This is a genomic window from Comamonas sp. SY3 (genome assembly GCF_041730275.1).
Lineage (GTDB): Bacteria > Pseudomonadota > Gammaproteobacteria > Burkholderiales > Burkholderiaceae_C > Comamonas > Comamonas sediminis.
In genome coordinates, this window is the sequence record NZ_JBGTYN010000027.1 from 1 (window position 1) to 55,136 (window position 55,136).

Sequence of the window (55,136 nt, forward strand, 5' to 3'; positions counted from 1 at the left end):
GCGCACCTTGACGTTGTAGTCCACCACGCGTTTGACGGGTACCAGTACTTTCATAAACCTCGACTCCTGAGTTGTTCAATAGGTTTGCGCCAGTGGCAGCGCTTGGGCGCTGCCACGCAGCCATGGGCATGGATCAGGCCATCATCGCACAAAAATGCACGACCGTGCTTTTTTGTAGCCAAGCGGCTCATAACGACCAATTATCGGCGCATCGCTGCGCACCAGCCTCCATTTTCCGCACAAGTTGGCGGTTCATCAGCCCTGGCTGGCAGGTATTGCACCGCCGCTATTGTTCTGGATATGCAAAACACGTTGCGGGAACGGAATCTCGATCTTCGCCGCACGCAGGCCCTCAAGCACGGCGATATTGACCGCTGACTTCACATTGGCCTGCCCGTTCATCGGATCGTTGATGAAAAAGCTCAGGCTGAACTCCAGCCCGTCAGGGGCGAAATTCACCAGGAACACCGAGGGCTCGGGCTTGGCCAGCACCCGCGCTTGGGCCAAGGCCGCACGCGTCAGCACTTCGCGCACCTGCGCGACATCACTGTCGGCGCCGACGACGATCTGGGTGGTCAGGTTGAACTTCTGGTCGGCATCGGTGAGGTTTTCCACGCGCTGCGTGATCAAGGTCTCATTGGGGACAATCGACTCGCGCCCGTTGGAGGCGCGGATGACGGTGTAGCGGGTGCGAATGTCGGTGATGCGGCCTTCGAAGCCATCGACGCGCACGTTGTCGCCAATGCGCAAGGCCCGCTCGATCAGCACCAAAAAACCGCTGACATAGTTGGAGGCAATTTTCTGCATGCCAAAACCCAGGCCGACACCGAAAGCACCGCCCAGCACCGACAGCGCCGTCAGATCGACGCCAACGAGGGACAGCGCCACCAGCAAGCCAATGGTGATCAGCAGCATGCGTGTGAGATTGACAGCCATCTTGCGCATCGACAGGTCCTTGACCATGTCGTCGATCACGCGTTGCTCAAAGGTGGTTGAAATCCACAGTACCACCAGCATCACCATGCCCACCGATATCGCCCCCTGGAACAGCTCCAGCACCGAGATCGACGTCTTGCCAAAGGCGAACTGCACCGCATCGAGCTGCGCCATCACCTGCGGCAGCACACCCAGAATCCCCAGCACCGCCACGCCCCAGGCCAGCCACGAGAAGATCCGCTCAATCAGGCGCACCACGGTGGAGTTGGGAAAGGTCTTGGCCAGCACCCGGGCGACCAGGCGGATGACCGCCAGCGACAGCAGAATCTGCACCGCCAGCCGCAGCAGAAACACTGGTTGGTAGTGCTCCACCAGCATGCGCGCAGCAGCCGTCAGCAGCAGTGCCAGCAGCGGGAACAGCGCCCCGCCCCAGGCCGTTTTGCCAAACCATACCGACGGCTTGCCCACCTCACGGTGGCGGTAAAAGCTGCGGCTGAGGAGCCAGGCCAGGCCCAGGCATATCACCAAAACCGCCAGCTCCTGCCAGGTGCTGGACTGCTCAAAGTCCACTCTCAAACGATCAAAGATATCCATGCGCCAGCCTTATCGGGTCCAAAAGAAAAAGCATACGCGCAAGCATATGCTGGTTCCGTACCGTATCACCGATGGTGCAGTGCCGCTTGTAGGAGCGGCACACGTCCACAGACGCGCGGCGGGGTGTGGCCTGGGACTAGGACCAGACCGGCTTGCGCTTTTGCGCAAAGGCCTGCGCGCCTTCCTGCGCGTTGCCGTCCATCATGTTGGCGGCCATGCACTGGCTGGCCACCTGGTAGGCGGCCTCCATGCCCAGCTCCCGCTGCTGGTAGACCAGGGCCTTGCCCATGCGCACGGCGGCAGCGGGCTTGCTGACGATGGCAGCGACGAGCGTTTCCAGCTCCGCATCGAGCTGCTCGGGCGCGGCCACCCGGTTGACCAGGCCCTGGGCCAGCGCCTGCTCGGCGCTGATGAATTCACCGGTCAGCAGCATTTCCATCGCCTGCTTGATGGGCATGTTGCGCACCAAGGGCACGCTGGGCGTGGCGCAGAACAGGCCGTACTGGATGCCGCTGGTGGCAAAGCTGGCCTCGCTGCTGGCAACGGCCAGATCACATTGCGCCACCAGTTGGCAGCCGGCGGCCGTCGCCATGCCCTGCACCCGCGCAATGACGGGTACCGGCAGCTTCTGGATCGCCATCATCACCTGGCTGCAGCGGTTGAACAGGTCCTGGTACCAGGCGCGGTCGGGGTGGGCTGCCATGTCCTTGAGATTGTGGCCGGCGCAAAAGGCCCGGCCCTGCGCGGCCAGCACCACCACGCGCACCGATGCATCCTGCGCAATGGCGGCCAGGGCTGCGCGCAACGCAGCGAGCATCTCATCACCCAGCGCATTGAAGCGCGCCCCATCGTTCATGCACAAGGTCACCACGCCGCGCGCATCGCGGGTCTGCACAAGCAAGTTGCTGTCCGTCATTGCCAGGTCCTCAGAAGGTGTTTACAGATCGGCGAGCACGCGGATATGGGCTTCTACGCTGGCTGCGAGCGGCGCCATCACATAGCCGCCCTCCAGGCAGGAGACGATGCGGCCCTTGCTGAAGCGCCGCGCAATGTCTTTCACGCGGTGGGTGATCCAGGCGTAGTCGGCCTCGACCATGCCCAGCTGGCCCATGTCGTCTTCGCGGTGGGCGTCAAAGCCTGCGCTGATGAAGACCATCTCCGGCTTGAATTCCTCAAGACGTGGAATCCAGTAGGTCTCCACAATCTCGCGGATGTCCATGCCCTTGGTATAGGCCGGCACCGGCACATTGAGCATATTGGCCGCCGGGTCCTTGTCGCCCGAATGCGGGTAGAACGGGTGCTGAAAAATGCCCACCATCAGAATGTGCGGGTCGCCCGCGCAGATGTCTTCGGTGCCATTGCCATGGTGCACATCAAAATCGACTATCGCTACGCGCTTGAGCTGGTGGCGCATCAGCGCGTATTTGGCCGCCACCGCCACGTTGTTGAAAAAACAAAAGCCCATGGCCTGCTTGCGCGTGGCATGGTGGCCCGGGGGACGCACAGCGCAGAAGGCGTTTTCCATCTCGCCGCTGATCACGGCATCGGTGGCCGCCAGCGCAGCGCCACAGGCCCGCAGCGCGGCATTCCAGGTGGCGCCGTTGACGGCAGTGTCGGTGTCCAGCATCAGGGTTTCCGGGCCACCAATGGCCTGGTTGTCCGCCGCCATTTCAGACAAACCGCGTATCGACGCGATATGCAGGCGCTCATGGCCCAGCTCCAGATCGGACATGCTGGCCTTGGGCGCATCGCGCCGCTCCAATGCGTCCCCCACACCGGTGATGAGCAGGCGGTCTTCAATCGCATCCAGGCGCGCAGCGCATTCCGGGTGTGCAGGCCCCATGTCGTGCAGCCAACAGTCACGGTGGCTGAAATAACCTGTCTTGGACACAGTTTTCGTCTCCTTAACTGCCTTTGTCGTTTATTGTGATGGGATGCAGACACAGCACACCATACAAAAATTATTGACTCAGCTTAACACGGTGATTGTGGGGAAACCGGCGCAGGTTCAGCATTGCCTGACTTGTTTGCTGGCGGGAGGACATCTGCTGATTGAAGACGTGCCCGGCGTGGGTAAGACCACACTTTCGCATGCGCTGGCCCGCACCTTGGGCCTGCAGTTTGCACGGGTGCAATTCACTGCAGACCTGATGCCCAGCGACTTGACCGGCGTGTCGGTCTATGAGCGCGAGCAGCAGGCTTTTGTGTTTCATCCCGGCCCCGTGTTCACCCAGGTTTTGCTGGCCGATGAGATCAACCGCGCCAGCCCCAAGACGCAAAGCGCGTTGCTGGAGGCGATGGAGGAAAAGCAGGTGACGGTCGAGGGCGCGACGCGCCCGCTGCCCCAGCCTTTCTTCGTCATCGCCACCCAGAACCCGCTCGACCAGCTGGGCACCTATGCCCTGCCCGAGAGCCAGCTCGACCGCTTCCTGATGCGCATCTCGCTGGGCTACCCCGACCAGGCGGCCGAGTTCCAGCTGCTGGCCGGCCAAGGCCACCGCGATATCGCCAACCAGTTGCCAGCGCTCACCTCTGCGGTGGAGCTGAAGTTCCTGCAGCAGGAAGTGACCAGCGTGCGCGCCAGCGACGCGCTGATCCACTACGTGCAGGCGCTGATCGCCGCCACACGCTCGGGCAAATGGTTTGTGCAGGGCCTGTCACCGCGCGCGGGCATTGGCCTCATCCGGGCGGCCAAGGCGCAAGCGCTGATCCAGGGCCGTGACTATGTGGCGCCCGATGATGTGCAGGCCATCCTGCCGCAGACGACGGCGCACCGGCTGGTGCCCATCAGCACATCGGGGCGCAGTGCCGTCGAGCAGGTGCGCGCGATGATGGACAGCGTGGCGCTGCAGTAGCGTGAACCCGCCTTCTGCGGCCTCAGGGCAGCCCCGCAACAGCCCTCTTCAGCGGCTGCGCCAGCGCATGCGCCAGTGGTGGCTGGCCCATTTGCCCAGCGCCAGCAGCCATGCGGTCAGCCGCCGCAACCTCTACCTGCTGCCCACCCGCGCCGGCTGGATGCTGGCGCTCACCTTGCTGGTGCTGCTGGTGACCAGCATCAATTTCCAGCTCAATCTGGGATTTTTGCTGACCTTCATGCTGACCGGCGCAGCACTGGTGTCCGTGGGCATTGGCTACCGCAATCTGCTGGGGCTGCAGCTGGAGCTGCACGCGCCCGAGGCACAGTTTGCCGGACAGGCGCTGCGCCTGGACCTTCGGCTGCACAACCCCAGCCGCCGCGCCCGCTATGCGCTGGGCATACGCCAGTACCAGGGCCTGGAACTGAGCCTGAGCGATGCTCCGGCGCAGGCAACCACCCCGATGCAACTGAGCACGCCCGCCGAGCGGCGCGGCTACCACAGCCTGCCTGCGGTGCTGGTCGAGACCCGTTTTCCGCTCGGTGTCTTTCGCATGTGGACCGTTTTCCGCACCACCGAAAAAGCCCTGGTCTACCCCTGCCCCGAGACCAACCCACCCCCGCTGCCACTGGGCCTGGCCGATGCCGGCGCCGGCAGCAGCGCCAGCCTGCGGGCCAGCAGTGGCGAGTTCGACGGGGTGCGCAGCTACCGCCGCGGCGACCCGCTCAAGCTGGTGGTCTGGAAGAAGGCGGCCACATCGCTGGCCACCGGCAGCGGCCATTTTGTCGTGCGCGACAACCAGCACCAGGCGCAGCAGGATGTGTGGCTCGATGCCCAGCAATGCGGCCTGGCAGAGCGGGAAGCCCAGCTTTCGCGGCTGACGGCCTGGGTAGTGATGGCCGACCAGCAAGGGCTGCGCTACGGGTTGCGCCTGGGCAGCGGCCACGCAGATCAGGCGGCCGACAGCGGGGCCGAGCACCGCCAGGCCTGCCTGCGCGCACTGGCACTGGCCTAGGAACAACACGATGCCTTCTGCTTTCCACCCTGCCCCGTCTGCAGGCGCCAGCCGCTGGTCCCGCCTGCCACGCGAGGCACGCGATACCTTGTTTTTGCTGGCCGTCGTCGGCTGGATACTGCTGCCGCTCACCGCCACCTTGCCACTGTGGGCCTCCGCTCTGGCTTACGCGCTGCTCGCCTGGCGCGGCCGCATTGCACTGCTGCAAAAGCCCATGCCGGGCCGCTGGCAGCTGCTGGCCTTGCTGGTGCTGGTGGTCGGGCTGACCCTGCTCAGCTACCGCACCATCCTGGGGGCCGATGCCGGCGTCACCCTGGTCAGCATGCTGCTGACGCTCAAGACCATGGAGCTGCGCGCCAAGCGCGATGCGATGGTCATCTTCTTCCTGGGTTTTTTTGCCCTGATCGCCAACTTTCTGCATTCGCAGTCGCTGCTGACCGCGCTGGCCATTGCGATCGGTCTGGTGGGCTTGCTCACCGCGCTGGTCCATGCGCATATGCCGGTGGGGCAACCCTCGCTGAAGTTCGCCGCCGTCCTGTCGCTGAAGATGGTGGCCATTGGCGCGCCGCTGACCTTGGCGCTGTTTGTCTTCTTTCCCCGCATGGCGCCGCTGTGGGGCGTGCCGCAGAACCCGGCAGCCAAGACCGGTCTGTCCGATGAGATGACGGTCGGCTCGGTGGCATCGCTGGCCCAGGACGAAGGCATCGCGTTCCGCGTCAAGTTCGACACGCCGCAAAACCGGCCGCCCCCCGCCAACCAGCTCTACTGGCGCGGGCCGGTGCTGTCCGACTTCGACGGCAGCACCTGGCGCGCCACACCCAGCTTTCGCACGCCGGACGACCGGATGTTTGCCGACATCCGCACCGAGGGCGAGGCGCTGCGCTACGAGCTGACCCTGGAGCCCCACCACAAGCCATGGTTGCTGACTTTGGACCTGACCGGCAGCGCGCCGGTGCTGCCACGCGGCCGTGCCTACAGCACCGGCGATCTGCAATGGCTCAGCAACCGTCCCATTACCGAGGTGACCCGCATTGCGGTCGAAAGCCACACGCGCTACCGGTTTGGCATGCAGGCCGGCAACCGCGAGCTGGCCTTCAACCGCCGGCTGCCGGCCAACAGCAACCCGCGCACCCAGGCCTGGGTGGCACAGCTGGTGACCGAGATCGGCGAGCGCCCCGACCGCAGCGCGCAACTGGTACAGCGCCTGCAGCAGCAGCTGCGCAGTGGCGGCTATACCTACACCTTGGATCCCGGCGTCTACACCGGCCAGGCAGCTGACGAGTTCTGGTTTGACCGCAAAGAGGGCTTTTGCGAGCATATTTCGGCCGCCTTTGTGATTGCGCTGCGCAGTGCCGGCGTGCCGGCGCGCATTGTGACCGGCTACCAGGGGGGCGAAGCCAACAGCGTGGACGGCTACTGGACGGTGCGCCAGGCCGATGCCCATGCCTGGGCGGAGGTGTGGCTGGGCGAGGAACAGGGCTGGGTGCGCTTTGACCCGACGGGCTCGGTCAGCCCCGGCCGCATCGGCGCCGCACAACGCCTGAACACGCCCAACTTCATGGGCATCAGCGTCAGCAATGCCGCCACCATCAATGGGTTGCAGCGCATGCGCGCGGTCTGGGAAGCCGTCAACAACAGCTGGAACCAGTGGGTGCTGAACTACACCCAGCGCGAGCAGATGGACATGCTCAGCAAGCTGGGCCTATCCAGCCCCGACTGGATGGACCTGGTGCGCATTCTGGGTGCCCTGGTACTGGCGGCGGCGATGATCGTGGTGCTGGCCCTGCAGTACCAGCGCAGGCGCGTGGACCCCTGGCTTGCGCTGCTGGGCGAGGCGCGCAAACGCCTGCGCCAGGCCGGTGTGCCAGAGGCCGCACAAGGCAGCGCCGCTACGCCCCGCGCGCTGGCACGCTTGGTGCACGCCCAGGCGCCCGAGCTGGCCCCTGCGTTTGGCCAATGGCTCAAGGCCATGGAGCGGCAGCGCTATGCACATGCGACCGGCCAGCCTGCACCCAAGGCCGAGCTGGCGGCGCTTCGCAAACAATTACGACTTCTGCCCTGGTCCCGCCTGCGGGCCCGGGCAAACAAGGTATAAAACCCCATGCACCGAATTCTTCAGACCACCGTGGCCGTGCTGTGCGCCGGCCTGTGCGCAACGGGCGCCTACGCGCAAAAAAACACCAGCAACAAGGCCCGCAGCGCTGATTCCGCCCCCGCTGCATCCAGCTATGGCAACCGGCCCGAGGCCGAGGCTTTTGTCCGCGAGGTGGCCGAGCGCCGCCATATCGATGAGGCCTGGCTGCGTGCCAGCATCCAGCAAGCCCGCTTCAACGCCACGGTGCAGCGCCTGATGACGCCGCGCACCGGGCCAGCCGGTGTCAAGAACTGGCGCGGCTACCGCAGCCGCTTTGTCGAGCCGATCCGCATCCGCGCGGGCCTGCGCTTCTGGAACGAGAACGCAGCGACCCTGGCCCGCGCCGAGCAGACCTATGGCGTGCCGGCCGAGTACATCGTCGGCATCATCGGGGTCGAGACCATTTACGGCCAGCAAATGGGCAACTTCACAGTGGTCGATGCGCTGGCCACCTTGGCTTTCGACTATCCCGCAAGCCACCCGCGCGCGGCCGACCGCGCCAAGTATTTCCGGGGTGAGCTCGAGCAGTTCCTGGCCACCGCGTACCTGACGGACAGCAACCCCTTCGACACGGTCGGCAGCTACGCCGGCGCGATGGGCATGCCCCAGTTCATGCCGACCAGCTGGTCCAACTACGCAGTCGATTTCGATGGCGATGGCAAGATCAACCTGTTTGGCAGCACCGCCGATGCGATCGGCTCGGTAGCCAACTACTTCGTCGCCCATGGCTGGCAGCGCGGCATGCCGGCCTACTACGACGTGCAGGTAAACAGCACGCCGGCACAGCTGGAAACCTTGCTGGCCCCGGACATCAAGCCCAGCTTCAGCGCCGCCGAGATGGCCGCACTGGGCCTGCGCATCCAGGCACCGGGTGACCAGCACAATGGCCCGCTCGCACTGATCGAGCTGCCCAATGCCAGCGCCGCCACCCAGTACGTTGTGGGTACGCCCAACTTCTACACCATCACCCGCTACAACCTCTCGAGCTTCTATGCGATGTCCGTGGTGGAGCTGGGCCAGGCCATTGCGCGTGCACGCAACGGCACGCCGGCTGCGGCGGATGCCGAGCCCAGCGCGCCTGAACCCAGCAGCGAACCGAGCAACTCCCCCACGGCCGAAGCCGCCGCCAAGGCCTATCTGCGCAGCAAGGCGCGCCAGCAGCGCACGCCCGATCCGGCCAACTTCAGCGCGCCGTGATCCCCAGCTTGGCCAGCCCAGGCAGGGCGACACATATGGACGTGATCTGCAGGCTTTCAAGGCCTTAGCTGCAAAAATAAAAGGCAGCGATTTTCTCTTGAAATTGCCGCATCTTCATCCAACTATCAGTCATCGAGCAGCAACCCCGCTGCCCTGTTCTACAAGGATTGAAGATGATCATGACCCCTCTGATGCACCGCTCGGCCTACGCTGTCTCCCCTTCCGCGATGGATGCCGCGCTGCAGCGCTTCCTCCAGGCCACCACCAATGCGCAAGATCGCGTACAGCAAGATGGCCAGGTGTTCAGCATCAGCGTGGATGTGCCCGGTCTGTCCCGCGACCAGCTGCGCATCGAGCTGCAAGACAAGACCGTGCGCCTGTCCAGCATTGAAGGTGCGCCGCGCAGTGTGCAACGTGCCTGGAAGCTGCCTGCCAGCATCGATGCCGCAGCCTCCAAAGCCAGCCTGGAAAACGGCGTGCTGACCCTGGTGCTGAGCACCAACCAGCCCAGCACCCAGACCCTGGCGATTGCATAAACGCCAACACCGCACCATGCAGAAGGGGCCCTGACAGGCCCCTTTTGCTCGTTGTGCCGCTGCATCACCAGCGGGTCACCCTCTACACCGCAGCGGCAGCCGCAGGTGGCTGCTGCACGATCGCATCCAGCGGCCAGCGCGGCTTGACGTCGAATGCATAGACCTTTTCAGCCTGCTGCTGCCCCGCTTCGATGCGCATCGCAGCCGCCATTGCAATCATCGCGCCGTTGTCAGTGCACAGATGCAGCTCGGGATAGTGCACCCGGATGCCGCGCTTGCGGCAGGCATCGTTGAGCTGCTCGCGCAGCAGCCGGTTGGCACCCACACCGCCAGCGACCACCACGCGCTTCATGCCGGTTTCTTTCAGTGCATTCAAGGTCTTTTTCACCAGCACATCGACAATGGCCGCCTGCGTGGATGCGGCCAGGTCCGCCTTGCGCGCCTCCAGGCCATCGCCCAGCTTCTTGGCCTGGGTCAGCACCGCCGTCTTCAGCCCGGCAAAGGAGAAATCCAGATCGCCACTGTGCAGCAGCGGGCGCGGCAGCTTGAACGCCTCGGCATCACCGCCCTGCGCCAGACGGGACAGCTCCGGCCCGCCCGGGTACGGCAATCCCAGCAGCTTGGCGGATTTGTCAAAGGCCTCGCCTGCCGCGTCGTCAATGGTCTCGCCCAGAATCTGGTACTGGCCCACACCATCCACCCGCATCAGCTGCGTATGGCCCCCAGAAACCAGCAAGGCCACAAACGGGAATTCGGGCGGGTCTTCGCTCAGGAAAGGGGACAGCAGATGGCCTTCGAGGTGGTGCACGCCCAGCACGGGCTTGTCCAGCGCGGCGGCCATCGCGCAGGCCACCCCGGATCCGACCAGCAGCGCACCGGCCAACCCCGGGCCCCGGGTAAAGGCAATCGCATCGATCTGCGCGAGCGTACAGCCCGCGTCATCGAGCACTTTTTGCGTCAGCGGCAATACCCGGCGGATATGGTCGCGGCTGGCCAGCTCGGGCACTACACCACCATAGGCACGGTGCATCTCGATCTGGCTGTAGAGCGCATGGCTCAGCAGCTCGGGCACGGTGCCGGGGCCACGGGTGCGCACCAGGGCCACGCCGGTTTCATCACAGGAGGATTCGATCCCCAAAATCAACTCACTCATGAGGCCAAAGTGTAGGCGCTCCCGGCCGGTTGTGCCCCCGGGGACCGGTCTACCCTGGCGGGCTGCCAGGGTTTGGCGCGGGGGCGGATGGCTCAGCGCTTGCCGCCCAGCAGCGAGCCACCGATTTTCATCAGGTCGCTGACATCGAGCTTGCCGTCGCCATTCTGGTCCAGCAGCGAGCCCAGCAGGCCGCCGCCCAGGCCACCCTGCTGCTGCACCTGGTCTTTTTCCTGGCCGAGCGCATTGCCCAATTGCGACGAGTTGAGGCCGCCCGACATCACGCGCTGCGCCAGGAAGGACATCACCAGCGGGGCCAGCATTTTGAGCAGGTTGCCGGCATTGGCGCCCAGGCCTGTGGCCTGGCCCAGGCTGGCCGATGCCTGGTCTTGCTGGCCGCCAAAGATATGGCCCAGAATGCTGGCGCCGTCCATCGCTGCAGGCGATGCGGCACCCGCACCGGCAGGTGCTCCGCCGCCGAGCGCGCCGCCCAGAACGCTGCCGAGCATGCCGCCCAGACCACCGCTCTGCGCGCCGCCGCCACCGCCCAACAGCGATCCGAGCAGCCCTCCCAGATCAGGGCCCGCGCCTGCGCCGCCGGCCGCGCCGTGATCGCGCTGCAGCGCTTCAAACAAGGCGCTCGCACCATCTGCGCTTTGCGCGTTGTTGCCCAGGGCGCCCAGCATCATCGGTACGGCCGCCTGCACGGCCTGCTCGGTCTGGGCCTCGCTCTGACCCAGGCTTTGGGCCATCTGCTGGATGGGAGCCCCTTGCAGTTGCGCGAGGAGCTCATCGACCATCGAGGGAGTTGCGGACATGTTCTTTCCTTTCATAAGCCCAGGCGGGCGTGGCACAGACTGCAGATGGTAGACGTTCAGCATGGCAGTGCAATACGCAGTGGCGCAAATCTTCGTTAACCAAGGCCGCTTCACCGCTGCCGGCCTGCATACCCGAGATGCCGGATGGGCTGATTTTCCTTATTACTTACGTATATATAAAACCTAAAATAATGGGCACACGTATTTTTCAATGCCATGGCCATACAGCACTACATCAAGGAAATCGGGCGCGGCGCACGCGGCGCCAAGGCCCTCAGCCGTCTCGAAGCCAGCGATGCGATGGCGCAGATACTCGATGGCCGGGTCAGCGATTATGAAATCGGCGCCTTTTGCATTGCGATGCGCATCAAAGGCGAAACCGCCGAGGAGATGTGCGGCCTCTGGGATGCCGTGCATGCACGTATTGCCCGCTTCCACAGCAGCGCAGCGCTGCCCACCGTGGTAGTGCCCAGCTATAACGGTGCGCGCCGCTTGCCCACGTTGACTCCGCTGCTGGCCCTGCTGCTGGCACGCGAAGGCCTGCCCGTGCTGGTTCACGGCATGCAGACCGAGGCGAGCCGCATCACGGCCTTTGCGGTGTTCGAGCGGCTGGGGCTGACAGTCCGCGATGGGGTCGGGGCGATCGCCCCATCCGAAGTGGCCTTGGTGCATACGGCCACCTTGCTGCCCGCGCTCGCCAAACTGCTGGCGGTGCGCCAGATCATTGGCCTGCGCAACCCCGGCCACAGCATTGCGAAGCTGCTGCAGCCCCTGCAGAGCCCTGCGGTTTTGCTGGGCAGCTATACCCACCCCGAATACCTGACGATGCTGCAGGCCACGCTGGCCGAGCTGCAGACCCATGCGCTGCTCTCGCGCGGACTGGAAGGCGAAGTCTGCGCCGACCCGCGCCGCACCCCGCAGTACGATGGCTTTGTCGCCGGCCAGCACCAGCTGCTGCAAGCGCGCAGCAGTGGCACCGATGGCCAGGTGCCGGGGCTGCCCAGCGAGCGCGATGCGGACACCACCGCCCGCTACACCGAGGCCGTTCTGGCCGGCCAGTTGCCGGTGCCCGCCGCCTTGGCCCAGCAAGTGGAACATGTGCTGGCCATCGCCCAACAAACACTACCCGCGTCCCAAGGTCTCCACCATGACTGACAGCAGCCTGCCCACTCCTACTGCGCGCCCCCCCGCCGATGCCCCAACGCCCGGTCAGGGTCAGTGCACCCTGGTCGGTGCCGGCCCGGGTGACCCGGACCTGCTGACCATTGCTGCCGCCAAAGCGCTGCAACGTGCCACCGTGCTGCTGGTGGACGACCTCGTCAACGAAGCCGTGCTGCAATGGGCTCCCGAGAGCGCACGCATCGTTCACGTAGGCAAGCGCGGCGGCTGCCAAAGTACGCCCCAGGCATTTATCCAGCGCCTGATGCTGCAAGAGGTGCAGGCTGGCGAGAATGTGGTGCGGCTCAAAGGGGGTGACCCGTTCATCTTTGGCCGGGGCGGCGAAGAAGTGGAGTTCTTGCGCGCCCATGGCATCGAGCCGCGCATCATCAACGGCGTGACAGCCGGGCTCGCTGCGCTGACCAGCCTGGGCGCACCGCTGACCCACCGTGACCATGCACGGGGCGTGGTGTTCATCACCGGCCATGCCAAGCCGGGCGGACAAGGCCCCGATTGGGCGCAACTGGCCCGCACCGCACATGATGCGCGCCTGACCCTGGTGATCTACATGGGTGTGGCCAGTGCCGAGGCCATCAGCCAGGGCCTGGGCAGTGGCTTGCCTGCCGATACGCCGGTCGCCATCGTGCAGCACGCCAGCCTGCCCGAGCAGCGCCATGCGATCACCGACCTGGCCCATTTGCCTGCCACCATGGCCCGCGAAAAACTGGCCAGCCCCAGCATCATCGTCGTCGGCGATGTGGTGCAATGCGTGGCTTTGGCAGCGCAGGCAATCCGTAACAACGAGGCGATAGCCAGCCGAGATTTCTCCGAGATTTGCGGATACGATAGCCAGGCAACCGTGGAAGACCAAGCATCCATAGCGTAGAGTAATCAATCTTTACATATGCACAGATTGTTTCTCCAGGTTCAATCCATAAAACGAGGAGCACTGACGATATGCAAAGACAACGCACCTGGCGCCTGTGCGCCGCTGCACTAGCCATTACCGCACTGACCGCTTGCAAGACCGAGCTGGGTCCGGGCGATGGCGATGGTGGCACCAACCCCAATCCCAAACCCTACCCCACGCTCGACGGCAAAGCACCGCAAAGCTTTTCGCTCAGCAGCATCGATGGCAAGGCCGCCAATACGGCCGAGAGCTTCGATGCCGCCATCGCGCAGGATGCCAACTTCATCGCTGTGGACCTGGTCATGAGCAAGGATGGCGAGCTGGTAGCGCTGGCCTCGCCGGACATTACCGAGATCACCGACGTCTCCAGCCGCAGCGTCTACGCGAGCCGCAAGACCTTGCGAATGATCGATGGACAGCGCCACGAAGGCTGGTTTGCCTCTGATTTCACGTTGGTGGAACTGCAAAGCCTGCGCGCCAAGCTGAATGGCTCCAGCACGCCGCCGGTCAATGCCAACACCGGCCGCATTCTGTCGCTCAATGATGTGATCGCTTACGTTAAGCGCCAGCGCAAGACCGTCGGCCTGTATCTGCAGACCCTGAACCCGACCTATCACAGCCAGCAGGGCCTGGCGATGGAAGACAAGCTGCTGGCAGCCTTCACCGCAGCGGGCTACACCCAGGAAACGGCGCCAGTGATGGTGCGCTCTTTGGAAGTGGCCCACCTGAAGGCCTTGCGCGCCAAAACCCAGGTTCGCCTGGTACAGATGATCAATGGCCATCCGGAGCTCGCATCTGATGGCAGCATCACCCTGTCGCCACCCTATGCCCAACCCTATGACTTCACGCTGGCCGGCACCTCTACCACCTATGCCCAGATGGTGACCGCCGACGGCCTGGCGCAGATCAAGACCTATGCCAATGGCATTTCGCCGTGGAAGCCTTACGTCATCTCCGCACGCTACCTGGACAAGAATGGTGACAAGCAGCCCGACGACCTGAACAACGACGGCAAGTGGGACTACCGTGACCGCGAGATGATGCCGCCGACCAACCTGGTCACCCTCGCCCATGCGGCCAAGCTCTTCGTCCACCCCTGGGAATACCGCAACGATGTGACCTTGCTGGCCAGCGACTTCAAGGGCAAGGTGGCGGCAGAGTACAAGCTGTTCTACGAAGTGGGTGTGGATGGCGTGTTCAGCGACAGCCCCAGCGATGCCAACAAGGCACGCTAATCAGGCAGCCAACGCCAAGATCAGCTAGGTGCCGACGCTAGGGCACCACCTACGAAGAAAGGCAAGGTGAAGACCTTGCCTTTTTCTATGGGCCTGAATCTTGCTGCGCCATGCAGCAAAATCAGGCGACGCAAATCGCTACCCAGCCACACTCAGCTCGTCTGCCGCGTCGTCTGCGCAAAGCGGCGCGCCAACTCCTTGCGCAGTTCCTTGCGCGTCAACGCCGCTTCCCAGCGGCGTTTTTCATCCGCCGTCTCCGGCTGCAACGGCGGCACCGGCACCGGCTTGCGCTGGTCGTCCACCGCCACCATCGTGAAAAAGCAGCTGTTGACATGGCGCACGCTGCGTTCGCGGATGTTCTCCGCCACCACCTTGATGCCGATCTCCATCGACGAGGTTCCGGTGTAGTTGACGCTGGCGTAGAACGACACCAGTTCACCCACATGGATGGGCTCCAGGAACATCACCTGGTCCACACTCAGGGTCACCACGTAACGCCCGGCATAGCGGCTCGCACAGGAGTAAGCCACATTGTCGAGCTCGCGCAAAATGGCGCCGCCATGCACATTGCCAGAAAAATTAGCCATGTCCGGAGACATCAGCACCGTCATCGTGAGTTGGTGGTGGGGTAAACGCATGGAGCCGATTGTAGGCATCGCGCCAGACGGCGGGGAGCCGCCCGGGCAAGCCCCTGGTTCCGCTCGGACATGCCGCATTCCCGGCTGCGACGGCCTAGCGGGACAGGCTTGGGCCGGCTTGTGCGCTGGCCATAGCCCTTCACCCATCCATCCCTCACCCGGCAAAGGCATTGCGGGGCTGTTCCGAGCCATGTTTGACAAAGACCTTGTAGCAGCCTACGAGCACATAGTCCCCCGTGTAGAGCACCTTGCGGCGCGTCCGCATGCCATTGACGAAGATGCCGTTCGTGCTGTGGTGGTCGACGACGGACAGAACACCGGCACGGTAGTGGAAAGCGCCGTGATCCCGGCTGACAGCCGGGTTATCCAGGCAAATGGCGTTGCCGGCACCTCGGCCAAATGTGGTGTACCCGCTCTCCAGGATCAGCGAATGAAGCACGACCCTGTGCGTGATGAAGATCAGGACTTCCGGCAGCATATTCCACCTCCTTCGTCCGACCGGTGCCCGGTCAGTACCGCAATCTATCGCTGCAGCATCAACAAATTATCAATCGATTTATTAAAATAGATTGATAATAAATTACAACCTGGATTGATAGAAAGAAAACCTAGGGAATACACGGTGCATCAATTTTATCTATTAATGGAAGACGCCCGCTGTTCCAACGGATGCAGGCAGGCAGGCTTGCTGGCTGGTCAGGACAATGCCGGACAGTAGGACACACTGACTGACATAAAACACGCTTTGATGGAGGGAAGCAGCTGCGGCAACCCATCATGCGTCGGCAGCACTCGGGAGCGTGTCCCAAGCACCTGGAGCTGAAAAACACAAGGCCATGCTGTGCACCCCGCTGGGCACCATGCCATCTGCCCCGTTGCTGCTTGGGCAGGCGTATCGCTCGCCAAACATCGGACACACCAGCAAGACGCGCCAGGGAAAAGCGCAGTCTAGGGCGCGGTCCGCTGCGTTGTATTCCTTGTCGAATAGCTGCAGCCTGACTGCAAAGAACGCCTTGCTTCTCATCCCGCTCCAAGCAGGCTCCATGGGCGAAGGTTTTGCAAAGGATTTCAAGCGCTTGTCTCTATGTGGGGAGTGGCGTGAATAACATGGAGCTCCCCGTAGCTGTTATTTGAACGCTGGTGATGTAGATGCCTGCCAATCGCTCTCAATCGCAAAAATAGTTGCCCCCCAACCGCCTCCAAGCTGTTTTCCTTTTGGTGATTCGACCAAGCGCTTTCATGCCACCTCCTACAATCTTCAGGTTGGACGCACGGCATCTCGTGACGATTACGACCCGTTCAGGAAAAAAGAGGCAGGATGACATGGCACTGATTAACTGTAAGGAATGCGGCAAACAGATTAGCGACCAGGCGTCCAGCTGTCCTCATTGTGGAGCGCCCGTGGCGGGCAACCCACCCGCTCCATCCGCAACGGTAGCCCCTCTGGCGGCAGAGTCCGTCAGAAAAACGTCGACATACAAGTACATCCTCTACGGAACACTCGTTCTCCTTGTCGCGATCAGTTGCATGGGCGGTGGCAAAACGAGCAATACCCCGCGCGAGTTCAACGCCACCCAAGCCATATTTCTGTGCGAACATGCGATAAAGCAGGTGTCTAAAGATCCAGAGAAAGCCAAGGTCCCCATGGTGTCCAACGTTGGCTCAGGTGATGAATATGTTTTTGTGTGGGGACCACAAACAAAGCTGACACGCCTGCGCAATGGCTTGGGGCTTGAGGTGGGCGTACCCGCAGTGTGCAAGGTCAGCCACTCCCAAAAGAAAATGACCTCGCTGTCAGTCGATGGCAAAACGATCTTCTGACGTCCGAATCTCCAAGCAAACCGCCTCCGGGCGGTTTTTTGTGGGCCGGAGCATTCCTCATCATGGTCGCCGCGGTTCAATGGGCGCTCGATGCTCACCTGTTGGAGTCCCCATCGCTTGTCGAGAAGCGACCGACATCCTTCGCTGTTGTAAAGCCAAGCCTGCGGCGGTTCATGCAAGACGGTAGCAATCACTCTCTCCAGCCGGTGCTGGGCTGTGCATGACTCCTATCCTGCAGGCCTTTCAGCCCGTTCAGCGCAATAGCAGCAAACGTGCTGAGGGGCGCTTGCAGCATCGCTCAGCCCCTGGCCTTTCACGTCTTCCTGCACATCGGAGAAGATCAGTTTGTTCTAACCTACAGAAGCAGGTGACGACCAGAAATTGAAAAACCCTTGCAGGTTGTTCACTTGCAAGGGTTTCAATTTGGGGTGGCTGATGGGGCTCGAACCCACGACAACAGGAATCACAATCTAGTACAACAACATAGCATCCATGAGGGTTTTGCCGTGAATCGTTGGAACATTTGCAACTTTTTTAAGCACGGTTTCATGCGACTCTAACGATGTTCGTTCCAGCGAAATCGCCCTAACTTTGCAGACCTTGCAGGGCGCAGATCATGCCATCCTGCAAACGGAAATGGGGCAGTTCATCGTTTCGCATATACTGTATGCATGCACAGTACTTTTCAGCCCAACGCACCGATCTTGGTGTCCGCTGCCCCGCTCTCAATCCTGCGGGCTGAAGCGTCTGTGCGCGCTGGCTTCCCATCGCCAGCTGAGGATTTCGCAGTCACCCGGCTGGACATAGGCGCCCTGCTCGTAAAGCACCCACAGGCCACCTATCTGCTGCGCGTGGCTGGTCCGTCCATGCGCGAGTTCGGCATTGATGATGGCGACCTGGTGGCGGTCGACCGGGCGCTGCAGGCCCGCCATGGGTGCATAGTCGTGGCCGTCATCGAAGGCGAGTTCACGGTCAAGAAGCTGTTCAAGGCCGCAGGCATGGTCAAGCTGAAAGCCGGCAACCCCACCTACCCGGACATCACACCCAAGGAAGGCCAGAGCCTGGAGATCTGGGGCGTGGTCACCAGCTGCATCAAGATCTTCGCGTGAGGCAGCCATGTATGCACTCATCGACGGCAACAACTTCTATGTGAGCTGCGAGCGGGTATTCCGTCCGAGCCTGCAGGGCCTGCCGGTGGTGGTGCTCAGCAACAACGACGGCTGCGCCATCGCCCGATCGGATGAGGCCAAAGCCTTGGGCGTCAAGATGGGCCAGCCCTTCTTCCAACTGCAGCACCTGGTCGAGCTCAAGGGGTTGGTCTGCCTGTCGGCCAACTTCGAGCTGTACGGCGACATGAGCGACCGCATGATGACCTTGGCCGCCGGCCTGGGGCCCAGGCAGGAAATCTACTCCATCGACGAATCCTTTATCGGCGACCTGGCCGGTGTGCGCGATCTGACCCGCCGGGCGTGGTCAGTGCGTGCACGCATCCTGCAATGGGTTGGCATACCCTGCTGTGTCGGCCTAGCCCCTACCAAGACCCTGGCCAAGCTGTGCAACCATGTGGCCAAAGATTCAGAGCGCAAGCCCGGCAGCTACCCGGCTGAGCTCGCCCGGGTTTGCAACTGGCAAGAGATGCCGCCCGCCATGCGCGAGGATGTGCTACGCCGGACCATGGCTGGCGATGTCTGGGGTATCGGCCGGCGGATCGCTGTGCAGCTGGCAGAGCGCGGCGTCGTCACCGCCCTCGATGTCTCCCGCATGCCGGGGCCCATGGTGCGCAGCAACTGGGGAGTCGTGCTCGAGCGCACCGTCCGCGAGCTGCAGGGCATCAGCTGCATTCCGATGGAACTGGCACCGCCGCCCAAGAAGCAGATTGCGTGCACGCGCAGCTTTGGCCATGGCATCAATGAGCTCGAGCCCCTGCTCGAAGCCGTCAGCGAGTTCGCCACGCGCGCGGCCGAGAAGCTGCGCAAGCAGGATCTGCGCGCCGGCGCCCTGCACGTCTTCGCCCATACCTCACCCTTCCGGCCAGGGCCGAGGTTCTACGGGCAGACCACCACCCAACTCGTCCCCCCCACCTCCGACACAAAAGCCCTGGTGCGCGCCGCGCTGGGCGGCATGCACTCCATCTACCAGCCGGGCTTTCGCCTGGCCAAGGCCGGCGTGATGCTGATGGACCTTGCCGAAAGCCGCCATGAGCAGCACGACCTGCTTGCCGCCGCGGACGTTGGCCGGGATCAAAGCCGCCTCATGGAGGCCATGGATCGGGTTAATGGCCGCTTCGGAAAAGGCACGGTGCACGTTGCCAGCACGGGCTTTGCCTCCCAGGATGAAGCGGGATGGCGCATGCGTCAGGAGCGGCGCACGCCCCGCTACACCACCAACATCGACGAGATTCCCATTGCAAGGTGCTGATATGCAGAACCAGCAGTTTGATTTTTGGACATGCCCGCCTGATAAGCTCCCCTCCCAGGACCAGCAGGTGGTGCTCATAAAACTGAGGCAGGTCACACCACCGCCTCCCATGACCCCTGCTGAACTCCAGCGCCTCTATAGGAGCCTCGAGCCAGATGTCCCTTTCTGACCGCGAAAAGACCGTTGTCGCGCTGTGGCGCCAGTGGCGCAAGAACATGCGCGATCTCAATGACGGATGGTTTCCCTACTACAACTCGGGCAAGCAGATTCACCTGTTTTTCGAGTACCTGCAGGCTGACCAGCCGCACCTCCTGGACATGCCCCGGATGGATCCATACCAGCAGGTGAAGGCCTGGGTTCTGCAGGATCTGGAAATCTAGTTTGGCTGGGCCTGGGCATTTAAGTCCAGCTTTCAGGGTCTGTTGCCGGCGTGTAGCAACTACCGATGTTGATTTTTTCCACCTACAACGTAGGCCACGAAAATCAACATCAGGGGTGTCGAGTAAGACTCGACAGTGCCGGTTTGCGATTCTGTGCACACTGATGGTTTTGGCCAAACCTGCAAAAACCGCGATTTGTCAACCAACCAACCCTGCAAATTCGGCGTTTTGTCAACCTAGCGGCTGCAGGCCTGGTCGCTATCGTCACCACTCAGCCGGCGCTCGATGTTCACCTGGTCGCACAGCGTGGCTACTTCGGCATCCCGTCGCTTAAGGTCGCCTCCGAGGCTTGCGACCACGCCGAGGCCTTCTGCAAGCTGGCGGTCGAGGGCTGCGGCTTTATCTGCAAGATCGCTGCGGGCAGCGGCGTCGGCCTGGGCTTGCGCACGATAAGTGGCACTTCGGCTGTCGGTGTCGCGGTGCAGGCGCTCAGCGCGGGCAAGCTCAGCGCGCACATCAACATCAATGCCAGTCTTGAGGTTCGCCAGGCGGTCGGCGTTGTAGATCGTGTCTTGGGCATGCTTGCTCTCCTTGATCGCGCTTTGGGTTTCTTCGGTGCGGGCGGCTTTAGCGCGGGTGGCCGCGCCCTGGGCCTGCTCAGTGCGCAGCTCGGCGATGGTCTTGCTGGCCTGCCAGCCTTTGACAACCCAGCCGGCGGAGAAGGCCAGCGCGGTGATGACGGCGGCCAAGATAAGTTTGATCTGCAGGGTCATAAGCCTGCCTCGCAGATCTCGCCGTTGGCATCGCCCCGGGCCTGCAGCCCAGGCAGCACCACTGACACGCCATTGACCGTGCCACGGTTCCAGCGCGGATTCTCACGGCATGCGCCGATCACATCCCCGGCATTCGCCTTGCGCAGCAGGGTCGAGGTGTACAACGCACCCTCGCCCTTGTTGTGGATGAAGTCGATGAACACTGCTTGCTGTAGCGGGGTGTAGGTGGTCCAGAGGCGGAACATACCCATGGCAGTGCGCTCGGCCGCCAGGTAGCGGCTGCGCTCCAGGGTGTAGCAGTCGGCTGGCGTGTAGTACCGACCAGCCACCACGGCGCGGCCCGTTATGCCGTTGCAGACGGTCAGCGGCTGGCCCTTGCCCAGCTTGTCCACGTAGGGTGTGCCAATGTGGCGGTAGCTGCTCTCGTAGTAGCTGCCCATCACCATGGCGATCTTGACCGCCTGGGATGTGCCAACATCAGCTGCCACAGCCTGGATGTACTGGCTCTGGTCGGCCATGGCCTTGGCTGCAGCTTTGTCACGCTCTGCGACCACGTAGCCGCCAGCGCCGGCCGTCAGGATTGCCAGGGCCATGAGGCCATTGCGCAATGCGTCTGGGATCCTGCTCATGACAGCGCCCCCAGATCCGTGTCGCCGCTGGGCGGCAGCTTGATGAAGTCTGCCCAGTTCTCGCCCAGTTGCTGCACCAGGTACGACTCCGAATGCTTGGAGCGCATATCCATCACCCAGCTGATGTGCAGGCGCCGAGCCTGCTCGTCGTCGCGCTTGGCCCGCAGCGCTTGGCGGCGGTCTTCTTTGCGGCGGTAGTGCCGGTTCATCAGGTAGCCGGCCACACCCAGCACGAGACCAGACAGAGCAACCAGCTTATCCAGCGTCATGGTGCCGAACAAGCTTAGAAACCACGCTGCGTAAACGTTGAGCTTGGCGCCCAGCGCTTGCAGCCATGGGGTTGCCACATCAGATGTGGAGTCGTGGATTTGGTTGGGCATAGATCGCATGATCCCGTGACCAGCCTCCTGCGTCGAACCCTACGCGGGGGAGGATCAGATAACGATCTGCGCGGCAGCGATGAACATTTCGTCCAGATCTTCCTCGCTCAGGCCCAGCGCCCGGGCGGCGCCCTGCAGGAAGGGAGAATCAAAACGGCGCCAGGTGCTGGTGTGGTTCCAGGCCAGGTCGGCCCACATGGCTTCTTCCTTGTCAGTGATCGATGCAAAGTAGGCTTCGACACCGGCCGTCAGATCGCGCAAGCCCAGGATCGCCCTGCCCTGTGCCCGGCTGATCTCGGCGGGCACGCGAGCGCGGCGCTCTTCGTCGGCGATCTGCTCGGCCGTCTTGAGCTGTTCCCAGTCGATATTAGGCATTGGGCACCTCGTCGGTAGGCAGCGGCAGGCGGCCATCTGCAGGGTTGAGGATCGGCTGCGGGAATGCGCAGCTCTCGGGCGCGTCCCAGGCAATGGGCAGCAGCAGGGTCAGCTGCAACTCGCCACCCTGGCGGCGCACATCGCCGATGACGAATTCGCAGTCCACGGCCGCCGCCGGCAGAACGCCACCTTCGGTAATAGGCGTGAAGTCGAACGGCTCGCCATTGATGGTGAGCTTGTCGCCATTCTTGATCACTTCCAGCGAGTCGGCGCGGACCTGGGGTGAGAGATTGATTTTCATTAGAACCACCGTCCTATCGCAACACACGAGATGTAATAGTTGGCTGCAATTCGAGAAGCGCCTGAAGTGAGGTAATAACTTCCCCAGCTCGTAAGCGTCTGAGATATAGAGCTGCTAGTCAAAAACGCTCCAGCTCCACCACCTGAGACAGATAAGGTTGTAGATGGGGCTGTTCCCGAGAATGCTGCTGGATATGTGCCAAGGTCAACCGCCGGACTGTAGAGGACAGAACCGCCGTCACTGTTGGAAATTGCCGTGTTCACAGTTTGCGTTTTCCAGCAAATCTGCGTTCCATCTGCAAACCGTACAAACTCCCCACTCGCATTGCTACCACGCTGAATAATCGCGCCTGTCGGCACTCCGCCAGACTGGGACACCGTGCCCACGATTGCTGCGACCGCAGCAGAACCAAGACCAATACCAGCGCGAAGCTGAGCCAGCGTGGCTGCTACCACGCCTGTTCCGCCTAGTCCTATTGGAAGAACGTCTCCCGCAACCCACTCGCGCAGCTCTGCGCTATTGCCGCCGGCTGCTACCGCTTTAAGGGGCGTAGTCATAGGTCATCCCTTGTAAAAAATGTGAAAACGCGCCGGGCGGCCTGAGACTGTGGAACCACCAGAATCCACGACAAGCGCGCGGATATGAGTAGTGGAGACGCCAAATGTCCACTTTGAGTCGGCATACAGGCTATTCGCACCTATCCAGTTTCCAGCTGTTGATAGAACTGCACCCGTCACACTCAATATGTCTGCCTGGGCAAGGCCATGGGCAACTACATCAACGTTAGAGGTGCTTGTGGTCATAGTGGTGTCGATCACCTTGCACTTGACGATTGGGGACTGCTCTCCAATAACAGCACCCGCCGAGAACGTCTGCACCCCCAACCAGTTCCGAGCAGAGCCCAGCAGCCAAGTCAGAAACGCCTGCACTGTCAGCTTGAAAGTGGAGGAGCCCCGACGCAGTGGCCAGAGGTCTGTCACCTGGGGTGTTATCCCGTCGGTGAACCCGCTGAAATCCACATCCAGCTTCCCGGATATGTCCACCGGATCAGGCGGTACGGGCAGAGGCGGATCTTGTGTCAGCAGCCAAACTGCTGCATTTGCCCCCGCCACCTCCGCACTGACGCCACTGGCGAAAACCACCATGGCTGGCCCGGCGCTTCCCACTGTCACCTGCCGCAACGTCACCCCATCGGCCATGCGCACCGGCACCAAGCGCGTCGGCGCCACGACGGCATCCCCGGCAGGCAGCTGCTGCGGTATACCGCCCTTGAGGACCAGGGGCTTACGGAGGACCATGAGCGTTAAAGGATCTGGTAGCTGTAGTCGTCCGTGCGCAGCTCGGTCGCGCTCGTGGCCGTGCCCAGCATCTGGTTGACCTTGTTCACGTTGGCAACGTCAGTAGCGTCCAGCGGGGTCAGCGTCACATCGCCCGCCGTGCCCAGCCAGTAGTCGTTGCCCAAGGTCAAACCCGTCAGCGCCGTGTTGGCCACATCCAGCGGATAGATGGTCGCATTCGCGGCCGAGGCCACTGCAGCCAGTACAAACCCATGGGCCGGCCGGTTGTTGGAGTTGTCGGCCAGGCGTGCCTTGAGGGTGCCCGCATCAGAAAACAGGTTCACGAATTTGCCCGCACCCAAGGCCTCGAACGCCGGCGCGATCTTCGTATTGGCGCCGATGCCAGCGGGCATCATGCTCATATCGATCTTGCCCGCACTGTCCAGCGCCGGGATCTTGCCCGCGTCTGTGGCCCCCGCCGAAGTGGCGGTGCCCATAATCTGCTTTACTTTGCCGCCCACCAGGGCCAAAAAACCTTGTGGCATATCACACCTCGATTGGATCGTTGATTGAAAGATTGATGCTGGTCGCAGTGGCTGCAAAGCCGATCAGCACGGAAAAGCCGCTGGAAGGCGGGGTTTGGGTCAGCTGCCCGTTGGCGCCCAGGTAGACGCGGCCATAGGCCCAGGACCAGCCCGAGTCCGTCACCGTGCCGCTGCGCTGCACTGAAATCTGGGCTCCGGCCTGGCCTGCCGACACGGCCAGCCCAAGGATCGCGTAAATGTTCTCGGCGTCGGCTTGGCCCAGTGGATACACAAGGCCTGCTCGGTCATACAGCACCCGGTTGGCGCTGATGGTCTGGCCAGCGGTGCGCGTCACGTACTGATCGCCGCCGCCACCGGGCGGGCCAGCAGGCCCTGGAGGCCCCTGCTCACCGGGTGCGATCACCACATGGGTGACTTCTTCCCGGTCCACCACGACATGGCTTTGCTCGGGCGTCACCAGGATGTCGCCGGGCAGCAGGTCGAACAAAACAGGGCTTTCGCAGTTCATCGCGTGCCCTCGGGGTTCAGGCTCCAGGAGATCTCGGCCGCGCGCGTCACATCGCCATTTGGGTGCACCACCTCCAGCTGACCTACGGCAGTGGACCAGCGGGCCGGGGGACTGTCGCCATAAGGCAAGTTAGCGGTAGACGCTGCGTCCAGATGGAAGGCGACGAGGCCATCGCCCAGCGAGAGATCGATCCGCCCGTTTTCAGTAGTGAGCTCCAGCAACACGTCAGGCGCAAGCACGTCCGAGCGCAGCTGCGTGCGGGCCGTGCAGCCCGTCAGGTCCACCGGCATCAGGTCAGTGTCGGGAACAGGCCGGCCGGTCTGCGCATGCACCAGCTTGCCGTTTAGGAGCTTGGTGGGATATGGCGCGGTGCACCAACGGAAGCGACGCCGGAACGTCGCTCCCTGATATATCGTGTAGCAAAGGTGTGCCGGGGCTGTCATGCAAGCAGTGTCAAGCGCCCGGCCCTGAACGTCGAACCCTATACGGGGTACGCGATTTACGACTGGTGCACGTAGGTATCCTGCGAGCTTGCGGAGATCTGGGCCGTGGCAGATACCATGCTCCAAGCCGAGGCCACTTGCTGCGTGCTGGTGGCAAGCTGGACCTTGTTGACCTCGATTCGCGCATCGTTGGCGTGGGTGATCGCGTCACTGTTGGCCTTCTGAATCCGGAACGTCAGTTCTTTGCCAGCTTCGTACTGCTTGATGTCGGCCTGCCAGCGCGCCATCAGCGAGTTGGCCTGCGCTTCTGAGGCATATGCACCCGCCCGGTAGCCGTCCATCAGCACCGAGGAAGACCGGGCCGCGGCTTCCACCTGGGCCGAAGCGGCAGACAGCCGGGCTTTCCAGCCATCCCATTCCAGGCCCTTGGCCGAGATGAGCGCTTGGTAGCGCGCTACCTCAACGCGCGCGCGCTCAGCCTGGGCGCCCACCCGCGCGGTGTATGCCTGGACCATGCGGCCATAGGCATCAACCTTCGTGGCCTCGGCGCTGATCTGTGCCTTGTGCAGTTCGACCTTGGACTGCTCGGCATTGACCGTGGCCACGAAGGCTTTGATCTGCTCGCCGCCAGCTTGGATACGGGTGCGCTCCAGCTCCACCAGGGTCTGGGCTGCGCCCACGCGGGCCTTGTAGATCTCGACGGCCGCCATAGTGCCTTCAATCTCCACCTTGTAGCGGTCGACCAGGCTCTTGTTGATGTCGGCCTTGACCTGCTCGGCCGTCAGCAGGGCCTTGAACACATCCACCTTAGACAGCTCGGCGCGGATCACTGTGTCGTACGCAGAGGCATAGGCCTGGTAGCCGGCCAGCAACGCCTTGAAGTGCTCCAGCGCGGCGTTGTGTATAGCGATGGCATTGTCCGCTGCCGCCTTGGTGGACTCAAACACCAGCATTTCCCACTTGTAGTGCTGATCCATGAGAGCCGATTCCAGCTGCAGGGCCGACTGGATGCTGTCGCGCACATTCTGCTGCTCCAGCTCAGCTTGCTTGATCGACACATCACGGCTGAGCCCCGAGAGCTTGTCGTGGTATTCCCGGCGCGAGTCCGCCAACTGGCCCGCCATCACGCCACTGGGCAGCGGGAAGCCCATCGCCTCGGCGCCGCGCTGCACCTCCTGCTCTCGGGCCAGCGCCAGATAAGTTTCCCGGTCGCGCGCGCGGTCCCAGATCTGCTGCTCCACCGCTGGCGACAGGCCGGTGCCCCCATTGATGCGTGCTGTCAGCGTTGCCTTGAGCCCGTCGAGCAGCTGCGAAGCGTACTTCTGGCCGGGCGAGTACTTCAAGGGCGCGGGCTGCAGCACCGACAGCGCCGGAATCTCATCGAGCTTGTCGAGCCAGTCCTCGTGCAGGTTCACGCCACCAAAGGTATGGGTGGTCAAGGTCAGCAACTGGGGCAGCTCGGGGAGGATGACCTCCGGGGCATCTGGCAAGGCCACTTCGCGCATTTGCGGCAGGGCCGGTGCCTGGCCGATGTTCAGCGTTGGCGCTACCCCAAAGTTCAATACCGGGGCTGCGACGTTGAATTCACTGAACGTGACATCGCGCATGGCACCGTTGAACGTGGCAGGCATGTCCGCAGGCAGCTGCAGCTCCAGCGCTGGCAGGTCGGGAACATCGGGGATGGCCGGCAGATTGGGCGCAGCAAGCGTTGCCCACTGCACGCTGATCTGGGCGGGCTGGTAGACGCTCTTGCCCAGCTCGTTGCTGAAGTTGTCCACCTGCTTGAAGGCCTTGTCGGCAAACGTCAGGGACTGCAGGTACTTGTCCTTGACTATTTCGGCTGGGCCGTTGACATCGGTTGCCATATCAAACTCTCCGTGTTTTGGATTCGAGGGTCAGGATCTCGATGCGATCGAGGGTGAAGGCCTGGCCGGCAGGGTTGCTGAGCGCAAAGCCCAGGTAGTTCTCGCGGATGCCCTTGCCCACCTGGCACCGGGTCTGCCCGCTGCTGCGCAGGGGAAACTGGTACTCCCAGGGGAAGTCGTCGGGGCCCAGCACGCTGAACTGCGCGCAGCCCTCTCCGCGCATAGACAGGTAAGCCATGTCGATGCGCTTTTTGAGGGTGGTCTCGCGCAAGGTGGCCGGCAGCCGGATGCTGGCCACGATGGGCAGGTCCACATCGAGGTCGCCGCCAAAGGCATAAAGGCCCGAGGCCGCACCCGCGTGTGTGGGCGTGACGCTTTGGAACTCGTGGCGGGTGTATTCGCTCACGGCCCCAGTGAGGGTGTTGAGGACAATGGCGTTCATTCTGGGTTGATGTTCGTGGTTTGGTTGACCAGCACGCTGGCATCGAGCGCAGACACACGCCTGACGCCCGTCCTGTCAATGGCAAAGGCCATGGGCTCATCCACAGTGAGGTTCACCGAGACGCCGCCCGCGATCTGGTAGGGCTTGATGAGGAGCAACGCGGCGCCCGTCCAGGGGTCCTTGGCGTAATAGACCTCGATGTTCGGCATGGTGCAGGTGAGAGGCACACAGCGGGGGATGGTCTCGAAGAAAGCGTAGGTCGAATTGACCAAGCGCCCTTCGTTCACTCCCCATTGCTGCGCGTTCTCACGGAAACCTGGGGGTGTACCGAAGCTCCGGCCACTGTTGCTCGTGATCAGCCCTTTTGCGGGTAACTGCCACTCTGGCTCCACGCCGCAGGTCACGCCCCATGACAGACGCGCCCGCTTCCGAGCAATGGCGTCGTCGGTGCGCAGCTGGATGGGAAAGGTAAGCTTGGTATTGCCAAAGCGGATCACCAAGCTGAACTTTGGATTGGGCAAGGGGCAGTTGTTGGATAGGGAGGAATCCGTCCCGTTGTCACGCAGTGCGCCTTTGTTGTGTGTCCATGTATGGGCGTCATAAGCAAACCCGCCAGAATGCTCAGCCGTGCCCTCGGTGTAGACCAGCAGATAGAGCGATGGGTCATAGACGTAGATGCCTCTTGAGAGCAGCTTTGCTGAATAGGACACATCGGAGGTAGTCCAGTTGTCCACCCACAATTCCGCCTGGTTGGTGTGCTCTGCATTCACCTGGCGGGAGGTAAAAGAGCCGCTCTCAGAGACCACCTGCTCCATGATCTGGAATTTCTCCCCAGTGTTGAGCGTCACATAGGAGCTGCGCGAGCGAGAAATCGACCCGCCATCGTTGTGCTCCTTGCTCGCATTGTTTTGAGAGGATCCAGACCAGATGTCAGCGGTCTCGTCATAGTTTCCGGTGGCGCTCAAGGAATAGCGCCCCTCAGACTCGACCACCAGCAGCACCCGCTCGTTACCCGCGAAATAGTTCAATAGGACATTGCGCCCCTTCCAGCTCGATGTTTCGGTGGCGTTCACCGGCCCCGACCCCTTCCAGGTGGTGCGGTACATGGGATCTCCGTTGGCGTCATCCCCGAGGTACTCCCGGTTTGTGATCACCACCATTGGGGCTGAGCGGGTGGACCAGACCGGCTGATTGCGCGAGAGCGTATTGCCCCAAAGGTTGGGACCGATGTTGTATTCAGTGCTCGGGGCCGAGCCGAAGAAATTGATGCGCCAGTCCGCAATAGGATCGACATCAACAAATGCGCCGGTCTGATTAAAGACAAGCTCCGTGCGGGAGAGGCTACCGCCCTGCATGCGGTATTCAGCAATCCGGTAATTGGCTTCTCGCGCCTGCACCCACCGATCCCGGGGCCTGTCATTGAAGTCCCCATCGGTGTAGCCATACACGGCCCTGCCGTCGGAGTTGACCTCTGCCCCGAGCTGCGGAGCATTCGGCACGGCCCATCGAACAACCTGTCCGTTCGCTGGCACCCCCGGCACGATCACCGTGCCCTCTCCTTGGTACACGGCCAGCACGCGGGTGCCATCCTTGCTGATGCAGAAGTCCTCTGCAAAGGGGACGCTCGCAGCCATGTCGCCAATGACTAGGTTCTGGTGGAGCTTGATGTCGAAGGTCTGCTCGACCGGATCCAGTGCATATGGGTTCTCGCTGAGTGGGAACAGTTCCCCGGGCTTGAGCATGGTCAGCCGGTGCAGTTCCAGCCCGCCGCGCGAGCGAACCAGCGTCAGGAGCGTGCGGCTGTCGAGCAGTGCCACCGGCGCGCCGTCGAGCTGAGGGTAGGCCTGGATAAAGCGGCGGTTGCCATAACCACCGTAGCTGGTGATGTAACTGAGCTTGGTGAGCGTCGCGAAGGTGCGGTTCTGGGCCCATGCGGGAAACTTGCCGCCGAAGCTCGATGTGGCGTAAACGCCATCGCGGCTGCCTGCCTGCAGGTCGGTCACTTCCCAGGTCCCGTCTGGCTTGTCGAATTCACCACCCGGGGTAAACAGCTTGCTGATGTAGCTGTCGTTCACCTTGGTGGTCAGCATGATGCCCATCTTGCCAGGCGGCTTGCTCTGGGCATTCACTGGCCAGATCGTCATCACCGTGCTGTTGCCCACCACCATGATTTTGTAGCGGGAGCCGTCAGGCAGCGTGCCCTGCTCGTTGGGGTTCTGCCAGAAGGAGACACGGCTGCGGCCGCAAAACTGCGCAAAGGCGGCCTGTGCCATCCCCATCTGCTCACCCGATGCCCGGCCGCCGATGACACGCAGCGCAGGCGGCGCCGACACTGAGGCGCGCGCTCCCGTGGGGGTGAAGGCGTAGGGGTTCCACAGGCTCATTGCGGAATCGCCAGGTACTGCGGGATGCCGTCCACCTCCCGGAAGGTGGCGCAGACCTCCTGCACATCGGTTTTGTAGCGGTTGGCGGTGAGGCTGGTGGTCTGGCCCTGGTTGAAGCCGGCCACCATCTCCCCGCCGGCAATGCACAGCATGGCCATGCCAGAGCCCGCCCCATCGCCAAACTTGACCTTGTCGCCGCGCACCGCCACGCCCGAGCCCAGCACCACGGGCCCGCGCTTGGTTGGCTGGTACACCAGGCCATCCCAGGTGGTGCCGCCCAGGTACAGCAGGTCCTGGTCTGTGCCCACGTAGACGCCGTCATCGACGGGCTGAATGGCGGTGATCTTGCCGGCCAGCTGCTTGAAGTCGCGCCAGTCGCTCAAGTGCGGGGCATTGGGGCGGCTCGCCCACAGCACGTTGCCCTGGGCCACCAGGACGCGGCCGCGCCAGAAGGCCGTGATCGTGCCCACCGGGAAGCTCTGCGCGCCCAAGGTGCGGCAGGGCAGGACCAGGGCCGCGTTGTTGCCCGCGTACTGGAAGGTGGCCTCCGTGGTGGAGCCGGCCAGATAGGCCCCTTCCCCGTCCTTGCCGCTCAGGTAGACGTTGATCGCATGGCCATCGAGCACCGGCAGCGCGTCGAGGTGCAGGCCGCCCTGGGAGATGGCGATGGGCTCGGAGCTGATGGCCGGGCCTTCGAGGTGATCGGCCAAGCGCACATAGCTCAGGTGGTAGCGGTAGTTGCCGGGGTGCAGCTGGCCAAATCCCACATCTGGCGCGCCCAGGCCTTGCGGCCGGGGCACACTGCGCTCGCGCCCGGCAAGCCCATCCGTCACGCCCTGGATCAAGCCATTGCTGTAGGTCACGCGGCCATCAGGCAGGTCGCAGTACCAGACCCGGTCCGAGCCCATGGCTGGATGAATCACATGCCGGGCGCCATCGGGGTGGATGGCAGTCAGCACCGGGCCCACGGTAGCCAGCATGAAGCCAGCGGCCTGGTGCAGGTTCTTGTGGCAGCGCTCGTCCACCAGGGTCAGACCGCCGCGCCGGGTAATTTCACCGGTAAGGCCGATGTCCACGTTCTCGGCCGCCAGCAGGTCGCTGCCCGACAGCCGGTGCGCGGGCTGCACGTTGTTGATGCCGGTGAATGATTCAAATGTCAGCATTCGCTATCCCTTTCGACCCGCATAGCCCCGATGCCCAGTGCCAAAGACTGGCCCACGCGGAAGGCATAAGACACCGTCAGCCCACCAAACCCAAGCACCTGCGAGCCCTCAACTAGGCCATCCATGCCGGCGAGTGTTGCTGCAACGGGCCCGGCCCGGCAAAGCGACACACCGGGGATGACCACGGAACTGACCACCGACACGCTGCCCATACCCAGTACACGCGCTGACTGCACCATTCCAATGCGCGAAGCTGACACCGCGCCCAGGCCCAAGACCTTGGCGCCGGCCGCATATCCCACCGGCTCGGCCGCCAGTGCGCCGAAGTCCCAGACCATGGAGCCTTGCGCCTGGCCTTCCAAGCTGCCAGGCACCGCGCGCATGGCGCCGATGCCCAGCGCGCGAGAGCCCGACACAGAGAATGCCGTGCTGGCCGGTGGCTGGCTGGCTTCGGCGCTGTGCCAGGGGCTCTGCACCAGGCTGATGCCCGGCAGGTACAGCTCAACGTCCTCGCCGATCTTGGCCGCCAGCGCGCCAAAGCCCCAAACCATGGAGCCCGCGACATCGAACTCGAATACCGCCAGGGGCACGCCCGCCGCGCACAGCGACAGGCCCGGGATGGTGTTCTCTGCTGCGCTGTCCGCGTTGATGGCGGCGCCGTTGATAAGGGGGTAGCTCATGGCTCAATCACTGGTCAAAGACCATCCCGCGCCAGTAGAAGCGGCCATAGAAGCGCCCGGTAGCGGGCGTGTCCACCTTGAACATGATCCTGTTGGCCAAAGCCCCGCTATGCGTGACGGCAAAGCGCTGGATTTGCTTCTCGCCAGAGATGCCAGAGAGCGCCTGCGCGCTCACGAGGTCGCCATCCGCCTCAAGACCAATCGAGATCACCGGCGCGGTGGTTGCGTCGTATTCGTAGCAGATAAAGCCCACTTCGGTCAGCGCTACGCCGGCCGCCACACTGGGCAAGTTCAGCTCGACGGCCAGGGGAATCGTGAGCGGCAGCCATTGGCCCGTCAGAACTGGCTCACCCTCCCCGCTGCTGTCAGGGTTGTACGCCTCGATGGCATAGCCCGAGTTATCAAATCCCGGATCCTCCGCACTCTGCGTGTAAGGAAACTGGGGGTCACTCGCCTCAAACAGGTAGTTGAAGCCGGTGGCCACAGGCGGCGCCACGATGGCCCGGTTCGAATAGGTTTGCCCGGCCTGCCAGGTTTCGATGTTGTCGCCCAGCTCCACAAAGCAGGAGCCGCCCACAGTCTCCACCGACATGTTCATGTCTTGGGAGTAGCGGCCAGCGGAGAAGGTGGTGGTGAGCGCGGCGCCGGGCCGGTGCAGCATTTGCACACCGGCCAGTTGCACCACGCGCGATTCCCGCTCCACCTTGGTGTTCACGAGGAAGCTAGTCCCGCCCGCGCCACCCTCGCCGCCAGTGGTCTTGAAAACGCCGCGGTCATCAGCGCGCAGAAAGCGCCCCAGCATGCCGGCAGTAACCCGCGCTTCCAGCGTGGTGCCAGCCGGCCAGTCAACGGCGGCAAAGGTGTCCTCCTGATTGCGCTTCACGGTGAAGCTGGAGCCATCCTTGGCGGTGATGTAGACGATCTCGATCTGACCAGGAACTGCTGGATTGGACAGGGTTGCCCGCTGCATAAGGCCCTGCGAGAGATTGGCAAAGCGGTCCGCGCTGCCGTCGTCTGGCAGCGTGATGACGGTGTCCTCGCTGCCCAGCGCCACGGTGATGGCGCCGGATGCGTTGTTGGAGAAGGCGTCTATTGCCATGGCGCCTCCTTATGGGATCAGGCTGAAAATCTTGAGTGCGCCGTCGGACCAGCGAAGCGTGAAAGCACCACCGTTGGCCGCGAAGGGGAAGCCGGCCACCTGTGTGATGCGCTGGAGCACGGGCGAAGTCTCTGGCACGCCCGTGTCCTTGTAGAGCAGCACCGAGCCTGGCGAGCCGCTCGCCACAGCCCCGAATTCCACGTCGTCGGCGTTGAACACGCCACCGGTGATGGTGCGGCCAGTCAAGGCTTGGGCAGTGCCCAGCGTGGTGCCCACGTCTGCCAGGAAGCGATAGGTGCCGCTGGAATCAAACGAGGCCGGCAGGAGCGTGACCTTCAGATCGTCGGTGAGAAAGTTCACCCCGGCGCCCAGTACCAGTTCGCCCCCTGCGGGGAAGAATGGTTCAAGCAGCGCTGCAATCTTGAGCGGGCCGTTATCCCATGGAAGCTTGACCGCGCCGCCGTTGGTCGCAAGCGGGAAGCCTGTCACGTTGTCGCGGTACAGCAGCAGCGGGGAGGTGCTGGCGTTGCCCGTGTCCTTGTAGATGACGATGGCCTTGATGGTGCTGCCTGGCACCAGCGGAGCGGTCTCGGCGTCGTCAGCATCAAAGGCCCCGCCTGTGATCGACTTGTTGACCAAGGTGATGTCGTCGCCCACCCGCGTGCCCAGCTGCGAGACGAACTCATGCGCAGCGCTGTAGGTGTAGGCGTCGGTGATGAGAGCAACCTTGATTGTGTCAGTTGCGAAGTTGATGGAGCCCTGGAGCAAGCGCTCCATGCCCTTGGGGTAGCTGGTAGTGATGGCCATGTGAACTCCTAGGGTGAGTTCGTGGCCGCCCGGTTGCCGCCACGTAGAACATGACGACAAGTGTTGATTCAGTGAGAAAAAAGGTCGAACCCCATAGGGGTGAGCACACCTGGATTGACTAAAAGGCCAGATCCAGCAGAAATTGGGCCTGCTTTTTTGCTGCCAGGAACGCTACAGGTAGCGTAGACTTAATCCCTGAGACCCCCTATGTGGTGTCCACGAGTGCCATCTGGCGATAGTCGGAGGCACAAAAAGTTTGACCCGGCAGGATTCGCAGTCCCCCGGGTCAGATCCGTAACGGCAACTTGGTAGTAACGCGGTTTGGATAGTGTCAGTATAGCTTCACCGACATAAAACTCTAGCCTTTTTTAAGGATTCAGAGTCGGTTCTTACATTCGCTACCCAGTCCGCATACCTTTCTTCATGGGAATGAGTATGTTGAAAATATTGATAGTGCTTAGTGGTATCAAGGACTTGGCTGATGCTTTGACAGGGCTTGTTGAGGCTGTTGTGCACATTCTGATCCTCACAACAATCAAACATGTGCCTATCTTCGAGGCCTTTACTGCACTCAACCTTTAAGGGCATTCTTCCGCCCGACCCCATTGGATTGGCGCTGACATGCATCAGCTATATGCTGCGCGCATGGCAGCACTAGTCTTCTGGGGCGCGATCATCCTGATCGTCATCTTCCTTAACATCACCACGCGCGAGCAGCGCCGAGAGATGTGGTCCACCTTCTGGGTGATCATCGTCTTGCTCGGCGCTGGCGGCTTCGTGTGGCAGTTCCTACGTCAGGGCACCCTCAGCTCATAGGGTGGCCAGGCGCTTGGCAATCGCATCCTTCTGAGCGGCAATCTCATCGAGACGACGGCGCTTGGCTTCCGCGCTCATGAGGCGGTCGCCCTCCACCTTCTTGGCCTGCTGCGACAGTTCTGCTACGCGTGTCTTGGCCGCCTCCACGGGGATGCGCTTGGCCAGCGCCTCAGGATTGGCCGCCCCGATCTTGGCCGCTCCTTCCACATCGCCGCTCTTCACTGCCGCCTGGTAGGAAGCCCAAACCTGGCTGATCTCCCGGGCCTGGTCGTACATGGTGCTGACGTAACGGCTGGAGTTGGTCGGCAGGTTCTCCACGAAGTTGCCTGCCAGGAACACATCGCGCATCTGCATCTCGGGGCGATCTCCCCGGCCCATCATCGGCCGCAGCACAGTGTCGGTCGCCGTTGTGAACACGGTGGACAGCCAGCCTGTGTATCCACGCATGAGGAAGTCGATCTGTTTGGGGCTGAGAGCAGAGTAGTCGCCCTTGGCCAGCTTCACCGGATCGGGCAGCCCCCAAGAGCCAAGCAAGCGCGCAACCTCGGAAGTGCGGTCGCTGTAGCGGTCCTGCGGGCGCAGGCGCTCATCAGCGAACCCTTCGATGGCCTTGCCGGAGAAGCTGTCCTTGTTGGCGTAAACGTCCAGCAGCGGCTTGACCGCCTGCGGCGTCGGGTCCATGGCGAAGGTGTTGAAGATCATGTCGCTCAGCCGCTCGCCAAAGCGCTTGCCCGTCATCTCTTTGCTCAGCATCAGCTCTGCCGTGCGCTCGGCCAGCGTGCCGATGGAGCCCACCTCGAACGGCTTGGGAATGCGGAAGGCCTGGTTGCCGATCTTGAACCACCAGTAACTGTCGCGGTCCCAGTCGTCGCGCTTCTTCCAGTCTTCGTCATCCTGGTAGGCGGCCAGCAGGCCCAGGCTGGCCATAGATACCGCACCCGCAATGGCGCCAAAGCGCTTGGGATCTTCAGCGGCCGCCCGGCCCAGCTTGTACAGGCCCTGCATGCGTGCATTGAGGAACGGCACCGTCTGGGTGAGGAATCGCACCATCTCCCACTTGCCGCTCATGGAGAAATCCATCAGGTCGCGCGCCATGAACGAGGCCTCGGCATGGCTGTGGCCCTTGGCGATCAGGCGCTCGTACAGCGCTGCGCGGTTGGCGTTTTCCGTCCGGTCGCCGAATTCCTCGTAGGCTTCCCACAGGCTAGCCATCTGGCTCTTGAGCTTCCCGAACCCATCCTTGTCCAGCATGGTGCCGCCCAGCTTGTCGATCTTGCGACGCAGCGCGCCGGTGTCCTCCTGCGTTCCGAACTTGATGATGCCGCCCGATGCCAACATCGAGGCCTGCGTCTGGCTGTTCTTGTCCATGGCCTTCCAGCCTTGGGCCACGTTGGCAAACGGGTTGTAGCCCAGATCTGACTGCGCCATGGCAGACAGCGAGTCGCGGATCAGGTTGCGGATCTTGAAGGTGGGATTGATCGTCACGCCCATAGTCAGCAGCCGCTTGAACGGCGCCATGCCCTGGGCCAGCTTGCTCGGGGTGTAGTGCAGCGCGGACACAGCGTCCAGCAGGTAAGGGTCTTCGATCATCCAGTGCTCGGTCACACCGTCGCGCATCACCTTTACAGCGCCCTTGGTGTCGGCCGGCACCTGGTAGGCGATGCCCATAGCCTCTGCATCCTTCATCGTGGCCAGCGCTGCGCGGTTGCGCGCGGCTGCCGCGTAAAGGTGGCTCCAGTTTAAAAGCGTGTTCTGCAGCAGGTCAGCGTTGATCTGCTGGGTGCCGCCCTTGAGCTTCTTGAAGGCCTGCTGGTTGATCAGGCCCGAGCTGAACCTGGCGCCCTTGATGTCGCCGTCCTCCATCAGGCGGTAGAACGGCACATAGGGCTGATCCTTCATCAGGTCCATGGCGGCCTGGTCGATCAGGCCGGACTCCTTGGCGATCTTGAGCCCCGCCTCGTTGAAGGCGTTGAGCTCGCGCAGGGCCGCCGCGTAGGCCGGCATGCGCGGCGTGCCATCCTGGAACGATCCCGTGTTGAGGCTTTTCAGGGCAGAGATGTCCTGGTCGGTGAGCAGATTCTCCTTGCCCTCGGCCTTGAGGCGCTCGGCGCGCTGGGCTGCCACCCACTGAAAGAAGCGGTCGTGCTCACCTTTGAGGCTGGCCAGCACCTTGGCAAAGCCGCCATCTTGGATGTTGACATCGGCCACACCGTCTTTCAGGAATGGTTTGCCGTACAGCAAGGCGGCCTCCACCGCGCCGTCGCTGCCCTTGGACAGGCGGGCCAGCATGTATGCATGGGCGCTCACCTCTTTGATCGGAGCGAACTGGTCGACCAGGCCCTGCCGCAGCTTGGTGTCCAGATTCGAACGCATCTCCTTGGCGCGCTCCGCCACGGTCTGCCTGGCCATGGCGCCGAAGGCCTTTTCTGCCGCCTGCTTTTGGGAGGGGTTGTAGTTGTCGGTGATCGTAGCTGCGGCAGCACGGCTGAACTGCACTCCCTCGCCTCCCGGTCCCTTGGTGGGCTCTGCCTTATCCGGCGCCTGTGAGGGGGCAGAATTGCGACGCTCCACCGCTTGCGCTAAACTACGCACGTCCTCTGCAGAGTCGCCCGGGGTAAAACCGCGGGGTGGCGCGAGGGTTTCTCGGGAGCTATCCCGCGGACCCACTCCCCGCTGCAGGGGATTTTTTGCGTCCAGGCTCACCCCATCCTCGCGGGCAGCAGCCTCCAGCCATTCCTTCGCTGGCATCTTCTCGTTTAGTTCCACGGCCTCCAGGGTGTATAGAGAGTGGGCCCTCTCAAGGGTCGTTTCCTTGACGGTCAGTTTCACCAGTTTGGTACGGCCGTCAATTTCCAGAGGAGCGAAGAAGCGATGAATCGCTTGGATATTCAAATCGTCTGAACGATCGGGCTTGCTCCAGCCCCAGGATGCGCGCTCAAAAAGGTTGTCGGCGTTGGCTACAGCCATTGCGTGAGTAGCCGGCGTCTCCGACTTGCTGACTGCTTTGCCACTCAACATCTTGTCTAGGCTGTTTCTGGCGACAACTGCCGTCATGCCTGTGGCTGCATTCGTCAACTCTTTACCCTGAAAAGCCTTGGCGGCCTGGCGCGCCTGCAGGAAGTTGGTCGCTGTGCGCAACGGAGCAATCGAGCCATCCAGTTCGCCGGCATGCTCTGGGTTTTCTCGCTGGGCGATACCAAATGCCAGGTTCACCATGTCCTGCGCTTCGAACTGGCCAGGCTTGCCGGTGATCTTGGCCCACACCTGGCGCAGAGCGGCCCGCACCTGGCCCAGCCAGCGAGCTACGGTGCCGGGCTTGGCCAGCAGATTGGGGCGCACCCCCATCTCCAGCGCCACCTGCACTGCATATGGGAACAGCTCCTGCGACGAATACTGCTGCTGTTGCGCACCTTCGGGCATGGACGACTGCACGCGGGCCTGCGCTTCGCTGTAGACACGCTGCTCCATGCTGCCCTCTGGCGCGCTGGCCCAGCCTTCGATCATCCCGTGCAGCTGCTGCCAGCCCTCGGCGCCGAGCACGGCCTCGCCGTGCTTGTGCATGAGCTCGTGCGCTACAACGCCCGCCTCCTGGCCACGCTGGATGTGGTCAGCGATCAGGAACACCGTCTTGGTCTTGGGGTCGTAGAAGCCCTGGGCGCGGCCGGTGTCGCCGGCGGCCTCCATGGCCACGGGCCCAATCAGCGGCTCCCAGGTCTGGCGGATCTCCGCCGATGTGGCCACGACCACACGGCCCAGCCGGTTGGGCAGGGTGCCAAGGCCGCCGACCAGGTCGCGCACGGCCGCACGCACCGTATCCACGGTTGCGGGCATCTTGATGCGCATAATCGCGGCGGCCAGCTCTGGCGTCATGCCCGGGGTGCCACGGCTGAACTGTGCGGCCTGGGCCTGCGAGGCGCTCAGGCTGGCAGCAGGTTCGCCGGTGCCACTTCGGCCAGGTACAGTTTCAGGCACACGGGCACCAGGCTCTCTGGTATCAGCGCGTTGTCCAGCGGCGGGCTGCGCAGCAGGCTGTCCAGCTGCCTGGCTTGTAGCCGCGTCACTTCGCCCGACTGTCGCAGAAGGGCCAGCGCTTTGCGTGCTGACATCTGCCACCCGTAAATCTGGTGTGGCTGGAGCATTGCGATTTCCTTCGTTGTTTGTTGCGCCATCAGAAGCTTGCGTGCTCGGGAACTCAGCCACCTGCGCCAAGACTTCACGGATAGGCGCCTGCAGGCGAACTACCTTCACCGGCTCGCCGTTGGCACGCTTGGCCAGCCATTGGTGGTGGCCATCCACCACATAGCCATCAGACGACACCAGAATGGAGCGGTCGCCACCGGTGAAGGTGCGTGCGGCATCCACCTTGCGCTGCGAGAACTCCGCCTGTGTGGGCTTGAGATCATTGGCCGGCATCTCTGCCGCCTTGCTATCGATGCCCCGCGCCTTCAAAAAGTTGACCAGGGCTCCACGGTGGGAGGCCTTGATCTGCGGCATCTCTGCGCGCGGAATGCCCAGGGTTCCAGTCTCTGGCGCAAAGGCGCTCCACTCGCCATCGATTTGACCGGAGGCGAGATCTGCCCCGGTCTGCTCCACGCCCGCGCGCTGCGCATCCGCAGCATCCACCTCGGAGACGACTTGCGCCAGGCGCTTGCCGCGCGTCTCGATACCCATGGCGCGCGCCACCGGTGCAGCGCGCAGCATGCTTGAGCGCCAGTTCTCTGGCCAGGCCAGTGCAGGTGCAGCTACTTCCTGCGCTGCAGGCGCCGCTTGGCTTTGCGCGCTTGGCGCTGGCGTTGTTTGCGCTCCAGTGTTCTGAGGCGTGGTGCTGCCATCGTTCAGCCCCGCACGCTCTGGTTGGACTGCTTGCGCTCCTGCTGTTTGCGGGCGTTGCGCTGGGATTTGCTGGGCTTGATCGGTTTGCGGGACAAGGGCTGCTCCTACGGGTTGCGAAATTGCTTCAGGCCCAGTGGCTTCCACGGGAAGGGCTCGGGCTGCGGGAAGGGACTGGGCGGCTCGGGCCAGCGATCCTTGGGTAGCTTGGGCATTGGCTGCTCCATCAACAGCGGTCACTGCTGCGCGGGAAAGCGGGCCGGCGGCAGGGTTCAGCCCCATTCGCTCGGATAGTGGCCGCTCAGGGATCAAAGACTCCATGGCCGCGTTGTCGGCGTTGATGTCGGCCGGGCGGCGCGGCGCCGACGGCAATGGCGCGGCCTCCCCTGCTCCCTTGAAGCCCATGTAGGCGTCCGTCATGCGGCGCACGCGCGCCACCTCGCCCGGCTGCAGCGGGTCTTCGCCGATGCGCACCAGGGAATCATTCAAGCGGGACAGCACCTGCAGGGAGTTGTCGGCGCCGGCGTCCAGCACGTTCTGCAAGCCGGTCAGCACGCGGCCCGTGCGAACGCGCGCATCCACCGCTGCGACGGCGGCATCCTGACCGGCCTGGTCGAACTCGGCCTGCAGCTGCTGGCCAATCGCATCGGCAGCCTGCGCCGGCGCGGCCGCAGTCTCTGGCGTGGCCTCGGCCTGCACATGCTGCTGCAGCCAGGCGTCCTCCATGGCGCTGCGCACTGTGTCGACGGTCTCCTGCGTGCTGAACGGGGTGCCGCTGCGCACAGCCTGCTGCACCTCGGCCAGATAGTCGGGGCGCTCGGCTGGGGTGCCATCCTCGCCATAGTTCTCCCACCAGCGGCGCGCCTGCTGCGCTTGCGGGTCGTTGACTTCGGTGAACTGCTGGCCCGCCAGGCGCAGCCGTTCCTGCTCGCGCTGGTCTTCGGGCAGGTTGGCCAGGTAGCTCTCCACCTCGCCGCGCCGGCCCACGCTGCCATCGGGGAAGGACACCATCTGATCGGGGGGTGCGGTGCCCAGCATCAGGGGCGCGGGCTGGTTTTGCGCTTCCTCGGCAAGGCCGTTGGCGCTGGAGGCCGCATCGCGGGCCAGGTCGTTGGCGTGCTCGCCTTCGGTGCGACGGCCACGAATGTTGGCACCGGCGCCCATGACGCCACCGGCGATGGCACCTTCCACGCCAGCGCGCGCCACGCCATCCCAAATGTCTTTGCCCTCAGCATAGTTCTGCCACATCTGCTCTTGGGTGGACTGGGGCAGTTCCTGCAGCACAGACTCGGACACCATGCCGCCAGCCACACGCCCGGCCAGCGACTTGGCGCCGCCCTCCGCCAGCCGGCCCTTGCCTGCGTTGACGATGGCAGTTTCTGCCGTTTCCAGGCCCAGCTTGTTGGCCACCCGGCCGCCGACGGCGCCCAGCGCACCGGTGCCGACACCAGCGCCCAGGGAGGCCAGCGCATTCTTTTGTTGGTCGTCGCCCTGGTACTGTGCCATCTGCTGGCCAGCGGTGATGGCACCTTCACCGACGCCGGCGGCAATCGGCACGGCCAGCTTCTGGCCTACGGCGCGCTCCAGATACCCTGGCACTGCGGCGCGCGCGGCGCCGCCGGCGGCATTGCCAGCAGCCGCTGCCGCGCCGGCGCCCATCAACGCGCGCCCGACCAGGCCGCCCGCGACCATGCCCGGCAGGGATTCAGCCACCTGGCCAGCGGTGTACCCAGGATTCTGCAGGTAGGCCTTGGCAATGGAGCCGACATCGCCCTGCTCCCAGGCTTCGTCGACAGCCTTGCGGCCCTGCTCGTGCCCAGCAGAGAACTTGGTTTCGTCGGCCCACTTCCCAGGCTGGAAGCCCGTGGCTTTGCCGATGGCGTCAGCTGCAGCGGTCACCGGGCGCGCGCCGCTGACAGCAGCTATGGGGAGGTCAGCCAGGCCAGCGGCCATGCCCGGCAGGCGCTGCACGCCTACCTTGACGGATTTGGCAAGGTCGGAGGCGATGCCGCCTTTGTCGGGCGCAGATAGTGCGCCCGTCTCCCAGTTGGTAGAGGATGTTTGTGGAGCAGCGAAGCTGCCTTTTTCCCAATCTGTTTCAGCCATGCCCCCAGTGTTCCGGGAGCGGCTGCCCCAGTCGAACCCCAGAGGGGGTGAGGATTCAGGGTGCCCGACCAAGCCAAGCCGCCTATAGTGTTGCTACCAGGCCAACATCCGGAAGCAACGACACGCAGAGGCGCAGGCGCACATGGAAATCACGAAGATCCGAGAATTGGCACAACGCTTTCGGACAGCCATCGAAAACGTCCCGGTGAAATCGAGGCCTATCGGTATGGAGCTTTTCCCTCGAGGCGCTTGTGGGGACACGTCATTGCTCTTCGGTGCCTACTTGGTTGACCACTCGATCACAGGCTTCAAATGGATGAGCGGGTGCAGGGGCGATGTTCGCGACAACACCTGGACATCTCACGCATGGCTCCAGCGCGACAACCTTGTGGTGGACCTGACAGCGGATCAGTTCCCCGATGCACCCATGGGATTGATCATCATGAGCCCTTCCCCTTGGCACGCTCAGTTCAATGGCGAGGATGGTGGCAGCGGAGACTTTCGGGATCGGAGCAACGTCGACCAGCTGGCCAGGCTGTACAGGAGACTGCTTCAAGATCTACCGAGTCTGCCTTGAGGCGGACATGAAAAAACCCGCCGAAGCGGGTTTCCTAAATCAATCACGGTAAATTATCTAGCACCCGCTGGTCGCGGCATAACTATTGGAGAGCTTACGTATTCACTTTCGAAGACTTTTGAGTAGCCACGAGCCAAACAGTCATGAGAGTAAATGGTGCGAAGCAGCCACAACTGTTGCCACATAGGATCATCAGGCGGCAATAGCTCTACGCTCAAACCCAACTTCATTGCTTCGGAAGCATCAATAACAGAACCGTGCGAATGGTATTGATCTCGACTTGCCAATCTTTGGACAATAACATCCACGTGAGCCTCATCCTTGTCCTTTAGCATCTTGGCTTTGAGCAATTGCGAAGCTAGTTTTTTGGTCTGCTGAATACCAGCCTGTGCACTGAGAAGAACTAACGGGTCAATGCCCTCAATTTTCACAATGAAATCACAAGGCATGTTGTTCAAGTGCGGATCAATTGGGCCGAGCTCCGAATCCAAGCCCATCACAATGCTTGAGCCACAGAAAGCAATCACAGTTCCATTGCTCTTTGCGCGCCTTGGGACTACAACCCGCACATCCTTACCTGAGCTGGTAATGACAGAACACACTTTTTCTGTCGCGTCTGTAAAACCACCATTAGTCTCTAACAACAGATCAATTTTGTCAGTTCTTGACGCCCTAAGCAATTCAGACAGATATATATCATCTGATGGTTCTATCTGAGCTTCTGACCGGTCGCAATCCGAAAAATAAACAAGTAGCTCTCGCCCACTTAACTTTTGAATATCCGAAATCAAAAGTTGACGTAAATAACGATCTTTATTTTGCACCCAGAAAAGGGGTGACTGAGCAGGCTTTAGAGTGCCGCGAGGAAATGGAAGATTCTCGGTAGATGCTTGGATTGGGTTATTCACAAAGCAGGAACTTCTTGATCAAGGATTCGGACAGGAGCAGCCTTGGACTGTTCCTCACGCAGCTTGCGTTGAGCTTGCGCCACTTGCCTCAAAGACTCTTCAAGGCGAGCTGCCAAAGGGTCTTTTGAAGGACGCTCAACAAAAACGGTTGCGGTCTCCGGGCGGGAGATCACTCGTTGGTTAAAAAGGCTCACGCCATTTGCATTGAAGAGAAGAGCTGAGGTCATAGTCATCTCCCACACACTTCAGACTGAAGCATCGAAGGTCCTAATTTGTTCGCAATCAATAGATCAATACTATTGAGCGCTGTGACTGCCTCGCGGCTAGTCATGCGATTTGTATCATTGATGGTACTGTGTACGAGCACAGTGTAATAGCGCGAAGCCTTATGCTGCAATAATTTTGATGTACTTTTACACCGTTTTCATCATACGGTTAGATGTAACACTTTCCGATGCGGGACAAAACATGCGATCAATTTCGATGATCTTTTTTGCAGTGTTCGCCTCTCCTGCTATGGCAGCGAGCTACGCCACCTGCATCCTGGACAAGGCCCCTGCAGCGCAGAACGACGTTGCGGCCCACGCCATCATGCAGTCGTGCCTGGCTGAGCACCCTGGCGGCATCGAGGCCATACCTCAAGGCTCTGGCCGTGGCGCTCTTGGCTTCAAGTCAGGGGCCGAGTGCACTGCCAAGAAGGCTGTGGACACTCGGAGCAATCAGGCTGCCACTCTGGTGGCCATTGCTTGCCGGCGGCTGTATGACACTGACTGGGAAGGTGGTGTGCTTACACCGCCTCCAGCCAAGTAAAGGTAGCCCTACGCGTTCGGCACCCAGGTCTGGCCATTCCAAACCGCTGTCTTGCCGTTGACAGTAGAAACTGTGCCAACGGGTCGGCTAGCCGGATTACCCAGCTCTCCAGGTGCATGCTGCGCGCCCTGCCCAGGCTGCTGCACCCATTGCCCCGTCTGCCGGTTGAACACTGTCGAGGGCGTGTTGTAGGCCCGGCCGCTGAGGGCGTCGACCTGCTGGCCACCTGGCACCACAAGGTAGGGATCTGCCTGCGTCTGCTTGCCCTCCATGGCCAACATCGTGTCGACCAGCGAGCGGCGGCGCGCGGGATCCGGCTCGGTCATGATGCGGTTGCGCATCTGCTCGGTCTGGCCTGCGGCCCGGTTGGCGTAGCCTGCGGTCACTGCATCCTGGTCGAGTCGCTGCTGAGAGAGCATTGCCTGCACCAAGCTGCGCGAGTTGGCACCGTCCTGCTGCATGCCTTCACGCTGCAGGTTGGAGTTGACCTGGTTCGTTGCGGCATCGAGGCCAGGTTGTGCACCGCGCGCCGCGAGGTCCGCGCGCTGCGCGTCTTGAAAAGCTGACTGCGCTGCCGATGGGCCATTGATCCGGCCACGCCGAGAATCGAAGGCACCGCCGTTGTTCGTGATAGAGCTGGCCGAGACTTCCAGGTTGCGCAGGTTGTTGCGCGCTTCCCAGTCATTGCCGCTGTGCGCAGCTTGGGGGGCGCCGAACTGCGGCACCTGTGGCGCGGCCTGCTGCTGGAGCGCGCGCTGCACGAGAGGGTTGCTGCTCCCCACAAAACCACCGCCCGGCTCGGCGCCGTTGATGGAGATATTGCCGCCAACGTTGGTACCGCTGTAGCTGTTGCCAATTCGAGAGACCAGACCAGTCATGGCAGGCGCCGCTGGAGCGGGCGCTGCAGCAGGATTGGTGGACGGCACCGGTGGACCCGCTTCGCCTTGCTGCTGGTAGGTGTAGTTGCTTGGGCTCGGGGCGGCAGCAGGCGCCGCCGGTGCGGGTGCTGGCTCAGCGGCGGACCGGCCAACACCGACTGCAGCCGCCAGCCCCGCCGCCGGCGCATAGGGCGCGGCGGGAGCGGCGGCCCCGAAGGCGCGCGCAACCAGCCCGCCAGCGCGTGCGGCCGAGCCAGGCACAGCGGCAGCACCAGGGATTGCATTCAGGGTGTTGGTGACATTGCGCCCCAGCTCGCTGTTCATGGGATTGTTTTGCGAGCCATCAGGCATTGGTGTGCGCTTGTCGTAATCCGTGGGGATCATCTGCACCAGAGGGTTGCGATAGGCTGCTGCCGCATCGCCATAAGAGGTAGCCATCATCTTTCCTTTCTTAAGCGATCGGGCCGGGCATCATCTCGTCACCAGTCCGAACCCACTCTTCATTGCGACCGCTGGCCTTGCGTCCAAATTCTTCTTCGAACCTGGCCAGCGCTGAGGCGGCCTTGTTGGGGTCAAAGAGATCGGAGTCGGTGCGGCTGTATGCGCGGTAGAGCAACCAGCCCACGAGAGCTGAGTGCAGTTCGCGTCGGATCTCGGGGCTGTCGCCGCACCCCTGCATAGGCTTCTTTGGCAGCCGCTGCACGGTCAGCTTGATCGTGCATGCCTTGCCTGGCCGTGGCCACAGGAACAGTTGGTCGGTGGTCACGCCGGCCACCAAGTGGGTCGGAACCTCCCGTGCCGGATGGGATTGCCACCCTGGGAAGAAGGCGTCCATCTCATCGACGTTCAACGGCTGCAGCACCTGGCCATCCACGAAAGCACGAATGACGCGGATCGCCAGCGGGTTCAAGTCGATGGCTTCGGCGCCGGGTTCAACCTGAACCGTGCACCAGGGCGAAGACGAATCCCGCAGCAGCTGGCCACGCCTGCATGCTTCGTCCTGGGCTTCATTGGCATAGATCGCCAGCAGCTCATCGTCGCAAAGCACCGGGTCGAACTGATCCAGCGACTCAGCCCGGTACAGCTTGATCAGTTCTTTGAGGGTCATCGCACGCTTTCAGATCAGGAAGCGAGCACCGAGCGCAGCCAGGCGCTGCCCTTGGGGTTGTCGTCGCGGTTCACCTGGAAGGGGTAGCGCAGGCTCTTGGCCTGCTTGAGCACGTTCATCTGCTCGCCCAAGCGGTCGTCCAGGTCCTGGTCATAGCCGGTTTCCTTGGCACGCGCCAGGCGCTCGACATACTTGCGCTTGACCACAATGGGCACATCGCGGCGGAACATCTGCAGCACGCCATTGACGGCCACCTGCACGAAAGGCGCCTCGTTGTCCTTGCCGCCGGAGAGCACCGTCACCATCACAGGCTCGTTCATGAAGGCTTCCAGCTCGGCGTCCTTGAAGGTCACAGGCGAGTCGATGACTTCGGGGGAGAAGTCGGGCACGACACCAAACTCCATGGCCGGCGTTGCGCCCAGGTATTCGTTGGTAGAGTCGACTTCGGGTTTGCGTGGTGCGGTGGCCATGGTTCTTGCTTTCATCAGATCTTGAGAGGAAGGCCCAGGGCAGACGAATCTACCCCGGGCCCAGTTGCTTACAGGCTTACAGCGCGCTCACGCCCGCTTCGGCCACAGCCATCCAGCCTTCATTCAGCATGGTGCAAGCCATGTAGAACTTGGCGCCCACGAAGCCGCGCTGGCCCAGGGGATCGCTCTTGTCCTTCTGGCCTGGCGGGATGTAGGTGGGGTCCAAGGCATCCGCGCCGCGCAGCGACAGTTGGCCCCAGGCGTCCTCACCCACCACGATGAATGGATACACATCCACCTTCGTCTCACCCATCAGGCCGGTAGCGCCGATGTCAACGCCCGCATCTGCGTATGGCGCCAGTTCCGGGCTGGTGATGAAGCGGTAGTTCTCCACACTGCCCAGCTCATAAGCGCTTACCGGCTTACGGGTGCCGTACTCTGCCACTGACGTGAAACCTGGCAGGTCGCGAATATCTGCCTCGGCGTCCGTACTGGTGAACACCAAGTAAGCTGCTTCGACCGGCTGAGTCGCGATGTTCGCCGAAGGCGCCAGAATGCCGGTGATGCGCTTGGCGTGGTTTGCCTGCAGGTTACGGCTGATCTTGCGCAGCAGTGGCAGCGTGATCTTGGCATTCACCGCTGCGCGCGATGCGCCGCCACCAGCATAGAAGACATTGGTGCACGCCTTCAGGGTGCCGTAGCGAATCATCTCGCGCACCAGCGCAATGCGCTCACCGCACTGCTTCTTCATCTCGGCGGGCACGTCGTCCTCGTAGGTGTCCACCGTTTGGTCGGTGAGCTGATAGAGGCAGCCGTACTGCTTGAGCGTCACGGTGATGTCCTGGGGCACCAGAGTGTCGGCCGCAGGCGTTACGCCTTCGGTCAGCTCGTGAGCTGCAGGCTCAGCCTTGGGGCGGTTGCGGGTGTTCCAATCGGTGTTCGTCGCGCCGTAAGGCAGGTAGCGACGGTGCACGATTGTCTTGCCCTGGTTCTTGGGCATACCGCGTTGCTGGCCAGTGATGCCCAGCACTTCGCACGGTACAGCGTGACCGAGGATTTCGCCCTTGAGTTTGCCAATCCGGGCAGCCGGATCAGTGCTCTTGAATTCAGCCATGAATCTTCTCCTTCAGATCCGGCTCAGCGCCGGTTGAGTGTTGCTTGAAATGCGGCCTGGAATGCCTCTTCTTCGGTGGGCGCAGACTGAGGGCGAGGTGCATTGCCAGTAGGCGTCACGGCAGCCTTGAGCCGCTGCTGACCACGCGCGGCCTTTTCGGCGGCACTCGATCGCGCGGTGACAAACTGGTCGTACTGGCCAATGACGGCTGCCACACCGTCGGCGGTGGTGGCTTCTGCAAAGGCCTGTTGCGCCTGCTCCTCCTGTGCAGCCAGCCAGACATTGAATTCCGGCGACTGCACCTTCTCGCGCCAACCCTTGTGCATGCGGTCCATCACAGCCATCTCAATCGCCATGGGGTCTTGCTCGGCCTGCACCGGCGCTGCATCCGTGGCCACGGGCTGCTGCGGTTGGGCTGGCGGGGCGACCGGCGGTTGAGGCTGCACTGCGCCGTACCGGGCATGGATGTACTTGGCCACATCGGGATAGTCCTGCTCGAACTGCTGCAGCTCCGCCGAAAGCTCGGGCGCCGGTGCAGGCGTCGGGGCGGCGGCGGGCGCTGCGGGCTGGGACTGCAGGCGGCCATTGAGCTCGCCGATCTTCCCATTGGCCCTGCGCAGTTGTTGCGCGAGGTCTTCCACCTTTGCGGCTTGTCCCATCAGACGCTGGACTTCGCTGCGCTTGTAGCCCTCGAACACAATCGGATCGTCTTCCTCACCAGATGCGGCAGGGGCAGCGCCCTCGCCTGCATCCGCGTTGGGTTGATCCTCAGTGCCAGGGGCCGCAGGCGCGGCAGCTTCTGCTGCTGGTGCCGTTGCAGCTTCCTCGGCGGCCGGCGCTGCCGGTGCGGGGGAAGGCAGTGGCGTGCCAGATGTTTCAGCGAAGCTGCGTTCGAAAGCTTCCTGCTCCTGCTGGTTTGCGTCCATGTGTCATGCACTCCTACGTTGAATGCCGAGGTCAGTAGCCATAGCTACCATCGTCGGCGGGCTCTGCCGGGGCTGGATTACCCAACGCCAGCAAGTCTTTCCAAGAAGCGATGCGCCCGCGCAGGTCGGCGGTGCGCAAGGCATCCAGGCTTTGGCTGTCGTTCTTCTCCCGCAATGTGGCGATTTGCGTCCGAGCGTGCTGCTCGATGGCGCGCCAGGTCGGGGAATGTGGATCGATAGCCGTTGTCATGGCAGCCAGTTTTCCCCAACCAGCGCATTCAAGCGAACCCTAGACGGGTGTCACAGATAGCTGCCGTCCACTGCTGGCGTCTCAATGCCCTGCCGCACGCCGACGAGTGGGCTCTCTGGGTTTGCCGGTGTGAGCGGATTTGTGTTGGTCGGCAGCTCACCGGCTGCTGGCTGATGCTCCGGCACCGCCCAGCCAGATGGCTGCGGCACGATGGGCGCAGCATCCTGATCCTTGAACCCTGTCGAGTGCGCCAAGCCATCGGCCAAGCTGGCAACACCCGGGTTCAGCAAGATGCGCTCTCCTGTCTGCACGCTGCTGTACAGCGTCTCCATGCCTGTATTGGTTGCATCTGCATCGGCTTTGCGCGCCTGCGCTTCGAGCAGCTTGGCCTTGGCCTGCAGCGTTGGGTCTTGGCCTTGCTGGCTGCTCTGGGCCTTCTGCTCTTCCGTGAGCTGGAAGTTCGTCGGGTCAAGGCGCTGACCCTTGCACAGCTCGGCTGCCAGCTTGGCCGGATCGAGGCCATAGCTCGGATTGGCCGCCACCTGCAGCAGCGTCATCAGGAACTGCTGCTGAGCGTCACGCTCCACCAGGGCGCTGGACGCGCGCACATCGATCTGGAAGTCGCCCTTGATGCTGTCGTCTTCCGAGTAGGTCATCATCCAGTCGAAGTAGCGCTGGATGTGCGGCCGGGTCATGTAGTCATCGAAGCGCTTGGCCAGGCGCCGCAGCACGCTGGTGGCGTTGTTGTTCTGCATCTGCATGCCGCCCAGGGTGTTGGGTGCATCGCCGCGGATACCCTGCAGCATCGCAGGCATGCCGGTGGTGTCCTCAGCCATCTTGAGGGCAAAGGTGATGATGTTCATCAGCGGGCCCTGTACGCTGGGCACCACGAAGGCATTGAACGCTGCCCGCACATCCCGCGCGTCCGCATTGGCTTCGGCGCGCCAGGTCTTGCCCGGCGTCAGGTTGTAGGAGCCGTTCTGTGGCGTGACGCCGTTGCCAATGATCACCTGCGGCGAGGCCGATAAGCCAGCGTTGTCCATCATGGCGCGCGCGGCGCCATTGAGCATACGCTGTGCAGTACGGATCTGCCGGGCGATGCCCAGGCCCCAGGGCATGCCGGGGCGGCGCTGCCAGGCCAGCACGTCGTAGGGAAACTCGCCATCCTCTTGGGGGCTGAGCACCACCTTAACCAAGCGGTCATTGATCATGACAGCCATAGTGGGCACGCGGTCCTCGTCGCTCTCCTCCATCTCCACACCCAGGCGGTTCAGGTGCTCTCGCGCGCAGTGGCCGTAGAAGATCCACATCTCGAACTCGTCTTCGCCTGGGCGGTAGACCGATTCTGTGCCTTCGCGGGTGCGTGACGGTCCCTCGCGCAAAGCGCCCAGCAGAGCCGTAGCGTCGTAGCTGGAGTCGGCCAGCATCTCCTTGATCTGGCGGCGGCCGATAAACTCGCGCTCCCAGGTGTAGCTGCCATGGTGGATGTTCTCGCCGCAGGCAGGGTCCGGGAAGAAGTTCCAGCAGTCGATGCGCTTGGAGCCGGGCTTGATCTCGTCCACCTTGATGAACTCGGTCATGCCGGTGGCTGGATCCTTGCGGGTCATACGGGCTGTGCGCGTCACGGGGAACGGACCCTTGAGCACGCCAGAGCCAAGGCGGGCCGAGTCCTCGATGACCTGACGCACTTCGCCGTGCCAGTTGCTCTCCACCAGCGGATCCTCGATGGCAGTCTGCATGCGCTCTGCTGCCTGCTTGGCCTGGGCTGCCTGGCTTTCCATGTGCTGCTGCGCGGCGGCCGGATCGGTCAACCCCAGCGCGCCGGCCAACTGCGTCAGCTGCATGTTGCTCAGGCGTGGCAGCGGCGTCGGCTTGATCTCCCAGGCCCGGTCATCCGTCGGCAGCAGCATGTCGGCAACCCGCGCGCTGGCCGCATCCACATAGGGGCGCGTGATGTTCAGGAACACGACGGACCGCACAGGCCCCTTGTCTTTGGCCTGGCCGCCGATGATGGCCGCCTTGCGGCTGCGGTAAAGCTGGTTGGCGTTTTGGAAGGCGCGGTTGGCATCGTCAATGCCCTGGTAATACTCTTCATCCTCGGTCCATTCTTCCTCGATGCCCGAGCCAGCGCGGCCGGCGATGGCCTCACGGCGCTTGGAGAGCAGCGTCAGAACGAACTCGGCGCGCAAGTCGCGTTGGGGTTCGGCGTCATTGCCTTGGGGCTGCAGGCCCCCTTGTGTTTCAGTGGCTTGCATCTCAATACCCCATTTCTCGATCCAGTGGAGCCCAGTCGCCGCCGGTGGCGCGCTGTGGCACAGGCCTGGTGATCGCCTTGCGTTTCATCATGGTGGCGTAGCGGCTCGCGCTCATCAAGTCGTCGAGCTTCTTCACCACCTTGCCATCCTTGCGGTGGTACAGCTTGAACTCCTGGAACCAGTCGTTCAGGTGGGAAAACACCTTCCACCGTCCCGTCTGCATGCGCTCGAGCATGTCGATCAACCCTGCTTCCACTCCATTCGTTCCATCGTCAAAGGTGGCGCGATCCTTGAGCATGCGCAGGCCGGCCTTGGCATATTGAACGGCCAACTGCTCGCCAGAGCCTTTGTCGTGTTGCTCGCCGTCGTGAGGCCAGGCAGTGGGAACCCAATCGCCCCAGGCTTTGATGGTGCTGGCGTGGATAACCGGCGTAGCATGGCTCAGCCTATGTGCCTGCACCACGTAGATGCAATCGCTGTCGCGGTCCCAGGCGAGTTGCACAGCGGCCGTTGGGTGATCCCAGCCAAAGTCCAGGCCGTTGATTCGCACCCAATGCGCAGGAATCGGGAAAGCCGGCACCTTGATGCTGCCCTCTTCCACCGGGAAGATGCGGCCGCTGCCCAAGGTTGGAATGCCGCGTGCTCGTGCTTCGCGTTCATGCGGAGGCGAGCTGTCCCACAGCTCCTTTTTGGTCTTCGCATCGAGATGGGGCACATCGTCCCACCCTGCGGTGACAAGGTATCGAGATGCGGTTACTGCAGGCACAGAGCTTCCTCCTTCGCCTCTTGCTCGCCCTCAAGGAACATCATCACCGTGCCGGTTGTCCCCTCCAGAGGGGTGAAGGTGATGTAAACGATCCCATTGGTGGTGGCCGTTCGAATGAGGCATTCGCTGTAAACCTCCAGCGGCGGCTCCTCGTCGAGCCAGATGCCATCGCGCTCGGTGCCTTCAAAGCTGCCGCGCCCTTGTTGGTAGGACTTCAAGCCCAGCTCGGAGAACTTCCCGCTCACATGCTTGACATACACGGTGTCAGCCAGATCAGTAACACCCTGCTTCCACCCCACCCGCTCTATGCAGTCGGCATAGACCAAGCCAGTGCCGCTGAAGCACTTGGAAGTACCTGACCCCACCACCGGGCCGAACAACTTGTTCTGCACGATGTCCCGGGTGGTTTCGTTGGTTTTGCCTGCCGCCCAGAAACGCACGGGCCCGGCAAAGCGTCGGCCTTCCCACCAGTCCGGGTAGCGCCCGGTCAGATGCAGTGCTGTCTCGTAGCCACCCATCCCCTCCGTTTTCCCAACACGATTGGCGGCCATGGCGCACCGCTCGCGGTAGGTGGCGCCGGCGCGGAAGAACTCCATGTGCTTCGGGTAAAGCTCACGACGCAGCGGCCCAGTCGCTGGATACATACCGTCTATCTTGCGTCGAGACAGCTCCAGCTCAATGGCCGCAAGCATTGCGCTGCGCTGCTCTTGAGGCAGGTCGGCCAAATTCATACACCGCCCTTCAGGGCGTCGCGCATCGCGAAGAGGTCGGCCGTTGAGAACGTTGCGACACCAGGATCTGCTGGCGGCAGCAGCTCCTCCTTGATCCCATAGGCCTGGCGCTCCAGCCCCACCAGAATCCGGAGCGACTCCGAGAGGGAGCGCATGGTGCTGCTGCGGCTGGACAGGGATGCAGCCTTGCTTGCTGCTTCTGCCAGCTTGGAGCGCTGCTCCTTGGTCATTTCCTCAGCGGGCGTGCCGCGCAGGATCGCTACGACTTCAGCCATCAGCTTGGGATTAACGCTCTGCTGCTCCAGCTCAGCCATCAGGCCCATGCAGATGGACCGGCTGCGCTGAATGTCCGCCCGCTCAGCCAAGCGCACCGAAGCCTGTGTTGAAGCTGCCGCCTCTACCGTCTCCCGCTCTGCTGCCGGAGACGCATTGTTAACAGGGGTGTTAACCAAGGCTGCGTTAACCAGTGCGTCGGCCTTGGATTGGATCTTCGCCGAGAGGTCGCGCGTCCATCCCAGTTTCTTGGCGCGCTTGGCAATGTTGACGTGGCTGGTGCCGGAGCCTTCGGCGATTTCGCGCAGGCTCTTGATGCCCGCCCGGTAGTCCAGCTCAATGCGCTCCCAGTCCACAGCCTGGCGTGCAGGCGCGAGGTTTTGTTTGCTGTCGGTCGATGTCTTGGGCGTGGTCATTGGACGAATGATCCATGCCGGGCTTCCCCAGGTCGAACCCTATCGGGGGTAGGTGTTGCCACCTGTGGGAGACGCTACCCGATCAAGGCCATCTGGTTGCTTTTCTGAGCCTCTTTCAGTTGCCGCGCCAGAGCAGCCTGCGCGCGCTCCATGTCGCTGATGCGATCGGCCAGCGCCCGGTTGCGCACCGTGGCTTCCACCAGCAGCGCTGCCACATCATTCTGTGTTTGCAGCTGGGCATACTGCAGGGCAAAGCCGCCCAGCTGGCGGGCCAGGGCCCGCGCCTCTGGGGTGAAGAGGCGCAGCTCCTGATCCCCGATCTCGATCAGCACCATGTTGTTGTGCAGGTCGGTCACGGAGATGGCCCGGGGCTCGGGCAACGGGTCCACCACTTCATAGACGCCATCGACCAGGCGCCGCATGCGCCCTTCTTCGATCCAGCGGCTGACGTGGTCGTCGACCTTGGTGTAAGGGAAGTCTGTGAGCTCCATCAACCGCTGACGACTGATCGCCTGACCAGCTTCGCGCAGCGAGACAATGCAGTCCCAGATAATCTGACCTGTGGAGTTGGTGCTAACGGTAGTATTCATCATCATTTCCCGGTAAACTGAGTTTGCTCAGGTCTCAGACCGGGAAACGCCACCTTCGGGTGGCTTTCCTTTTTTCAGCCGTCCATAAGCCGGCGCACCGTGACGTTGAGGGCATCGACCTCGTCCATCTTCTTGATCCGCCACATGGCGCGCTGGCCGTGCCACCCGTTACGGCTTCCCTGGTGGCAGTCCTTGCACAGGGCCACTGTCGTGTACTGGCTCCCCTGCTTTACGTGGTGGGCATCGCTGGGTCCCGGCTCGTCGCAGACGCTGCAGGGCAGTTCCTTGACCCTGGCCAGGTGGTCGCGCTCTTTGGCGTTGAGGCGGTTCAGCATGCTGCGCACCCTCCCCTTGCCAGTGCAAACACGCAGTTGGGCTGCGTGCGCAGGGCCAGCGCCACCGTTTCTGCCGCGTTCAAGGGCGCCGGTGGCTCCGCTTTGACGGGTTTGTCAGTGCTGGCCATGGCCTCCAGCATGGTCTGGCTGCCGTCGGCCAGCTGGTACTTGACGGGCCTTCGGCTGCGATCGACGCTCATGAGGCCCAAGCTCACGGCCCGGGTGCAGTAGGTCCAGGTGTGGCGCGGCTCGATCTCTCCCGTCATGCGCGCGGTGATCTCCGAGCAGGTGCAGGAACCGAGCTTGCCGACGATATCCAGCACTTCGAGAAAGCGCTGCCCCAGTGGGCGGCCAGTGGTGTGGGTCATTGGCGGAACTCCCCAAAAAACGATTCCATGCTGGCCCAGCGCTGCTGGGCGTTCTGTGTGGGCCACAGGACCAGCTGTGCATGCTCAGTCCACAGGAACTGGTCAATGTCGCGATGCAGCTCACAGAAGGCTGCTTCGTCCATGCTCTCGAAGTCCATGCTCTTGGGCACAGCGTTGGGCTTGCCGTCCAAGCCGGGCACGAAGTCGCAGTGGCCGGCGCCCATAAGGAGCCAGGCGCGCAGCTTACCGGCGTCGTCGAAGGCCTCGGTGCGGTCCAGCAGCCGGTTGATCCTCAGGAAGAAGAACCGGTGATGCTCGGGCGAACGCGGCAGCCAGAACTGGAAGCCCAAGGTTTCGCCGGGCTTGAGGCTGTTCACCGCGTTCTTGAACCTGGCATAGGCCCGGTGCCCAGCAGCGTCGGAGCCGCAGAGCTTGCCGTCCTGGCCTTTGGTGATGACGAGGCGGGTCATGCCAGCTCCTGGCGGCCCCAGTGGGCCAGCAGCACACTCTCAGCGCGGTTGTGGTCTTTGGCGCGGGCCAGCGACGCGGCAGCCTCTGGGTGCTTGGTACGGGCCAGCGCGAGCGACTCGCCCTTTTCCTTGCCCACGCCCAAATCCTTCTTCCACTGGCGCGGCGCAACGTACCGCACCTTGTATTTCAAGCACTCCAGCACCGATTCGATGGCGCCCAGCGAGCGCAGCAGGCTACCTTGCGTCTGCACAGCGTTGTTGGCACCGCCCATGGTGCCCACTTGCTCGAGCACGACGGTGGGCAGGCCATCTTCTGCCGGGCAGTGCTTGAGCAGCAGCTGGCACAGCGCGCGGCCGTCGATCTTGCGCTTGACCAGCGCTTTGGGGCCGGCACCAGGTGCTGCCATGGTGGGTAAGTCGAACACAACACGCACGCCGTTGTGGTCGGTGACGGCGATCGCGCCTGTCAAACCTGGGTCAATTCCAATAATGATCATTGGTGGTCGCTCCTATTTTTAGATGTCGTCGGTGTAGTGGCTGGCCTTGCGGCGGCCGAGATCTGGTGTGCTGAGCGGCTCTGCGCTGTCGGTCCAGTGCTGGTAGGCGCCGTCGAAGGCCAGCGGCACGCTGCCAACGCGGCCCTGGCGGTTCTTGGCGAAATCGACTTCGACGA

At 62.7% G+C, this 55,136-nt stretch carries 57 protein-coding genes (1 of these 57 running past the window's edge); 15 read left to right on the forward strand and 42 right to left on the reverse strand.

Annotated elements, in window-relative coordinates; all coding sequences use genetic code 11:
• Positions 1 to 255: 255 nt before the first annotated feature.
• The 3 genes from ACCQ08_RS22790 to ACCQ08_RS22800 form a co-directional block, all read right to left on the reverse strand.
• Positions 256 to 1,530 (reverse strand): mechanosensitive ion channel family protein, encoded by a 1,275-nt coding sequence (locus ACCQ08_RS22790; protein WP_239808952.1) that lies wholly within the window; start codon positions 1,528 to 1,530, stop codon positions 256 to 258.
• A gap of 136 nt (positions 1,531 to 1,666) precedes the next feature.
• Positions 1,667 to 2,446 (reverse strand): enoyl-CoA hydratase, encoded by a 780-nt coding sequence (locus tag ACCQ08_RS22795; RefSeq protein WP_312463233.1) that lies wholly within the window; start codon positions 2,444 to 2,446, stop codon positions 1,667 to 1,669.
• Positions 2,447 to 2,467: 21 nt separating this feature from the next.
• Positions 2,468 to 3,421, reverse strand: a complete 954-nt coding sequence (locus tag ACCQ08_RS22800) for a histone deacetylase family protein (RefSeq protein WP_239808954.1) — start codon at positions 3,419 to 3,421, stop codon at positions 2,468 to 2,470.
• A 43-nt stretch (positions 3,422 to 3,464) separates the two neighbouring features.
• Between ACCQ08_RS22800 and ACCQ08_RS22805 the strand changes: the two genes are divergently transcribed.
• The 5 genes from ACCQ08_RS22805 (at position 3,465) to ACCQ08_RS22825 (ending at position 9,267) form a co-directional block, all read left to right on the forward strand.
• Positions 3,465 to 4,385, forward strand: coding sequence for a MoxR family ATPase (locus tag ACCQ08_RS22805; RefSeq protein ID WP_239808955.1), 921 nt, complete (start codon positions 3,465 to 3,467; stop codon positions 4,383 to 4,385).
• 1 nt (position 4,386) lies between these two features.
• The gene (locus tag ACCQ08_RS22810; protein WP_239808956.1) at positions 4,387 to 5,400 is read left to right on the forward strand and encodes a DUF58 domain-containing protein; all 1,014 of its coding nucleotides are present in this window, start codon (positions 4,387 to 4,389) and stop codon (positions 5,398 to 5,400) included.
• Between the two features lie 10 nt (positions 5,401 to 5,410).
• Positions 5,411 to 7,495 (forward strand): DUF3488 and DUF4129 domain-containing transglutaminase family protein, encoded by a 2,085-nt coding sequence (locus tag ACCQ08_RS22815; protein WP_373451078.1) that lies wholly within the window; start codon positions 5,411 to 5,413, stop codon positions 7,493 to 7,495.
• A gap of 6 nt (positions 7,496 to 7,501) precedes the next feature.
• Positions 7,502 to 8,731 carry a lytic murein transglycosylase B gene (gene mltB / locus ACCQ08_RS22820; protein WP_312463229.1) on the forward strand — a complete coding sequence of 410 codons (1,230 nt, stop codon included), beginning with the start codon at positions 7,502 to 7,504 and terminating at the stop codon, positions 8,729 to 8,731.
• A 173-nt stretch (positions 8,732 to 8,904) separates the two neighbouring features.
• Positions 8,905 to 9,267 carry an Hsp20/alpha crystallin family protein gene (locus tag ACCQ08_RS22825; protein WP_239808959.1) on the forward strand — a complete coding sequence of 121 codons (363 nt, stop codon included), beginning with the start codon at positions 8,905 to 8,907 and terminating at the stop codon, positions 9,265 to 9,267.
• An 82-nt stretch (positions 9,268 to 9,349) separates the two neighbouring features.
• On the opposite strand, the gene tsaD is transcribed toward ACCQ08_RS22825, so the two are convergent.
• Together tsaD and ACCQ08_RS22835 are read right to left on the reverse strand one after the other, a co-directional pair.
• A complete protein-coding gene (gene tsaD / locus ACCQ08_RS22830) occupies positions 9,350 to 10,420 on the reverse strand; it encodes a tRNA (adenosine(37)-N6)-threonylcarbamoyltransferase complex transferase subunit TsaD (protein ID WP_373451079.1) in 1,071 nt (356 codons plus the stop codon).
• Positions 10,421 to 10,512: 92 nt separating this feature from the next.
• Positions 10,513 to 11,235, reverse strand: a complete 723-nt coding sequence (locus ACCQ08_RS22835) for a DUF937 domain-containing protein (RefSeq protein WP_373451080.1) — start codon at positions 11,233 to 11,235, stop codon at positions 10,513 to 10,515.
• 216 nt (positions 11,236 to 11,451) lie between these two features.
• Between ACCQ08_RS22835 and ybiB the strand changes: the two genes are divergently transcribed.
• From ybiB to ACCQ08_RS22850, 3 genes are all read left to right on the forward strand, one after another.
• Entirely contained in the window at positions 11,452 to 12,390 is a 939-nt protein-coding gene (gene ybiB, locus ACCQ08_RS22840) for a DNA-binding protein YbiB (RefSeq protein ID WP_373451081.1), read from the forward strand.
• Positions 12,383 to 13,279 (forward strand): uroporphyrinogen-III C-methyltransferase, encoded by an 897-nt coding sequence (gene cobA, locus ACCQ08_RS22845; protein ID WP_373451082.1) that lies wholly within the window; start codon positions 12,383 to 12,385, stop codon positions 13,277 to 13,279. Before ybiB ends, cobA begins: the two co-directional genes overlap by 8 nt.
• 71 nt (positions 13,280 to 13,350) lie before the next feature.
• Positions 13,351 to 14,538, forward strand: coding sequence for a glycerophosphodiester phosphodiesterase family protein (locus ACCQ08_RS22850; protein ID WP_373451083.1), 1,188 nt, complete (start codon positions 13,351 to 13,353; stop codon positions 14,536 to 14,538).
• 152 nt (positions 14,539 to 14,690) lie between these two features.
• Here ACCQ08_RS22850 and ACCQ08_RS22855 read toward each other — a convergent pair whose 3' ends face one another.
• Entirely contained in the window at positions 14,691 to 15,176 is a 486-nt protein-coding gene (locus ACCQ08_RS22855) for an acyl-CoA thioesterase (RefSeq protein WP_239808965.1), read from the reverse strand.
• Positions 15,177 to 15,330: 154 nt separating this feature from the next.
• A complete protein-coding gene (locus ACCQ08_RS22860) occupies positions 15,331 to 15,654 on the reverse strand; it encodes an FHA domain-containing protein (RefSeq protein WP_312417710.1) in 324 nt (107 codons plus the stop codon).
• Between the two features lie 845 nt (positions 15,655 to 16,499).
• Between ACCQ08_RS22860 and ACCQ08_RS22865 the strand changes: the two genes are divergently transcribed.
• The 4 genes from ACCQ08_RS22865 to ACCQ08_RS22880 all read left to right on the forward strand — a co-directional run bounded on the left by ACCQ08_RS22865 (position 16,500) and on the right by ACCQ08_RS22880 (position 19,795).
• The gene (locus ACCQ08_RS22865) at positions 16,500 to 16,997 is read left to right on the forward strand and encodes a zinc-ribbon domain-containing protein (RefSeq protein ID WP_373451084.1); all 498 of its coding nucleotides are present in this window, start codon (positions 16,500 to 16,502) and stop codon (positions 16,995 to 16,997) included.
• 671 nt (positions 16,998 to 17,668) lie between these two features.
• Entirely contained in the window at positions 17,669 to 18,106 is a 438-nt protein-coding gene (locus ACCQ08_RS22870) for a LexA family protein (RefSeq protein WP_373451085.1), read from the forward strand.
• A 7-nt stretch (positions 18,107 to 18,113) separates the two neighbouring features.
• The gene (locus ACCQ08_RS22875; RefSeq protein ID WP_373451086.1) at positions 18,114 to 19,415 is read left to right on the forward strand and encodes a Y-family DNA polymerase; all 1,302 of its coding nucleotides are present in this window, start codon (positions 18,114 to 18,116) and stop codon (positions 19,413 to 19,415) included.
• Between the two features lie 155 nt (positions 19,416 to 19,570).
• Positions 19,571 to 19,795 carry a hypothetical protein gene (locus ACCQ08_RS22880; protein WP_313329559.1) on the forward strand — a complete coding sequence of 75 codons (225 nt, stop codon included), beginning with the start codon at positions 19,571 to 19,573 and terminating at the stop codon, positions 19,793 to 19,795.
• Between the two features lie 236 nt (positions 19,796 to 20,031).
• On the opposite strand, the gene ACCQ08_RS22885 is transcribed toward ACCQ08_RS22880, so the two are convergent.
• The 16 genes from ACCQ08_RS22885 to ACCQ08_RS22960 form a co-directional block, all read right to left on the reverse strand.
• The gene (locus ACCQ08_RS22885) at positions 20,032 to 20,568 is read right to left on the reverse strand and encodes a hypothetical protein (RefSeq protein WP_373451087.1); all 537 of its coding nucleotides are present in this window, start codon (positions 20,566 to 20,568) and stop codon (positions 20,032 to 20,034) included.
• Positions 20,565 to 21,197, reverse strand: coding sequence for a lysozyme (locus tag ACCQ08_RS22890; protein WP_373451088.1), 633 nt, complete (start codon positions 21,195 to 21,197; stop codon positions 20,565 to 20,567). The genes ACCQ08_RS22885 and ACCQ08_RS22890 overlap by 4 nt, the downstream gene beginning before the upstream one ends.
• Positions 21,194 to 21,577, reverse strand: a complete 384-nt coding sequence (locus tag ACCQ08_RS22895; RefSeq protein ID WP_373451089.1) for a holin — start codon at positions 21,575 to 21,577, stop codon at positions 21,194 to 21,196. The genes ACCQ08_RS22890 and ACCQ08_RS22895 overlap by 4 nt, the downstream gene beginning before the upstream one ends.
• A gap of 54 nt (positions 21,578 to 21,631) precedes the next feature.
• Complete coding sequence (locus ACCQ08_RS22900; protein ID WP_373451090.1) at positions 21,632 to 21,952, reverse strand: hypothetical protein; 321 nt, start codon at positions 21,950 to 21,952, stop codon at positions 21,632 to 21,634.
• On the reverse strand, positions 21,945 to 22,253 hold the full coding sequence (locus ACCQ08_RS22905) for a hypothetical protein (protein WP_373451091.1): 309 nt from the start codon (positions 22,251 to 22,253) through the stop codon (positions 21,945 to 21,947). The genes ACCQ08_RS22900 and ACCQ08_RS22905 overlap by 8 nt, the downstream gene beginning before the upstream one ends.
• 560 nt (positions 22,254 to 22,813) lie before the next feature.
• Positions 22,814 to 23,551, reverse strand: a complete 738-nt coding sequence (locus tag ACCQ08_RS22910) for a hypothetical protein (RefSeq protein WP_373451092.1) — start codon at positions 23,549 to 23,551, stop codon at positions 22,814 to 22,816.
• 5 nt (positions 23,552 to 23,556) lie between these two features.
• A complete protein-coding gene (locus tag ACCQ08_RS22915) occupies positions 23,557 to 24,027 on the reverse strand; it encodes a hypothetical protein (protein WP_373451093.1) in 471 nt (156 codons plus the stop codon).
• 49 nt (positions 24,028 to 24,076) lie between these two features.
• Positions 24,077 to 24,583, reverse strand: coding sequence for a hypothetical protein (locus tag ACCQ08_RS22920; protein ID WP_373451094.1), 507 nt, complete (start codon positions 24,581 to 24,583; stop codon positions 24,077 to 24,079).
• Positions 24,580 to 24,915, reverse strand: a complete 336-nt coding sequence (locus ACCQ08_RS22925; RefSeq protein WP_373451095.1) for a hypothetical protein — start codon at positions 24,913 to 24,915, stop codon at positions 24,580 to 24,582. The genes ACCQ08_RS22920 and ACCQ08_RS22925 overlap by 4 nt, the downstream gene beginning before the upstream one ends.
• Positions 24,916 to 25,082: 167 nt before the next feature.
• Positions 25,083 to 26,891, reverse strand: coding sequence for a hypothetical protein (locus ACCQ08_RS22930; RefSeq protein WP_373451096.1), 1,809 nt, complete (start codon positions 26,889 to 26,891; stop codon positions 25,083 to 25,085).
• Between the two features lies 1 nt (position 26,892).
• Positions 26,893 to 27,333: a hypothetical protein gene (locus ACCQ08_RS22935; RefSeq protein ID WP_373451097.1), complete on the reverse strand. Its 441-nt coding sequence runs from the start codon at positions 27,331 to 27,333 to the stop codon at positions 26,893 to 26,895.
• A complete protein-coding gene (locus ACCQ08_RS22940; protein WP_373451098.1) occupies positions 27,330 to 29,717 on the reverse strand; it encodes a hypothetical protein in 2,388 nt (795 codons plus the stop codon). Before ACCQ08_RS22940 ends, ACCQ08_RS22935 begins: the two co-directional genes overlap by 4 nt.
• A complete protein-coding gene (locus ACCQ08_RS22945) occupies positions 29,714 to 30,880 on the reverse strand; it encodes a hypothetical protein (RefSeq protein ID WP_373451099.1) in 1,167 nt (388 codons plus the stop codon). Before ACCQ08_RS22945 ends, ACCQ08_RS22940 begins: the two co-directional genes overlap by 4 nt.
• The gene (locus tag ACCQ08_RS22950; protein ID WP_373451100.1) at positions 30,874 to 31,560 is read right to left on the reverse strand and encodes a hypothetical protein; all 687 of its coding nucleotides are present in this window, start codon (positions 31,558 to 31,560) and stop codon (positions 30,874 to 30,876) included. Before ACCQ08_RS22950 ends, ACCQ08_RS22945 begins: the two co-directional genes overlap by 7 nt.
• A 7-nt stretch (positions 31,561 to 31,567) precedes the next feature.
• Positions 31,568 to 32,659, reverse strand: coding sequence for a hypothetical protein (locus tag ACCQ08_RS22955; protein ID WP_373451101.1), 1,092 nt, complete (start codon positions 32,657 to 32,659; stop codon positions 31,568 to 31,570).
• A 9-nt stretch (positions 32,660 to 32,668) separates the two neighbouring features.
• Positions 32,669 to 33,466, reverse strand: a complete 798-nt coding sequence (locus tag ACCQ08_RS22960; RefSeq protein ID WP_373451102.1) for a hypothetical protein — start codon at positions 33,464 to 33,466, stop codon at positions 32,669 to 32,671.
• A gap of 645 nt (positions 33,467 to 34,111) precedes the next feature.
• Here ACCQ08_RS22960 and ACCQ08_RS22965 point away from each other — a divergent pair.
• Entirely contained in the window at positions 34,112 to 34,282 is a 171-nt protein-coding gene (locus ACCQ08_RS22965; RefSeq protein WP_373451103.1) for a hypothetical protein, read from the forward strand.
• On the opposite strand, the gene ACCQ08_RS22970 is transcribed toward ACCQ08_RS22965, so the two are convergent.
• Positions 34,277 to 41,218 carry an LPD38 domain-containing protein gene (locus ACCQ08_RS22970; protein WP_373451104.1) on the reverse strand — a complete coding sequence of 2,314 codons (6,942 nt, stop codon included), beginning with the start codon at positions 41,216 to 41,218 and terminating at the stop codon, positions 34,277 to 34,279. The genes ACCQ08_RS22965 and ACCQ08_RS22970 overlap by 6 nt on opposite strands.
• 142 nt (positions 41,219 to 41,360) lie before the next feature.
• Here ACCQ08_RS22970 and ACCQ08_RS22975 point away from each other — a divergent pair, with 142 nt between their 5' ends.
• Entirely contained in the window at positions 41,361 to 41,795 is a 435-nt protein-coding gene (locus ACCQ08_RS22975) for a hypothetical protein (RefSeq protein ID WP_373451105.1), read from the forward strand.
• A gap of 53 nt (positions 41,796 to 41,848) precedes the next feature.
• Here ACCQ08_RS22975 and ACCQ08_RS22980 read toward each other — a convergent pair whose 3' ends face one another.
• Together ACCQ08_RS22980 and ACCQ08_RS22985 are read right to left on the reverse strand one after the other, a co-directional pair.
• A complete protein-coding gene (locus ACCQ08_RS22980) occupies positions 41,849 to 42,703 on the reverse strand; it encodes a hypothetical protein (RefSeq protein ID WP_373451106.1) in 855 nt (284 codons plus the stop codon).
• A complete protein-coding gene (locus tag ACCQ08_RS22985; RefSeq protein ID WP_373451107.1) occupies positions 42,700 to 42,930 on the reverse strand; it encodes a hypothetical protein in 231 nt (76 codons plus the stop codon). Before ACCQ08_RS22985 ends, ACCQ08_RS22980 begins: the two co-directional genes overlap by 4 nt.
• A 178-nt stretch (positions 42,931 to 43,108) precedes the next feature.
• Between ACCQ08_RS22985 and ACCQ08_RS22990 the strand changes: the two genes are divergently transcribed.
• Positions 43,109 to 43,513, forward strand: coding sequence for a hypothetical protein (locus ACCQ08_RS22990; RefSeq protein ID WP_373451108.1), 405 nt, complete (start codon positions 43,109 to 43,111; stop codon positions 43,511 to 43,513).
• 8 nt (positions 43,514 to 43,521) lie between these two features.
• Here ACCQ08_RS22990 and ACCQ08_RS22995 read toward each other — a convergent pair whose 3' ends face one another.
• From ACCQ08_RS22995 to ACCQ08_RS23070, 16 genes are all read right to left on the reverse strand, one after another.
• Entirely contained in the window at positions 43,522 to 44,829 is a 1,308-nt protein-coding gene (locus ACCQ08_RS22995; RefSeq protein WP_373451109.1) for a hypothetical protein, read from the reverse strand.
• Between the two features lie 13 nt (positions 44,830 to 44,842).
• On the reverse strand, positions 44,843 to 45,499 hold the full coding sequence (locus ACCQ08_RS23000; RefSeq protein ID WP_373451110.1) for a DUF6682 family protein: 657 nt from the start codon (positions 45,497 to 45,499) through the stop codon (positions 44,843 to 44,845).
• A 14-nt stretch (positions 45,500 to 45,513) separates the two neighbouring features.
• A complete protein-coding gene (locus ACCQ08_RS23005) occupies positions 45,514 to 45,969 on the reverse strand; it encodes a hypothetical protein (protein ID WP_373451111.1) in 456 nt (151 codons plus the stop codon).
• A 76-nt stretch (positions 45,970 to 46,045) separates the two neighbouring features.
• Positions 46,046 to 47,083, reverse strand: a complete 1,038-nt coding sequence (locus tag ACCQ08_RS23010; protein WP_373451112.1) for a N4-gp56 family major capsid protein — start codon at positions 47,081 to 47,083, stop codon at positions 46,046 to 46,048.
• 23 nt (positions 47,084 to 47,106) lie between these two features.
• The gene (locus ACCQ08_RS23015; protein ID WP_373451113.1) at positions 47,107 to 48,009 is read right to left on the reverse strand and encodes a hypothetical protein; all 903 of its coding nucleotides are present in this window, start codon (positions 48,007 to 48,009) and stop codon (positions 47,107 to 47,109) included.
• A gap of 31 nt (positions 48,010 to 48,040) precedes the next feature.
• Positions 48,041 to 48,259: a hypothetical protein gene (locus ACCQ08_RS23020; RefSeq protein ID WP_373451114.1), complete on the reverse strand. Its 219-nt coding sequence runs from the start codon at positions 48,257 to 48,259 to the stop codon at positions 48,041 to 48,043.
• A 50-nt stretch (positions 48,260 to 48,309) separates the two neighbouring features.
• Positions 48,310 to 50,514 (reverse strand): hypothetical protein, encoded by a 2,205-nt coding sequence (locus tag ACCQ08_RS23025; RefSeq protein WP_373451115.1) that lies wholly within the window; start codon positions 50,512 to 50,514, stop codon positions 48,310 to 48,312.
• A 1-nt stretch (position 50,515) separates the two neighbouring features.
• A complete protein-coding gene (locus ACCQ08_RS23030) occupies positions 50,516 to 51,280 on the reverse strand; it encodes a terminase (RefSeq protein WP_373451116.1) in 765 nt (254 codons plus the stop codon).
• The gene (locus ACCQ08_RS23035; RefSeq protein ID WP_204366342.1) at positions 51,268 to 52,011 is read right to left on the reverse strand and encodes a terminase large subunit domain-containing protein; all 744 of its coding nucleotides are present in this window, start codon (positions 52,009 to 52,011) and stop codon (positions 51,268 to 51,270) included. The genes ACCQ08_RS23030 and ACCQ08_RS23035 overlap by 13 nt, the downstream gene beginning before the upstream one ends.
• The gene (locus tag ACCQ08_RS23040; RefSeq protein WP_373451117.1) at positions 52,008 to 52,700 is read right to left on the reverse strand and encodes a hypothetical protein; all 693 of its coding nucleotides are present in this window, start codon (positions 52,698 to 52,700) and stop codon (positions 52,008 to 52,010) included. Before ACCQ08_RS23040 ends, ACCQ08_RS23035 begins: the two co-directional genes overlap by 4 nt.
• 74 nt (positions 52,701 to 52,774) lie before the next feature.
• The gene (locus tag ACCQ08_RS23045) at positions 52,775 to 53,290 is read right to left on the reverse strand and encodes a hypothetical protein (protein ID WP_260719447.1); all 516 of its coding nucleotides are present in this window, start codon (positions 53,288 to 53,290) and stop codon (positions 52,775 to 52,777) included.
• 74 nt (positions 53,291 to 53,364) lie between these two features.
• On the reverse strand, positions 53,365 to 53,625 hold the full coding sequence (locus ACCQ08_RS23050; RefSeq protein ID WP_021028844.1) for a hypothetical protein: 261 nt from the start codon (positions 53,623 to 53,625) through the stop codon (positions 53,365 to 53,367).
• Positions 53,619 to 53,993: a hypothetical protein gene (locus ACCQ08_RS23055; RefSeq protein ID WP_373451118.1), complete on the reverse strand. Its 375-nt coding sequence runs from the start codon at positions 53,991 to 53,993 to the stop codon at positions 53,619 to 53,621. The genes ACCQ08_RS23050 and ACCQ08_RS23055 overlap by 7 nt, the downstream gene beginning before the upstream one ends.
• Positions 53,990 to 54,463: a DUF1367 family protein gene (locus ACCQ08_RS23060; protein WP_373451119.1), complete on the reverse strand. Its 474-nt coding sequence runs from the start codon at positions 54,461 to 54,463 to the stop codon at positions 53,990 to 53,992. The genes ACCQ08_RS23055 and ACCQ08_RS23060 overlap by 4 nt, the downstream gene beginning before the upstream one ends.
• Positions 54,460 to 54,960 (reverse strand): hypothetical protein, encoded by a 501-nt coding sequence (locus tag ACCQ08_RS23065; RefSeq protein WP_339536924.1) that lies wholly within the window; start codon positions 54,958 to 54,960, stop codon positions 54,460 to 54,462. The genes ACCQ08_RS23060 and ACCQ08_RS23065 overlap by 4 nt, the downstream gene beginning before the upstream one ends.
• A gap of 18 nt (positions 54,961 to 54,978) precedes the next feature.
• On the reverse strand, positions 54,979 to 55,136 hold the end of the coding sequence (locus ACCQ08_RS23070; protein ID WP_373451120.1) for a replicative DNA helicase. Its footprint extends 1,222 nt past the window's final position; the window shows 158 of its 1,380 coding nt (coding positions 1,223–1,380); its start codon lies beyond the right edge, outside the window; the stop codon is at positions 54,979 to 54,981.

Bases quoted from the DNA above. Each gene is read 5' to 3' on its own strand.
- ACCQ08_RS22865 (WP_373451084.1), top strand. From the start codon at position 16,500: ATGGCACTGATTAACTGTAAGGAATGCGGCAAACAGATTAGCGACCAG.
- ACCQ08_RS22790 (WP_239808952.1), bottom strand. From the start codon at position 1,530: ATGGATATCTTTGATCGTTTGAGAGTGGACTTTGAGCAGTCCAGCACC.
- ACCQ08_RS22955 (WP_373451101.1), bottom strand. From the start codon at position 32,659: ATGGCAATAGACGCCTTCTCCAACAACGCATCCGGCGCCATCACCGTG.
- ACCQ08_RS23015 (WP_373451113.1), bottom strand. From the start codon at position 48,009: ATGGACGCAAACCAGCAGGAGCAGGAAGCTTTCGAACGCAGCTTCGCT.
- ACCQ08_RS23025 (WP_373451115.1), bottom strand. From the start codon at position 50,514: ATGCAAGCCACTGAAACACAAGGGGGCCTGCAGCCCCAAGGCAATGAC.
- ACCQ08_RS22815 (WP_373451078.1), top strand. From the start codon at position 5,411: ATGCCTTCTGCTTTCCACCCTGCCCCGTCTGCAGGCGCCAGCCGCTGG.
- ACCQ08_RS22975 (WP_373451105.1), top strand. From the start codon at position 41,361: ATGGAAATCACGAAGATCCGAGAATTGGCACAACGCTTTCGGACAGCC.
- ACCQ08_RS23060 (WP_373451119.1), bottom strand. From the start codon at position 54,463: ATGACCCGCCTCGTCATCACCAAAGGCCAGGACGGCAAGCTCTGCGGC.
- ACCQ08_RS22950 (WP_373451100.1), bottom strand. From the start codon at position 31,560: ATGAGCTACCCCCTTATCAACGGCGCCGCCATCAACGCGGACAGCGCA.
- tsaD (WP_373451079.1), bottom strand. From the start codon at position 10,420: ATGAGTGAGTTGATTTTGGGGATCGAATCCTCCTGTGATGAAACCGGC.
- ACCQ08_RS23045 (WP_260719447.1), bottom strand. From the start codon at position 53,290: ATGAATACTACCGTTAGCACCAACTCCACAGGTCAGATTATCTGGGAC.
- ACCQ08_RS22825 (WP_239808959.1), top strand. From the start codon at position 8,905: ATGATCATGACCCCTCTGATGCACCGCTCGGCCTACGCTGTCTCCCCT.
- ACCQ08_RS23020 (WP_373451114.1), bottom strand. From the start codon at position 48,259: ATGACAACGGCTATCGATCCACATTCCCCGACCTGGCGCGCCATCGAG.
- ACCQ08_RS22940 (WP_373451098.1), bottom strand. From the start codon at position 29,717: ATGAGCCTGTGGAACCCCTACGCCTTCACCCCCACGGGAGCGCGCGCC.
- ACCQ08_RS22805 (WP_239808955.1), top strand. From the start codon at position 3,465: ATGCAGACACAGCACACCATACAAAAATTATTGACTCAGCTTAACACG.
- ACCQ08_RS22860 (WP_312417710.1), bottom strand. From the start codon at position 15,654: ATGCTGCCGGAAGTCCTGATCTTCATCACGCACAGGGTCGTGCTTCAT.
- ACCQ08_RS22880 (WP_313329559.1), top strand. From the start codon at position 19,571: ATGTCCCTTTCTGACCGCGAAAAGACCGTTGTCGCGCTGTGGCGCCAG.
- ACCQ08_RS22985 (WP_373451107.1), bottom strand. From the start codon at position 42,930: ATGACCTCAGCTCTTCTCTTCAATGCAAATGGCGTGAGCCTTTTTAAC.
- cobA (WP_373451082.1), top strand. From the start codon at position 12,383: ATGACTGACAGCAGCCTGCCCACTCCTACTGCGCGCCCCCCCGCCGAT.
- ACCQ08_RS22990 (WP_373451108.1), top strand. From the start codon at position 43,109: ATGTACTTTTACACCGTTTTCATCATACGGTTAGATGTAACACTTTCC.
- ACCQ08_RS22995 (WP_373451109.1), bottom strand. From the start codon at position 44,829: ATGGCTACCTCTTATGGCGATGCGGCAGCAGCCTATCGCAACCCTCTG.
- ACCQ08_RS22855 (WP_239808965.1), bottom strand. From the start codon at position 15,176: ATGCGTTTACCCCACCACCAACTCACGATGACGGTGCTGATGTCTCCG.
- ACCQ08_RS22795 (WP_312463233.1), bottom strand. From the start codon at position 2,446: ATGACGGACAGCAACTTGCTTGTGCAGACCCGCGATGCGCGCGGCGTG.
- ACCQ08_RS22870 (WP_373451085.1), top strand. From the start codon at position 17,669: ATGCACAGTACTTTTCAGCCCAACGCACCGATCTTGGTGTCCGCTGCC.
- ACCQ08_RS22835 (WP_373451080.1), bottom strand. From the start codon at position 11,235: ATGTCCGCAACTCCCTCGATGGTCGATGAGCTCCTCGCGCAACTGCAA.
- ACCQ08_RS23040 (WP_373451117.1), bottom strand. From the start codon at position 52,700: ATGACCACGCCCAAGACATCGACCGACAGCAAACAAAACCTCGCGCCT.
- ACCQ08_RS22850 (WP_373451083.1), top strand. From the start codon at position 13,351: ATGCAAAGACAACGCACCTGGCGCCTGTGCGCCGCTGCACTAGCCATT.
- ACCQ08_RS22900 (WP_373451090.1), bottom strand. From the start codon at position 21,952: ATGCCTAATATCGACTGGGAACAGCTCAAGACGGCCGAGCAGATCGCC.
- ybiB (WP_373451081.1), top strand. From the start codon at position 11,452: ATGGCCATACAGCACTACATCAAGGAAATCGGGCGCGGCGCACGCGGC.
- ACCQ08_RS22890 (WP_373451088.1), bottom strand. From the start codon at position 21,197: ATGAGCAGGATCCCAGACGCATTGCGCAATGGCCTCATGGCCCTGGCA.
- ACCQ08_RS22920 (WP_373451094.1), bottom strand. From the start codon at position 24,583: ATGAACTGCGAAAGCCCTGTTTTGTTCGACCTGCTGCCCGGCGACATC.
- ACCQ08_RS22945 (WP_373451099.1), bottom strand. From the start codon at position 30,880: ATGCTGACATTTGAATCATTCACCGGCATCAACAACGTGCAGCCCGCG.
- ACCQ08_RS22930 (WP_373451096.1), bottom strand. From the start codon at position 26,891: ATGGCAACCGATGTCAACGGCCCAGCCGAAATAGTCAAGGACAAGTAC.
- ACCQ08_RS23065 (WP_339536924.1), bottom strand. From the start codon at position 54,960: ATGATCATTATTGGAATTGACCCAGGTTTGACAGGCGCGATCGCCGTC.
- ACCQ08_RS23035 (WP_204366342.1), bottom strand. From the start codon at position 52,011: ATGAATTTGGCCGACCTGCCTCAAGAGCAGCGCAGCGCAATGCTTGCG.
- ACCQ08_RS23055 (WP_373451118.1), bottom strand. From the start codon at position 53,993: ATGACCCACACCACTGGCCGCCCACTGGGGCAGCGCTTTCTCGAAGTG.
- ACCQ08_RS22875 (WP_373451086.1), top strand. From the start codon at position 18,114: ATGTATGCACTCATCGACGGCAACAACTTCTATGTGAGCTGCGAGCGG.
- ACCQ08_RS22960 (WP_373451102.1), bottom strand. From the start codon at position 33,466: ATGGCCATCACTACCAGCTACCCCAAGGGCATGGAGCGCTTGCTCCAG.
- ACCQ08_RS23050 (WP_021028844.1), bottom strand. From the start codon at position 53,625: ATGCTGAACCGCCTCAACGCCAAAGAGCGCGACCACCTGGCCAGGGTC.
- ACCQ08_RS22895 (WP_373451089.1), bottom strand. From the start codon at position 21,577: ATGCCCAACCAAATCCACGACTCCACATCTGATGTGGCAACCCCATGG.
- ACCQ08_RS22915 (WP_373451093.1), bottom strand. From the start codon at position 24,027: ATGGGCACCGCCACTTCGGCGGGGGCCACAGACGCGGGCAAGATCCCG.
- ACCQ08_RS23010 (WP_373451112.1), bottom strand. From the start codon at position 47,083: ATGGCTGAATTCAAGAGCACTGATCCGGCTGCCCGGATTGGCAAACTC.
- ACCQ08_RS22965 (WP_373451103.1), top strand. From the start codon at position 34,112: ATGGCAGCACTAGTCTTCTGGGGCGCGATCATCCTGATCGTCATCTTC.
- ACCQ08_RS23005 (WP_373451111.1), bottom strand. From the start codon at position 45,969: ATGGCCACCGCACCACGCAAACCCGAAGTCGACTCTACCAACGAATAC.
- mltB (WP_312463229.1), top strand. From the start codon at position 7,502: ATGCACCGAATTCTTCAGACCACCGTGGCCGTGCTGTGCGCCGGCCTG.
- ACCQ08_RS23000 (WP_373451110.1), bottom strand. From the start codon at position 45,499: ATGACCCTCAAAGAACTGATCAAGCTGTACCGGGCTGAGTCGCTGGAT.
- ACCQ08_RS22970 (WP_373451104.1), bottom strand. From the start codon at position 41,218: ATGGCTGAAACAGATTGGGAAAAAGGCAGCTTCGCTGCTCCACAAACA.
- ACCQ08_RS22910 (WP_373451092.1), bottom strand. From the start codon at position 23,551: ATGGTCCTCCGTAAGCCCCTGGTCCTCAAGGGCGGTATACCGCAGCAG.
- ACCQ08_RS22885 (WP_373451087.1), bottom strand. From the start codon at position 20,568: ATGACCCTGCAGATCAAACTTATCTTGGCCGCCGTCATCACCGCGCTG.
- ACCQ08_RS22905 (WP_373451091.1), bottom strand. From the start codon at position 22,253: ATGAAAATCAATCTCTCACCCCAGGTCCGCGCCGACTCGCTGGAAGTG.
- ACCQ08_RS22935 (WP_373451097.1), bottom strand. From the start codon at position 27,333: ATGAACGCCATTGTCCTCAACACCCTCACTGGGGCCGTGAGCGAATAC.